Source organism: Mesorhizobium sp. P3_A10 (genome assembly GCF_056403175.1).
In genome coordinates, this window is record NZ_JBFUFZ010000002.1 from 274,896 (window position 1) to 330,360 (window position 55,465).

Annotated in this window: 59 protein-coding genes (1 of these 59 running past the window's edge); 38 read left to right on the top strand and 21 right to left on the bottom strand. The window is 62.0% G+C overall.

Going from position 1 to position 55,465, the window contains the following annotated elements:
• From AC1DXU_RS08105 to AC1DXU_RS08160, 12 genes are all read left to right on the top strand, one after another.
• On the top strand, positions 1-185 hold the 3' portion of the coding sequence (locus AC1DXU_RS08105; protein ID WP_477366764.1) for an MFS transporter. 1,018 nt of this gene lie to the left of the window's left edge; only the last 185 of its 1,203 coding nucleotides appear in the window; its start codon lies off the left edge, out of view; it ends in the stop codon at positions 183-185.
• Positions 186-315: 130 nt separating this feature from the next.
• Complete coding sequence (locus tag AC1DXU_RS08110) at positions 316-951, top strand: ankyrin repeat domain-containing protein (protein ID WP_477366767.1); 636 nt, start codon at positions 316-318, stop codon at positions 949-951.
• A gap of 157 nt (positions 952-1,108) precedes the next feature.
• Positions 1,109-3,328 carry a sensor domain-containing diguanylate cyclase gene (locus AC1DXU_RS08115; RefSeq protein WP_477366770.1) on the top strand — a complete coding sequence of 740 codons (2,220 nt, stop codon included), beginning with the start codon at positions 1,109-1,111 and terminating at the stop codon, positions 3,326-3,328.
• A 141-nt stretch (positions 3,329-3,469) separates the two neighbouring features.
• Positions 3,470-3,703, top strand: coding sequence for a GDCCVxC domain-containing (seleno)protein (locus tag AC1DXU_RS08120; RefSeq protein ID WP_477366773.1), 234 nt, complete (start codon positions 3,470-3,472; stop codon positions 3,701-3,703).
• A 60-nt stretch (positions 3,704-3,763) separates the two neighbouring features.
• The gene (locus AC1DXU_RS08125; protein WP_477366776.1) at positions 3,764-4,207 is read left to right on the top strand and encodes a hypothetical protein; all 444 of its coding nucleotides are present in this window, start codon (positions 3,764-3,766) and stop codon (positions 4,205-4,207) included.
• A 150-nt stretch (positions 4,208-4,357) separates the two neighbouring features.
• The gene (locus AC1DXU_RS08130) at positions 4,358-5,794 is read left to right on the top strand and encodes a multicopper oxidase family protein (RefSeq protein WP_477366779.1); all 1,437 of its coding nucleotides are present in this window, start codon (positions 4,358-4,360) and stop codon (positions 5,792-5,794) included.
• Between the two features lie 32 nt (positions 5,795-5,826).
• The gene (locus tag AC1DXU_RS08135) at positions 5,827-6,267 is read left to right on the top strand and encodes a DUF411 domain-containing protein (protein ID WP_477366782.1); all 441 of its coding nucleotides are present in this window, start codon (positions 5,827-5,829) and stop codon (positions 6,265-6,267) included.
• Positions 6,268-6,273: 6 nt separating this feature from the next.
• Positions 6,274-6,819, top strand: a complete 546-nt coding sequence (locus AC1DXU_RS08140) for a TlpA disulfide reductase family protein (protein ID WP_477366785.1) — start codon at positions 6,274-6,276, stop codon at positions 6,817-6,819.
• A 95-nt stretch (positions 6,820-6,914) separates the two neighbouring features.
• The gene (locus tag AC1DXU_RS08145; RefSeq protein ID WP_477368892.1) at positions 6,915-7,580 is read left to right on the top strand and encodes an SCO family protein; all 666 of its coding nucleotides are present in this window, start codon (positions 6,915-6,917) and stop codon (positions 7,578-7,580) included.
• 45 nt (positions 7,581-7,625) lie between these two features.
• The gene (locus tag AC1DXU_RS08150) at positions 7,626-8,405 is read left to right on the top strand and encodes a DsbA family protein (RefSeq protein WP_477366788.1); all 780 of its coding nucleotides are present in this window, start codon (positions 7,626-7,628) and stop codon (positions 8,403-8,405) included.
• On the top strand, positions 8,402-8,962 hold the full coding sequence (locus tag AC1DXU_RS08155) for a hypothetical protein (RefSeq protein WP_477366791.1): 561 nt from the start codon (positions 8,402-8,404) through the stop codon (positions 8,960-8,962). The genes AC1DXU_RS08150 and AC1DXU_RS08155 overlap by 4 nt, the downstream gene beginning before the upstream one ends.
• Positions 8,963-9,140: 178 nt before the next feature.
• Complete coding sequence (locus AC1DXU_RS08160) at positions 9,141-9,563, top strand: hypothetical protein (protein WP_477366794.1); 423 nt, start codon at positions 9,141-9,143, stop codon at positions 9,561-9,563.
• A 33-nt stretch (positions 9,564-9,596) separates the two neighbouring features.
• Here the strand turns inward: AC1DXU_RS08160 and AC1DXU_RS08165 are convergent, their stop codons facing one another.
• From AC1DXU_RS08165 to AC1DXU_RS08200, 8 genes are all read right to left on the bottom strand, one after another.
• The gene (locus AC1DXU_RS08165) at positions 9,597-10,205 is read right to left on the bottom strand and encodes an ATP-dependent DNA ligase (RefSeq protein WP_477316769.1); all 609 of its coding nucleotides are present in this window, start codon (positions 10,203-10,205) and stop codon (positions 9,597-9,599) included.
• A 309-nt stretch (positions 10,206-10,514) separates the two neighbouring features.
• The gene (locus AC1DXU_RS08170) at positions 10,515-10,853 is read right to left on the bottom strand and encodes a slr1659 superfamily regulator (protein WP_477242300.1); all 339 of its coding nucleotides are present in this window, start codon (positions 10,851-10,853) and stop codon (positions 10,515-10,517) included.
• A gap of 18 nt (positions 10,854-10,871) precedes the next feature.
• Complete coding sequence (locus AC1DXU_RS08175) at positions 10,872-11,432, bottom strand: slr1658 superfamily regulator (RefSeq protein ID WP_477316767.1); 561 nt, start codon at positions 11,430-11,432, stop codon at positions 10,872-10,874.
• A gap of 2 nt (positions 11,433-11,434) precedes the next feature.
• Positions 11,435-13,801: a SpoIIE family protein phosphatase gene (locus AC1DXU_RS08180; RefSeq protein ID WP_477366797.1), complete on the bottom strand. Its 2,367-nt coding sequence runs from the start codon at positions 13,799-13,801 to the stop codon at positions 11,435-11,437.
• Complete coding sequence (locus AC1DXU_RS08185; RefSeq protein ID WP_477366800.1) at positions 13,798-14,976, bottom strand: methyltransferase domain-containing protein; 1,179 nt, start codon at positions 14,974-14,976, stop codon at positions 13,798-13,800. Before AC1DXU_RS08185 ends, AC1DXU_RS08180 begins: the two co-directional genes overlap by 4 nt.
• Entirely contained in the window at positions 14,973-15,494 is a 522-nt protein-coding gene (locus AC1DXU_RS08190) for a ubiquinone biosynthesis methyltransferase UbiE (RefSeq protein ID WP_477316763.1), read from the bottom strand. The genes AC1DXU_RS08185 and AC1DXU_RS08190 overlap by 4 nt, the downstream gene beginning before the upstream one ends.
• Before the next feature lie 278 nt (positions 15,495-15,772).
• Positions 15,773-17,515, bottom strand: coding sequence for a putative bifunctional diguanylate cyclase/phosphodiesterase (locus AC1DXU_RS08195; protein WP_477366803.1), 1,743 nt, complete (start codon positions 17,513-17,515; stop codon positions 15,773-15,775).
• Between the two features lie 325 nt (positions 17,516-17,840).
• A complete protein-coding gene (locus AC1DXU_RS08200; RefSeq protein WP_477366807.1) occupies positions 17,841-18,977 on the bottom strand; it encodes a helix-turn-helix domain-containing protein in 1,137 nt (378 codons plus the stop codon).
• A gap of 303 nt (positions 18,978-19,280) precedes the next feature.
• Here AC1DXU_RS08200 and AC1DXU_RS08205 point away from each other — a divergent pair, with 303 nt between their 5' ends.
• From AC1DXU_RS08205 to AC1DXU_RS08215, 3 genes are all read left to right on the top strand, one after another.
• On the top strand, positions 19,281-19,583 hold the full coding sequence (locus tag AC1DXU_RS08205; RefSeq protein ID WP_477366810.1) for a hypothetical protein: 303 nt from the start codon (positions 19,281-19,283) through the stop codon (positions 19,581-19,583).
• A 115-nt stretch (positions 19,584-19,698) separates the two neighbouring features.
• Complete coding sequence (locus AC1DXU_RS08210; protein ID WP_477366813.1) at positions 19,699-19,929, top strand: hypothetical protein; 231 nt, start codon at positions 19,699-19,701, stop codon at positions 19,927-19,929.
• A gap of 161 nt (positions 19,930-20,090) precedes the next feature.
• Complete coding sequence (locus AC1DXU_RS08215) at positions 20,091-20,822, top strand: DUF2270 domain-containing protein (RefSeq protein WP_477366816.1); 732 nt, start codon at positions 20,091-20,093, stop codon at positions 20,820-20,822.
• 60 nt (positions 20,823-20,882) lie between these two features.
• Here the strand turns inward: AC1DXU_RS08215 and AC1DXU_RS08220 are convergent, their stop codons facing one another.
• Positions 20,883-21,812, bottom strand: coding sequence for a LysR substrate-binding domain-containing protein (locus tag AC1DXU_RS08220; RefSeq protein ID WP_477366819.1), 930 nt, complete (start codon positions 21,810-21,812; stop codon positions 20,883-20,885).
• A gap of 162 nt (positions 21,813-21,974) precedes the next feature.
• Here AC1DXU_RS08220 and AC1DXU_RS08225 point away from each other — a divergent pair, with 162 nt between their 5' ends.
• Both AC1DXU_RS08225 and AC1DXU_RS08230 read left to right on the top strand, forming a co-directional pair.
• Positions 21,975-22,298: a nuclear transport factor 2 family protein gene (locus AC1DXU_RS08225; RefSeq protein WP_477366822.1), complete on the top strand. Its 324-nt coding sequence runs from the start codon at positions 21,975-21,977 to the stop codon at positions 22,296-22,298.
• A 26-nt stretch (positions 22,299-22,324) separates the two neighbouring features.
• Positions 22,325-22,972, top strand: coding sequence for a hydrolase (locus tag AC1DXU_RS08230; RefSeq protein ID WP_477366825.1), 648 nt, complete (start codon positions 22,325-22,327; stop codon positions 22,970-22,972).
• A gap of 27 nt (positions 22,973-22,999) precedes the next feature.
• On the opposite strand, the gene AC1DXU_RS08235 is transcribed toward AC1DXU_RS08230, so the two are convergent.
• On the bottom strand, positions 23,000-23,893 hold the full coding sequence (locus AC1DXU_RS08235; RefSeq protein WP_477366828.1) for a LysR family transcriptional regulator: 894 nt from the start codon (positions 23,891-23,893) through the stop codon (positions 23,000-23,002).
• Between the two features lie 135 nt (positions 23,894-24,028).
• Between AC1DXU_RS08235 and AC1DXU_RS08240 the strand changes: the two genes are divergently transcribed.
• The 3 genes from AC1DXU_RS08240 (at position 24,029) to AC1DXU_RS08250 (ending at position 26,327) form a co-directional block, all read left to right on the top strand.
• Complete coding sequence (locus AC1DXU_RS08240; protein ID WP_477366831.1) at positions 24,029-24,430, top strand: (R)-mandelonitrile lyase; 402 nt, start codon at positions 24,029-24,031, stop codon at positions 24,428-24,430.
• An 87-nt stretch (positions 24,431-24,517) separates the two neighbouring features.
• Positions 24,518-25,507, top strand: coding sequence for an aldo/keto reductase (locus tag AC1DXU_RS08245; RefSeq protein WP_477366834.1), 990 nt, complete (start codon positions 24,518-24,520; stop codon positions 25,505-25,507).
• Between the two features lie 79 nt (positions 25,508-25,586).
• Positions 25,587-26,327 (top strand): SDR family oxidoreductase, encoded by a 741-nt coding sequence (locus AC1DXU_RS08250; protein ID WP_477366837.1) that lies wholly within the window; start codon positions 25,587-25,589, stop codon positions 26,325-26,327.
• 16 nt (positions 26,328-26,343) lie between these two features.
• On the opposite strand, the gene AC1DXU_RS08255 is transcribed toward AC1DXU_RS08250, so the two are convergent.
• Positions 26,344-26,952 (bottom strand): sulfotransferase family protein, encoded by a 609-nt coding sequence (locus AC1DXU_RS08255; RefSeq protein WP_477366840.1) that lies wholly within the window; start codon positions 26,950-26,952, stop codon positions 26,344-26,346.
• Between the two features lie 273 nt (positions 26,953-27,225).
• On the opposite strand from AC1DXU_RS08255, the gene AC1DXU_RS08260 reads away from it, so the two are divergent.
• Both AC1DXU_RS08260 and AC1DXU_RS08265 read left to right on the top strand, forming a co-directional pair.
• On the top strand, positions 27,226-27,531 hold the full coding sequence (locus AC1DXU_RS08260) for a hypothetical protein (RefSeq protein WP_477316735.1): 306 nt from the start codon (positions 27,226-27,228) through the stop codon (positions 27,529-27,531).
• Positions 27,532-28,010: 479 nt separating this feature from the next.
• Positions 28,011-30,110 (top strand): alpha/beta fold hydrolase, encoded by a 2,100-nt coding sequence (locus AC1DXU_RS08265; protein ID WP_477366843.1) that lies wholly within the window; start codon positions 28,011-28,013, stop codon positions 30,108-30,110.
• 39 nt (positions 30,111-30,149) lie between these two features.
• Here the strand turns inward: AC1DXU_RS08265 and AC1DXU_RS08270 are convergent, their stop codons facing one another.
• Together AC1DXU_RS08270 and AC1DXU_RS08275 are read right to left on the bottom strand one after the other, a co-directional pair.
• Positions 30,150-30,617: a GNAT family N-acetyltransferase gene (locus tag AC1DXU_RS08270; RefSeq protein ID WP_477366846.1), complete on the bottom strand. Its 468-nt coding sequence runs from the start codon at positions 30,615-30,617 to the stop codon at positions 30,150-30,152.
• Between the two features lie 175 nt (positions 30,618-30,792).
• Positions 30,793-31,407 (bottom strand): LysE family translocator, encoded by a 615-nt coding sequence (locus tag AC1DXU_RS08275; protein WP_477366849.1) that lies wholly within the window; start codon positions 31,405-31,407, stop codon positions 30,793-30,795.
• A 199-nt stretch (positions 31,408-31,606) separates the two neighbouring features.
• Between AC1DXU_RS08275 and AC1DXU_RS08280 the strand changes: the two genes are divergently transcribed.
• The 4 genes from AC1DXU_RS08280 to AC1DXU_RS08295 all read left to right on the top strand — a co-directional run bounded on the left by AC1DXU_RS08280 (position 31,607) and on the right by AC1DXU_RS08295 (position 33,733).
• Positions 31,607-31,993: an ArsR/SmtB family transcription factor gene (locus tag AC1DXU_RS08280; RefSeq protein WP_477366852.1), complete on the top strand. Its 387-nt coding sequence runs from the start codon at positions 31,607-31,609 to the stop codon at positions 31,991-31,993.
• Positions 31,990-32,523 carry an SRPBCC family protein gene (locus AC1DXU_RS08285; protein WP_477366855.1) on the top strand — a complete coding sequence of 178 codons (534 nt, stop codon included), beginning with the start codon at positions 31,990-31,992 and terminating at the stop codon, positions 32,521-32,523. Before AC1DXU_RS08280 ends, AC1DXU_RS08285 begins: the two co-directional genes overlap by 4 nt.
• Before the next feature lie 59 nt (positions 32,524-32,582).
• Positions 32,583-33,056, top strand: a complete 474-nt coding sequence (locus AC1DXU_RS08290; protein ID WP_477366858.1) for an SRPBCC family protein — start codon at positions 32,583-32,585, stop codon at positions 33,054-33,056.
• Between the two features lie 98 nt (positions 33,057-33,154).
• Positions 33,155-33,733, top strand: a complete 579-nt coding sequence (locus AC1DXU_RS08295; RefSeq protein WP_477366861.1) for a dihydrofolate reductase family protein — start codon at positions 33,155-33,157, stop codon at positions 33,731-33,733.
• 77 nt (positions 33,734-33,810) lie between these two features.
• Here the strand turns inward: AC1DXU_RS08295 and AC1DXU_RS08300 are convergent, their stop codons facing one another.
• Entirely contained in the window at positions 33,811-33,942 is a 132-nt protein-coding gene (locus AC1DXU_RS08300; RefSeq protein ID WP_477316719.1) for a hypothetical protein, read from the bottom strand.
• Positions 33,943-34,287: 345 nt separating this feature from the next.
• On the opposite strand from AC1DXU_RS08300, the gene AC1DXU_RS08305 reads away from it, so the two are divergent.
• A complete protein-coding gene (locus tag AC1DXU_RS08305) occupies positions 34,288-34,845 on the top strand; it encodes an OsmC family protein (RefSeq protein ID WP_477316717.1) in 558 nt (185 codons plus the stop codon).
• 59 nt (positions 34,846-34,904) lie between these two features.
• Entirely contained in the window at positions 34,905-36,134 is a 1,230-nt protein-coding gene (locus AC1DXU_RS08310) for an NAD(P)-binding domain-containing protein (protein ID WP_477366864.1), read from the top strand.
• Positions 36,135-36,170: 36 nt separating this feature from the next.
• Here the strand turns inward: AC1DXU_RS08310 and AC1DXU_RS08315 are convergent, their stop codons facing one another.
• The 5 genes from AC1DXU_RS08315 to AC1DXU_RS08335 all read right to left on the bottom strand — a co-directional run bounded on the left by AC1DXU_RS08315 (position 36,171) and on the right by AC1DXU_RS08335 (position 40,708).
• Positions 36,171-37,067: an ankyrin repeat domain-containing protein gene (locus AC1DXU_RS08315; RefSeq protein ID WP_477366867.1), complete on the bottom strand. Its 897-nt coding sequence runs from the start codon at positions 37,065-37,067 to the stop codon at positions 36,171-36,173.
• Between the two features lie 172 nt (positions 37,068-37,239).
• A complete protein-coding gene (locus tag AC1DXU_RS08320; RefSeq protein ID WP_477368894.1) occupies positions 37,240-37,689 on the bottom strand; it encodes a CoA-binding protein in 450 nt (149 codons plus the stop codon).
• 5 nt (positions 37,690-37,694) lie between these two features.
• Positions 37,695-38,066, bottom strand: coding sequence for a 2Fe-2S iron-sulfur cluster-binding protein (locus AC1DXU_RS08325; protein ID WP_477366870.1), 372 nt, complete (start codon positions 38,064-38,066; stop codon positions 37,695-37,697).
• The gene (locus tag AC1DXU_RS08330; protein WP_477366873.1) at positions 38,063-39,418 is read right to left on the bottom strand and encodes a selenium-binding family protein; all 1,356 of its coding nucleotides are present in this window, start codon (positions 39,416-39,418) and stop codon (positions 38,063-38,065) included. The genes AC1DXU_RS08325 and AC1DXU_RS08330 overlap by 4 nt, the downstream gene beginning before the upstream one ends.
• Positions 39,419-39,670: 252 nt before the next feature.
• Entirely contained in the window at positions 39,671-40,708 is a 1,038-nt protein-coding gene (locus AC1DXU_RS08335; protein ID WP_477366876.1) for a LacI family DNA-binding transcriptional regulator, read from the bottom strand.
• Positions 40,709-40,994: 286 nt separating this feature from the next.
• On the opposite strand from AC1DXU_RS08335, the gene AC1DXU_RS08340 reads away from it, so the two are divergent.
• The 10 genes from AC1DXU_RS08340 (at position 40,995) to AC1DXU_RS08385 (ending at position 52,776) form a co-directional block, all read left to right on the top strand.
• On the top strand, positions 40,995-42,014 hold the full coding sequence (locus AC1DXU_RS08340; protein WP_477366878.1) for a sterol desaturase family protein: 1,020 nt from the start codon (positions 40,995-40,997) through the stop codon (positions 42,012-42,014).
• Positions 42,015-42,111: 97 nt separating this feature from the next.
• Positions 42,112-43,092 (top strand): sugar ABC transporter substrate-binding protein, encoded by a 981-nt coding sequence (locus AC1DXU_RS08345; RefSeq protein ID WP_477366881.1) that lies wholly within the window; start codon positions 42,112-42,114, stop codon positions 43,090-43,092.
• A 229-nt stretch (positions 43,093-43,321) separates the two neighbouring features.
• The gene (locus tag AC1DXU_RS08350; protein ID WP_477368896.1) at positions 43,322-44,269 is read left to right on the top strand and encodes an ABC transporter permease; all 948 of its coding nucleotides are present in this window, start codon (positions 43,322-43,324) and stop codon (positions 44,267-44,269) included.
• A complete protein-coding gene (locus AC1DXU_RS08355; RefSeq protein WP_477366884.1) occupies positions 44,269-45,093 on the top strand; it encodes an ATP-binding cassette domain-containing protein in 825 nt (274 codons plus the stop codon). Before AC1DXU_RS08350 ends, AC1DXU_RS08355 begins: the two co-directional genes overlap by 1 nt.
• Positions 45,094-45,204: 111 nt before the next feature.
• Positions 45,205-45,516, top strand: a complete 312-nt coding sequence (locus tag AC1DXU_RS08360; protein ID WP_477366887.1) for a MocE family 2Fe-2S type ferredoxin — start codon at positions 45,205-45,207, stop codon at positions 45,514-45,516.
• Between the two features lies 1 nt (position 45,517).
• Positions 45,518-46,300, top strand: coding sequence for a TIM barrel protein (locus tag AC1DXU_RS08365; RefSeq protein WP_477366890.1), 783 nt, complete (start codon positions 45,518-45,520; stop codon positions 46,298-46,300).
• A 9-nt stretch (positions 46,301-46,309) separates the two neighbouring features.
• Positions 46,310-47,122, top strand: a complete 813-nt coding sequence (locus AC1DXU_RS08370) for a 3-methyl-2-oxobutanoate hydroxymethyltransferase (protein WP_477366893.1) — start codon at positions 46,310-46,312, stop codon at positions 47,120-47,122.
• Between the two features lie 337 nt (positions 47,123-47,459).
• Positions 47,460-48,830 carry a radical SAM/SPASM domain-containing protein gene (locus tag AC1DXU_RS08375; protein WP_477366896.1) on the top strand — a complete coding sequence of 457 codons (1,371 nt, stop codon included), beginning with the start codon at positions 47,460-47,462 and terminating at the stop codon, positions 48,828-48,830.
• Between the two features lie 21 nt (positions 48,831-48,851).
• A complete protein-coding gene (locus tag AC1DXU_RS08380) occupies positions 48,852-50,018 on the top strand; it encodes a glycosyltransferase family 4 protein (RefSeq protein WP_477366899.1) in 1,167 nt (388 codons plus the stop codon).
• Positions 50,019-50,772: 754 nt separating this feature from the next.
• The gene (locus AC1DXU_RS08385; RefSeq protein WP_477366902.1) at positions 50,773-52,776 is read left to right on the top strand and encodes a glycosyltransferase; all 2,004 of its coding nucleotides are present in this window, start codon (positions 50,773-50,775) and stop codon (positions 52,774-52,776) included.
• On the opposite strand, the gene AC1DXU_RS08390 is transcribed toward AC1DXU_RS08385, so the two are convergent.
• Positions 52,733-53,269, bottom strand: a complete 537-nt coding sequence (locus AC1DXU_RS08390) for a hypothetical protein (protein WP_477366905.1) — start codon at positions 53,267-53,269, stop codon at positions 52,733-52,735. The two genes, AC1DXU_RS08385 and AC1DXU_RS08390, sit on opposite strands and share 44 nt — an antisense overlap.
• Before the next feature lie 48 nt (positions 53,270-53,317).
• Complete coding sequence (locus AC1DXU_RS08395) at positions 53,318-55,423, bottom strand: caspase family protein (RefSeq protein ID WP_477368898.1); 2,106 nt, start codon at positions 55,421-55,423, stop codon at positions 53,318-53,320.
• Positions 55,424-55,465 lie beyond the last annotated feature (42 nt).

The window sequence follows — 55,465 nt, forward strand, 5'->3', positions numbered from 1 at the left end:
TCGGCGCGGCGGGCATGTTGTCCAGCCTCGGCATGGCCTTCGGGCCGCTGGCCGGCGGCATGGTGTTCGACGCCTACGCCAACTATTCCTGGCTGTTCATCGGCTCGGCCATTGTCGGGCTGGGCGCAGTGGCAATCGCCATCGCCTTCCCACCGCTGCCAAGCCGGCAGTTGCAGCCGGCATAGGCCGTGCAAGACAATGGCCGCTCCGGGAGCGGCCATTGTTCCAAGATTTGTGGCCGCTCCCGTTGCCGAGCGCCATCGAAACGGCGCGATCTGTGGTATTCTGGCCGGGCACAATCCGGGAGCCAGCGCATTGACCAAAAGCGTGGAAGCCGAAGACGACAGAGGCTGGTCGAGCCTGCTGGTCGCCGCCGAGAGAGGCGATGCGGAAGCCGTGCAGTCGGAACTGGCGGCCGGCGCCGATATCAACCAGGCGGATGAAGGCGGCTGGTCGGCGCTGCATCTTGCGGCTCTCAATGCCCACACGGCGACGGTCGAAGCGTTGATCGAGCACCCGGAAATCGACGTGAATTCCAGAAACAAATGGAAGAGCACACCGTTGAGCCTTGCCGCGGCCAAGGGCCATTTTGCCGCCATCTCGGCCCTCGTCAGACACCGCGCAATCGATATCAACGCACGGGCCGACTATTACGGCCGCACCGCGCTGATCGAAGCCGCAAAGAACGGGCATCTGGACGTCGTGAAGCTGCTCGTGGAGCATGGCGCCGATGTCAACCTCATGGACAAGACGGGGCGCAACAATGCGCTGATCGAGGCCATCAAGGGACGGCATTTCGCAATCGCGGAATACCTGCTGGAGACCCGGAAGGTGAACTTCCTCAACCGGGATATGCGACTGAACGCCATGATCTGGGCGGGAAGCTGCCACAACCCTCGATTCATCGAAAAGCTGGAAGCCGCCATCAGCAATTTCTTCGACGGCAAGTGACCGAAGCGGAGCGGCTTCGCATATGACACCGTAACGGGGCAGGCTTCGGGCCGGATCGCCGTTAGCACGTTGATAAGCATTTGGTAATAAAAGCCGGGAATGAACAGCAGGCTCGATCCGGCGTGTATGATGCCGTCGTTCTCAACGAGTCGGTGCCATGCGCATTAGAAGCCAGATCATTCTCAGCATGGTGAGCGCCGCGGCCCTCATCGGGCTGGTTGGCGGCGTCGCCATTGTTACGCAGAAGGCTGCGACCAACTCGCTGGGATTGACCGAAGCGACCAACGTCGCGCGGGAATTGGCCGACACCATCGTCTTCAAATCATCCGACGGCTCACCTTCGCTGTTCGAGCGGCCTGAAGCGCTGCGCGAATTCCTGGAGTTGCAGCACCATCGCTCGCTGCGGGATTTCGTCGTCGTCGACCGCAACAAGACCGTTGTCGCCCATGCCGCCGACGAAGAACACCGTATCGGCTCCCGATTCGATCACGACCCCAACAACGAAGTCGGCCAGACCCTGGCGGATGGCATCCCGCGAAAGTTTTCCGATGCCAATGAAGTAAACGACATACTGGCTGTTCCGATACAGCTTGCCGAGGGTACGATCGCCGGCGCCGTGCTGCTGGAATACGATCCCCTGCTGCGCGCCGCCGAACGGCGCACCAACGACATGCTCTGGCTGGTTGGCCTCAGCGCGGCGGCCGCAATGCTGGTTGCTGCGGCGTTCGCATGGCTGCTGCTCAGCCGTTTCGGCGCCGGCCTTTCAGACATGATGCGCGGCATGCAATCGCTGGCAAAGGGCGATGCCATGACGCGCATAGATCACACCCGCAAGGATGAGTTCGGACAGTTGGCGCTTGGCTTCAACACGATGGCCGACCAGCTTGCCTCCGCAAAGGCTCACATCGAGGATATCGTCGAGACGGCGGCCGAAGGCATTGCCGTGCTGGACGCCGACGGCCGCATCGCCAGCGTCAATCCGGCGGCGGCGGCGATGATCGGACGGCGCGCCGACAAGATCGTCGGGCAGGATTGGGCGTCGGTGATGACAATGCGCGATCCGAGAGGCGGTGAGTTCGCCAGCGGAGCGTCGCCTGTCGAGCAGGCCTTGACCACCGGCCGCCAGCACCAGAGCGAGGTGCGCCTGACAAAATCGGATGGCTCGCATGTGCCGGTGATCGCGAGCTGCAGTCCGCTCAGCCGGTCCGACGGCGGTCTCGTGCTGACGCTGAGCGACATCAGCGAGTTGCGCCGAGCCGAGGGGGTGGTCAACGAGCGTGCCGATCAGCTGGCGGTGCTCAACCGTGAGCTGCACGAGAAGTCGGAAACCACGACCCGCCTGGTCAAACTTGGCGAGCTGCTGCAGGCCTGCGTGACCTTCCCCGAAGCCTTTTCAGTGGTCGGCACTGCCATGACAGAGTTCCTCGGCGGCTTGAGCGGAACCGTGCATTTGACCAGCGCCTCGCGCAATCTGGTCGAGGAGATGGCGCATTGGGGCGACGTCCGGTCGAGCGCCACGCAATTTGCGCCGGAAGACTGCTGGGCGCTGCGGCGTGGCCAGGAGCATGTCGCCGGCCCGGGCATGCTGACGCCGCGCTGCGCCCATATCACCGAGAACGGCAAGAAGGGCTATGTCTGCATGCCGCTGGCGGCGCAAGGCGAGACGCTGGGCATCCTGCATCTGTGCGAGCCGAACGCAGTCGAGAAGCCGCAATGGCTGGCTGAAAGGCAGCAGATCCTGCGCGGCGTCGTCGACACGCTGGCATTGGCGTTGGCCAATCTGCGCCTGCGCGAGACGTTGCGGCAGCAATCGATCCGCGATCCGAACACTGGCCTGTTCAACCGGCGCTATCTCGAAGAAACGAGCAGCCGCGAACTGCGCCGGATGGAGCGCACGGCGCAGCCGCTGACGATCCTCATGCTCGACGTCGATCATTTCAAGCAGTTCAACGACACGTTCGGGCACGAAGCAGGCGACCTCGTCCTGAAGCAGGTCGCCGCGACGTTGATCGAACACGCGCGCGACAGCGATGTCGTGTCGCGCTACGGGGGCGAGGAATTCGCCATCGCCATGCCGGGATGCTCGCTCGAGGAAGGCGCCGAGCGGGCGGAAGCGCTGCGCCAGGCGATCAGGCAGCTTCACCTGACGCATCGCGGCCGCACGCTGGGCACCGTGACGGTCTCGTTCGGGGTCGCCGCCTACCCCGAGCATGGCGCGGGCTGGGCTGAGATCACCAATGCCGCCGATCATGCGCTCTACGAAGCCAAGGGCGAAGGACGCGACCGCGTCGTCGTCGCCAAAAGTAGCGCGCCCGGCGAGCGGCCCTCGATCCAGCTGGTATCGGCCGCGAAAGCGAGTGTGGACAGCAAGGGCTAACTTGCTGCCCTGGCTGTCCGAACTGCAATCAGCGCTGCCGAAATACCGTCTCTCGCCGTCACGCGTGGCCATCAGGGCCATTGGAGCCGTGCCAGGCTCGCGAATGACGCCCGGCTGATTGGGTGAACTGGTGAAATACGCATGACGCAACTCACAAGCACCCTTACCTGTCCCCATTGCGGACATCGGGCTGCCGAAACGATGCCTACCGATGCCTGCCAGTTCTTCTATGACTGCAAGGGCTGCGGCACGTTGCTTCGGCCGAAGGCGGGGGACTGCTGCGTCTTCTGCTCCTACGGCGATGTGCCGTGTCCGCCGGTCCAGGAGGCGCGTGAACGGCTGGCGTCCTGCGGTAATGGGGATTGTCATCGTTGACGAGATCGCGCCATGGCGTGCCGAGCGGGCCTGATGTCGCAGTGTTGGGCGATCACGGGCTTGGGACTTGCAAAAGAAGCACTTTGCGGCCAGCCTAAGGGCATCATGGCCGGGCTTTCGCCAAAACATCTCTTCGTCATGCTGCTCGCGGCCTTCCTGACCGCCGGGTTCAGCCTGTCCGCCGCTCAGGCCAGCGTGATGTCGGCAAAGATGGCGATAGCCGCCGATGACGGCATGGCCATGCCTTCCGACACCGGCATGAACAAGATGGCAGCCGATGCCACCATGACCGGCGATTGCAAGGCATGCCTCAAGGATGCTGGCGGTAGCGACAATCCGATGCACTGTCCGCCGACCTGCATCGCGCCAGTGCTCGCTGTGCTGCCGCAAGCTGTCGTGATGACGGCGGTTTCGCCAGTGCAGCAGCCATCGGCCCTACCCGCCCCGTTCCTGCGCGGGCGAAGTTCCCTGCCCGACCCTTACCCTCCCAGACCCAGCGCCTGAGCTGACGCCCAAGTCCCTGCCCGAGGCAGGCGACTTTCGCGTCCGATCGTCTTTGCACGCGTTCAGCGTGCCACGACCAATTCGCAGATCTCAATGACGAGAACCGATGCAGCTCTGCTCCATCGGTCTCGCGGGTCCAAAAGGTTCAAAGTGAACACCGATTTCAGTTTTGCTCTCTCGCGCCGCGGATTTCTCGTCGCGGCGGCGGGTGCTGCCGTGTCCGCTTCGCCGCGTCCCGCACGCGCGTCCGCCGTCGACGAATGCCAGATCAAGGTCGCACAGGGTCAAGCCCGGCTCAGCGGCCCCGGTGGTCCGCAGACCGCCGTCTGGGCCTATGACGGCACCATCCCCGGCCCGACGCTTCGCCTGCGGCAGGGCGAGCCTGTTCGCTTCACAGTCGAGAACGGGCTTGAGGAAGACACGACCATCCATTGGCACGGCATCCGCCTGCCGAACGCCATGGACGGCGTTCCAGGCCTGACCCAGCCACCCATCAAACCTGGCGAGGCCTTCGTCTACGAATTCACGCCGCCCGATGCCGGGACCTTCTGGTATCACCCCCACACGGACAGCCTGGTGCAGCTCGGCCGCGGGCTAGCTGGACCGCTCATTGTCGAGGAGGCGGAGCCTATCGCCGTCGACCGCGACCTTCTGTGGCTGTTGCAGGACTGGCGACTCGCCAGCGATGGCCAGATCGCCGGCGGTTTCGGCGGCACGATGGATGCGTCAATGTCCGGCCGCGTCGGCAACGTCGTCACCATCAATGGCGCGGCGCCGGCCGACCTCGGCGTCAGGGCTGGCGAGCGCGTCAGGCTACGGCTGGCCAATGCCGCGCTTGCCCGCATGATGGCGCTGCGCTTCGAAGGCCACCGTCCGGTCATCGTCGCCATCGACGGCCAGCCTTGCGATCCGCACGAGCCGGAGGACGGCCGTCTCGTGCTGGCGCCGGCTATGCGCATCGACATCGTGCTCGATATGCAGGGCGATCCGGGCAGCCGGCATGCCGTGATCGATGACTTCTATGAGGGCCTTGCCTATACGCTGACCACGTTTGCCTATGACAAGGCGCCACCGCTACGGAGCCATCCGCTCGACGCGCCGCTTGCCTTGCCGCGCAATCCGCTGCTGGCGCCGGACCTCGCGAACGCCATACGCCAGGAGATCGTGCTGCAGGGCGGCATGATGGGCGGCGGCAAGCTCGCTGGCGTGGGCGGCATGATGGGAATGGGGATGCCCGGCATGAAGGGCGGAGCCGCCTGGGCGATCAATGGCATGTCAATGACCGGCGACGGCCACGCCGGCATGGCGCCGCAGTTCACGCTCGAACGGGGCGCTACCTGCCACCTCACCATGCGCAACGAAACTGCGTGGTGGCATCCCATGCATGTCCACGGCTTCACTATGTCGGTGCTGTCGCGCAACGGCGCGCCGATGCCGAACCGGCAGTGGCAGGACACGGTGCTGATGGCCCCCAAGGATGTGATCGAATGCGCCTTCGTCGCCGACAATCCCGGCGACTGGATGCTGCACTGCCATGTTGCTGACCACCAGATGGCCGGCCTGATGACAGTTTTCCGTGTGAAATGAACTTGAACCGCTTACTCAAAGGAGAAAATGCAATGAACCTGACCTACCGCCTCGCCGCCCTTTCGCTGCTGATTGCGACGCCGATGCCTGCAGTCGCGGCGACCATCAATGCGGTGATGTATAAAAACCCGCAATGCAGTTGCTGCGAATCCTATGCCAACTATCTGGAGCACAACGGCTTCAAGGTCGAGATCAAGCCCGTCAACAACCTCTCTCAGATCAGCAGCGATGCCGGCGTGCCGGCGGACCTTGAAGGCTGCCATACACTGATGGTCGACGGCTATGTTGTTGATGGCCTGGTGCCGGTCGACATCGTCAAGAAGCTGCTCACGGAACGTCCCGCCATCACCGGCATCACGCTGGCCGGCATGCCGACAGGCGCGCCCGGCATGGGCGGCGAGAAAGACGGAACCTGGACGATCTACGCCTTCACCAAGGACGGCAAGGCGCCGACCGTCTATGCGACGGAGTGAGGCGCGGTGATCAAGTGCAAATGGGCCATCGTGCTGGCCGGCTTGCTGCTGACGTTTCCGCTGCCCTCCATGGCAGCGGAGGCGCCGCAGAATTTCGCCGTTCTCGACACGCCAGCCGCCGTGCCGGAGGTGAGCTTCGCGGACGCCGCCGGCCAGCCGAAAACGCTCGCCGATTTTGCCGGCAAGGTGGTGCTGCTCAACATCTGGGCGACATGGTGCGCGCCCTGCCGCAAGGAGATGCCGACACTCGACAGGCTGCAGGCAAAGCTCGGCGGACCGGATTTCGAGGTCGTGGCGCTGTCCATGGACCGGAAGGGTCCCGACATCGTGAAGAAGTTTTACGCCGAGATCGGTGCCACACACCTTGCCCTCAACATCGACAGCTCCGCCAGGGCCATGTTCGCACTCGGGGCCGTCGGCCTTCCGATGACGTTGCTGATCGACCGCGACGGCAGGGAAATCGGCCGGCTTATCGGCCCCGCCGAATGGGATGCGCCCGACATGGTCGACTTCATTCGCGGCCGCATTGCTGCAACCCAGGAAGGAAAATGACCATGCTTGTCCGAACTGTGGGCGAGCCTGCGGCTTGTCACCTTCCGTCGAGCAGGAGCGATTGGGCGCGTCTGCTGCAAAGCTTCGTCGCGGTCATGGTATTGGGCGTCTGCCTCGCTCAAGGCGCGCGGGCGCATTCGCTCGATGAAGTCGACGCTATGCTGAAGGGCGACGAGAAATACTTTCAGCAGATCGACAAGCCTACGCCTGACTTCACGCTGCGCGCCGCCGACGGGCGCATCGTGCGGCCGGCCGACCTTGTCGGCAAGGTCGTCGTCCTCCACTTCATCTACACCTCGTGTCCGGATGTGTGCCCCCTGCATGCCGAGAAGATCGCCGAGATCCAGAAGATGGTGAACGGCACGCCGATGAAGGACCAGGTCACCTTCGTCAGCGTCACCACCGACCCGAAGAAGGACACGGCCGACGTCCTCGAAGGCTACGGGTCGGCGCACGGGCTCGATCCGGTCAACTGGCTGTTCCTGACCACGACTCCCGACCAGCCGGAAGATACGACCCGCAAGCTGGCGGAAGCCTTCGGCCACAAGTTCACCCTCACCGATGACGGCTATCAGATGCACGGCATCGTCACGCATGTGATCGACAAGGAGGGCCGCTGGCGGGCGAATTTCCACGGCATGAAATTCGAGCCCATCAACCTCGTCACCTTCGTCAACGCGCTCACCAACAATGTCGAGCGCCCGCACCATGGGCGGGAACAGGGCGATGGCTGGCTGGCCAGATTGTGGAACCTGCTGTGAGGCGGGACCTGCGGCATGACTCACGCAACAAGGAGAGGAAAGCACATGTTCACCAACACCAGACAGGCTGGCCGTCGCGGCTTCCTCCGACTGCTCCTCACCCTCGCGCTGGCGGCATGGTTCCTGCTCAATCCGCACACCAGGGGACCGGCGCTCGCAGCCGGCGAGACGTCCCAGGACCAGCTCGACCAGCGAATACACGACTACATACTGGCGCATCCCGAGGTGCTCATGGAGGCGCTGCAAAGGCTGGAACAGCGGCAGCGCGAGGCGGAGGCAGCGCAAGCCAAAGCAGCGCTGAAGGCACGGGCGGACGACCTCTTCCGCGACGGGCAAAGCCCGGTGGGCGGCAATGCCGAGGGCAATGTCACGCTTGTTGAATTCTTCGACTATAATTGCCCCTATTGTCGGCAGATGGCGCCGGTCATGGAGCAGGCGGTGGCCGACGATCCTGAGCTCAGGATCGTCTACAAGGAATTCCCCATACTCGGCCCGGATTCGGTGTTCGCGGCCAAGGCGGCACTCGCGGCCGACCGACAGCGCAAATACCCGGCATTCCACAAGGCGCTGTACGGGGCGAGGACCAGAGTGACCGAGGCGGTCGTTCTCAAGATCGCAGCCGAGACCGGGCTCGACGTGGAGCGCATGAAGGTTGACATGCAGCTGCCCGAAATCCAGGCGGCGATAGCGCGCAACATGGAGCTGGCGCAGGCGCTAGGGATCACGGGAACGCCGGGCTTCGTCGCCGGCGCCCAGATCTATCCCGGCGCGACCGACCTGGCGACGCTGAAGAAACTCATCGAGCAAGCGAGGATCGACAAATGACCCGCACCCCAAACCGGCGGACGGTCGTTCTTGGTGGTGTTTTCGGCGCTGCCACGCTGACCGGCCTTTTCAACCATCCGGATTTCGCAATCGCCGCCGACGACGCGGAATTGGCCAAGCGTTTCAAGGATCTCAGCCAGAACGGCAACAGCACCTGCTCGGCCAAGTTCACGGAGTCCATCGCAACCATGCCAGCGGTGTCGCGGATCACAGGCTCATGCTGCAGCCCGATGGAAACGAAGCGCTATGGCGAGCAGGTGAATGGCCTGACCAAGTATCGCGCCATCCAGATGATCCCGAGCGATCCGTACGACATTCCGGCAGGCATCGCGCAGAAGATGATCCCCTACTACGACACAAAGCTCACCAGCGACGAGCAAATTGCCTATGACTACGCGATGGCCAATTCCGAAGAGAAAGGCCCTTGCTGCTGCCCTTGCTGGCGGTGGAGGGTGTATGGCGGCCTGGCGAAATACCTGATCCACGAACACGGCTTCACCGGCAAGCAGATCGTCGATGTGTGGGACCTTTCTGACGGCTGCGGTGGAGGCATGTAACTGCCGAAGCCGACCAACCCAAGCATACGGAATTGAAGGGCCGCGCTCTGAAGACCGAAGCAGGCCGTTGTCGCGGCGCCGGCTTGCGCTTCCGGAATCCTCTGCAGCCTATTTGCGGTTGTGCTAATATATGCCGGCCACGCACGTTTGTGCGTGGCCAAAATATTGGGAGGATGCGATGAAAACCATGAATCGCAGGTCTGCAATTGTTCTAGGTGTGACGGCCGCCGCGGTATCGCCTTTGTTCACCCTGGCGGCTTCCGCAAAGACCAAGAAGTACGGTCCGAAGGAAGGCAAGGAGATTGCGCCCGGCGTCAGAGTGGTTGAGGTCGGCACCGGCAACTCCGACATTCCCGCCTACAAGAGCATTTCGATTGTCGACGTGGTCTTTCAGCCTGGAGCACACGCGCCTCAGACCATGATGGACAACGACATGGTATGCACGATTACGTCCGGCGCATTCACCATCAAGAAAGCGGACAAGGAATTCAAGCTCAAGGTGGGTGACGTGTACACCTGCTCTAAGGGCAAGACAGACGAGGCGACGAACACCAGCAAGGAGGTCGGTGTGCATCGCATCGCCGTCCTGGTACCTGCCTAGGAAACTGATTGGCACAGGCCTCGTCCGGAACGGCTACGCCGAGACGGGCGCGGAATATTTGGCCTTCAGCCATGTGGTCGACGGTCCGCTCCGGTAGCGGCTGTCGGCGCGCTTCGAGATGATGCCCTCAAGCCCCATCTTGTCGATGGCGCGGAGGATCGCCAGCGCATCGCCATCGAAATGCTCGCTGTACCGGATCTTGCCGGCGCCAGGCTTAACCAGTTGCCACAGCGCTTGCTTGCGCTGCAGCAGGGGCAAGGGGGCAACATTGCGACCATCGAGATGGAGGATGTCGAACGCCACGAACACCAGCCGGCTCGGCTCATTCCAGATCGCGGCTTCCAGCGCAGGGCAATCGGGAGCGCCCTGCTCACCGGCTACAATGACCTCGCCGTCGAGAATGGCAGCCCTGCATGGCAGCTCGACTGCCAGCGCGATGGGCCAGTATTTTGTCGTCCAGTCATGGCCGTTCTTGCTGAAAAGACGCACGCCGCCTTGATCGATGATGAGCTGCGTCCGGTAGCCGTCGAACTTGACCTCGTGAACCCATCCCTCATCTTCGGGCGGTTGCTCGACCAGAGTCGGGATCTGCGGCGGAATGAACTCCAGCCGGCCGCCCCTGACCTTGCTACGCTTACTCAATGGACACCTTTGAACGCGTAGCGGGAGGCGTTTGCCGGCACAGGCAGCGACACCCCAGCTATCTGGACGCCTGCCGCCTGTGCCGAGCCCCCGCCAGACCCATAGCGAACATCTACGAACGACGCCGGAATGTCGTTAGCTTCGCATCCAGATACTTGTCCTGGCGTACATATCTCGCTCTCGGTGCGGCGCTCTTGCACCGACTGGCCGATGCTGCCCAGGTTGCCGCTGGCTCACGCAGTCCCTTGGCCAATTTCGGGCGACACGGTTAAGGTCTGTTGGGTCTTCAGGCCTGAACATCAACGGACCTTAGTCCATCAAAAGCACCAGGGCGGGATGCAGCTTCTTCAGGTTCGGCAGTGATTTCGATTGCCAGGGTATGTCGGGCGTTCCACGCACGACGAGTCGAACATCGGGATGCTTGCGCACCTCGATGGTGAATTTCGCCAGCAGGTTGATGCCGGAAGAGTTGAGAAAGTGAAGGTCCTTTAAATTGAGCGTAATGGAAGCGGGATTTGAGGCAAGAACACTGGTCGCCAAAGCCGTGACGGGCGCACCGGCCTCGGAACTGGCAAGCCGCATTGCGCCGTCGAAGAAAATATCGCTTCCTTCGTTCCACACGCGGTAGTCGTCTGTCTTGATTTCCATGGCCTGGCTTCGTTTCTTCTAGTTGTGCGTTTGCGAGATCGGAATGGAGGCATAGGTTTCCAGGCAAATCCGATCGCTTTCGTCGGCGGGGCTGAATATCCAGGCTAGGCGTGCGCCATAGTCGCTCATCAACGTCAGCAATCCGAGCCCGGAGCGTGACACGTCGGGGCTCGCGGCATTCGCTTCAATTCGCTGTATCAGCAGGTCTCTGGGGTCGCCGACCGTGATGTCCGCCAGGAGGTTTTTGAACTCGGAGGCGTTTTCACCATCGACGTCGTTCGACACCTTGAGCTTGAAGCACTCCGAATCCATCGACGCCTCGATCACGATCTCACCCGGTGCGCGAAACTTGACGGCGTTCTCGATAAGCTCGTTGACCAGATATCCGATGCTGTGCCGCACTTCGATGTAGTCATTGCGGGACGACCGGAAGCGCAACGCGAAAAGATCGGCGATGAAGTCCGAGGTCGTGGCACAATGACGCCAACTCAAGTCGAGAGGTCCGTCGAACAGCCGCACGCGACTGACGCTCTCCTTCATCCCGATTGCAATGTCAGGGGTTCCGAACAGCGTTGTCATTGCTATGTGTGCCTTATGATCACGAGGGTGATGTCGTCATGGATCTTCTGGACTCCGATATGGGCCATCAGATCCTCGATGATCCCGGTCTTGATGTCCTCGGCACTCCCGCCGTAACGTTTTTTTGCGCTCTGGCAGAGGCGCTCGAACCCGAATAGCCTTTTGTCCTGATCCTCCGCCTCGGTCACACCGTCGGTGTGCAGCACGATCACGTCGCCACTCTCGAACAGGATGTCACGCGTGTCGATGAACTTCGAGATGTCATTCTCGAGACCAACCGGCATACCCAGATCAAGCGTATCGATGCGTTCGACCTCTCCGTCCGCACGCACGACGAGAACGTCCTCATGCTGGCCGGATAGCGTTACCCGCTCGTCCTCGAAGTCAAGAAAGGCCAGCGAGAGATGCTTGCCGGTGTTCGTCCGCTCGATGTTCTTGTAGATCGCTCTGTTCAGCCGGTCCAGAAACTGGTGCGGATCCGCTTCGTCGGTCTCCTGCAGCGCGCGTGCAACGGATTGAACCATCAGCATCAGCACGCCGCTCTCGAGACCATGACCGGTCACGTCGCCGATGCCGATCTTGATCCGCGATCCGTTCTGCAGGACGTCGTAATAGTCACCGCCGACCTCGTCGGCCGGCCGCATGTAGGCTGCGATCTCCAGCCCCGGAATCGCTTCGAGTTCGAATGATTTCGGCAGGACCATCAACTGGATCTGCCTGGCAACCGCGAGCTCGGCGCCGAGGCGGACGTTCTCGTCCTGCAGCTTTTCGTTGAGAGCGGAAATCTCCTGATTGGCGTCGCCGAGCTCCCTGGTTCGTTCGTCGACGAGTTGCTCGAGGTTTTCCGTGTGGAAGCTGATCTGCTCGGCCATGCGGTTGAAAGCGATGCCAGCGGCTCCAACCTCGTCGCGCGTCGGAATGCTGACGCGGACTGAATAGTCCTTGGTCTGGAGCCGCTGGGCGGCACTGGCAAGCGCCCTGAGGCCCGCGGTGATCCGCTTCGAAATTCCGAGCACGGCCGCGAAAACAATCAGAAGCGAAACGATGATCGCACCGATCTGAAAGAGCAGGATACGATTGGTTGCGCGCGAAATACTCTTCTGCGCGGCAAAGAGGGACGCGTAGATCTCCCGTTCGGGAACGACGATCCCGACCGACATCGTTTCGGACTTGATCGGTCCCGAACTCCACAGATTGGTCGACTTCAGTCGCTTGAGGACAACAATGTAGGGTACGCGTTCGCCCTTGTTGTCGAGCATGATATGCTGAATGACACCGTCATTGTTCTGGCCGAGAGGCAGCGACGCGATAGCCGGCTGCGTACTTCCCCGCAGGGACCGCTCCAGCCCGGTGACGCCCTGCGTGCCCGCGTCGCTTGATGATGTCAGGCCGATGATCGCCTGGCCGGACGGATTGATCGCCACCACATTGCCAGTCGACATGGTGAGGAAGCCGAACCCTGTTTCGGCGATCTTCACCCTTTCGACGACTTCCGCGAGCTGATCGAGAGTGATGTCTGCCCCGGCCGTACCGGCGATACCGGTGCGATCGCGCGTCCACAGCGGGTGGAAAAAGCTGACGATCAGCTTTCCCGTGATTGCATCGGTGTAAGGCGCTGTCTGGGTGATATCGTCAGGGACCGGACGCGAGGCTGGATCCCTGGCCCATTGCTGCCATGAACCATAGATTCCCGGAAAGAAGAACTCCCAGAACTCCGCCTTGTTGTGGCCCGGATAAAGCTTGTCGAAGGTCTGCGCCTGGTTCGTATACGGCACCGTCCTGAAGATCGGCCGTTCCTTTGGACCAATATAGTACATTTGCAGTTTGGACGATCCGCTGGCCATGAGGGTCGGCGCGACGAGATCGATCACGGTACTGTCTTCTATTTCCTTCTGAACGCCCGGCAGCGGAGCGTGGTCGGCGCCCAGCAGGTAGCCCCAGACACTGACCACGGAAGGCGCCCCCGGCAGGTTCTGCGCCCAATCGCCCTGCGCGTCGTAGACGACCTTCACGGAGCCGGGCGCTTCATGCGAAAGCGTCGCTCCGACCTCTTGCTGCCTCGTCGGTTCGTCGATCTGGGCCTGCAGTACGCCAGCCAGCGCCTTGACGTCGCCGTGAACCCGATCGAGCAGCAGATCGACGCTCAACGCTGTCGATTCGGCATAGGAACGAATGTATTCCTGGTTTGCGGTCGTCAGGCCCTCACCGACTTCCGATGTTGCGTCGCGCGACAGCTTCTGAACGTTCCAAAGCGCCAGGCCACCGCTCAGCAGGAGGTCGAACAGGACGGCGCCGCCAACGACCAACACGAATTTCGCTCGAAAGGAGCGCAGGCCGAAGCGCGGCGTAGGCTCATTGTCGGCTTTCATTGCGGCCGTCGCCCCGATGCGACCCAGATCGGCCAACCCGCATAACCTTTGGGGTGGAGCGCAGCGAAAATGTGGTCCTCGAAACCCTGCCGGAACTGTGCGACGAACTCCGGTCCATCGCCGCGCCTGGTCGCCATCTCGCCCGCATAGACATCCGCCCATGCCGCAATGACATCGGCGAAATCCTGCGGATCGCCGTCCAGGTTAGTGACCATGAAGGTCTCCACGCGGATGTCTTCGAATCCTGCTTCCATCAGATATCGCCGGCTCTTGGGCCCAAGCTCGACGTCCATCTCGAAATGCCCGAACAGCTTCGCCACCTCGTTGTAGGTCCAACGGATGCTTTCGGCGCGCGGCTCGCCGAGGCAATGCGAATTCTTCTCGTTGGTGATGTAGACCCGCCCGCCCGGCTTGCATATGCGGTAGAGCTCCTTGAGGATGAGTTCAGGCCGATTGAATATCTGAAGGGAATGCCGGCAGGTCACCAGGTCGAACTGCGCTTCGTCGAGCAGCATCTCCGACGCGTCGCCATAGGTATATTCGATGCCCCGGATATCGAACTCCCGCATCACCTGTCGAGCATAGTCCAGGCTCGATATGGAGTGGTCGAGGGCGACGATCCGCGATGGCTGGAACTCCTTCTGCACGAGCACGGCGAAATCGCCGATCCCGCAACAGATGTCGGCCATGACGATCCCCTGCCTCATGCCGTGTCGCGGCAAGATTGCGCGCTCGTGGCGCCAGGTCATCTTCGTCTGTGAACGCAGGATCGGAACGAACCCGCCTTCCTCGAGGAAGCCCTGTCCCGGATAGAATTCACTGTCATACTCCTCGACCGTGATGTTCGGCTCGATTCCGCTCAAGCGACCGAATTTTCGCGAGGTCCATCCCACGACGCTTGACGTGATGACGACGAATTTGAGATCGGGCCGGGCGCGGCAGGCGTCGATGATGATCCTCGAAAAGGCGTGAAACGCGGCGTTGTTCATCTGCGTCAGCCGTCTGACATTGACGTAGAGAACGCCGCGCACACGGCCGATCGCATCGCGGAGCAATGCTATGCTGGGCCCAAGCTCGTCGATCGCCTGAGGCCGGACCACCCCGGATATGGAAAACTCCTGGTTGTTGGCGTCATATTGCGCCTTGAAGCGCGGGAGGAGGTCGTAAGGGCTCAATGTTGCAGGCCCTCAAGCGGAAGATCCACGACAAGCTTGATTGCATCGCCTTCGGCTTCCTCGACCCTGAGTGTCGCGTTGTAGTCGACAGCCAGTTCCAGGAGCACGACCTCCCGGCTGGGCGCGAGATCCCCAGACACCGAACTGAGGTATCGCTCCCTGGCCTCTGTTCCTGCGACGCGTGACACGGCTTCTTCATAGAATTCGCGCTCCTCTGGCACGCATGGGAACGTCAGCTCGATCCTGTCCGTCGCGCCGTGGCGGGACACCCTGCATGCCAGTTCACCACCGGCATGGCGCGTACGAAAGGCGACTTCCAGCAATTCATTGAGGGCAGAGGAAAAGAGATTTGAATGCCGGACCGAGTCTGATCTGTTTTGACTGATCATCCGGGCCATGTATGACGAGACATAATCGCAGTGTCTCCAGGCGGAGACGAAAGCTTTGATTTCCATGTCGATCTGGATCATGGGCGCAAAAGTCGGCTCGCCAGCCAGCTCATGATGAACAGGTCCCATAGGCATCCTCCCTTGTTCCATCAGCATTGAGCCCTGGTAGGGCGATGGTCTCCGCGACGAAAAATTTCACCGCGCGCCGTGATGAGTTACTCTTGCACCGACTCGAAGAATTGCGCGGTATCTGCCTCGATCGTTTCTACAAATCTCCACTTCACCGTTAACAAAGGGTGCAAGGTGCAAAGCAATTCCAGGAAACATGCGCAGCGGTTTTCCGTCCGGAATTGCGTAAAAACAAATACTTAGAGCGGGTCGGCGGCACTATCAAAAGCTGAACCGCTCTAAACCGCCCGATTTGATTCCTCCATCGCTCGCACCACCCTCAGCGGGGACCGTGTGATGAAATTTCTGGTTGCCTCGGCTCCGAGCGGACGTCCCAGGAAATTGCCTTGCAGGCAATCACAATTCTCCTTGATCAGCCACCGCGCCTGTGCCGACGTCTCGACCCCCTCGGCGGTGACGCTTATTCCCAGGCCGTGGGCCAGATTTATGATCGATCGCACGATGGTCTGGCTTTTGAGGTCGGTCTCCAGGTCCGCAATGAAGTACTGATCTATCTTCAACGTATCGAAGGGAAAGTTCTTAAGGTAGCTCAACGATGAGTAGTATGTTCCAAAATCGTCGAGCGATATTCGTATTCCCAAGACGTTCAGCGTGTTTAATGTGTCGATATTGTCGATCGTCTTCTCGAGAAGAACTGTCTCGGTGATCTCGAGTTCAAGTCGGTCGGCACGGATTCCAACTGTATCGATGACCTGAGCGACGGTATCCGTCAGCAAACCGCTAAGGAACTGAGCCGGCGACAGGTTCACTGCGACCGTCAGCGAGGAGGGCCACGTCAATGCCTGGCGACAGGCTTCCTCGAGCACCCATCGTCCAATCTCGTCCATCAGACCGTCCGCCTCGGCGATCGGTATGAACACGCCGGGTGGAATGATTCCGATCTCGGGGTGCCGCCACCGCAGTAGCGCTTCGAAACCGATCACCGACGCGGGAGACCGAATGAGGGGCTGATACTCCAGATAAAGCTCGCCCCGCTCCAGCGCGGTTCGAAGGTTGCGCCTCAGATTCTCGCGTTGCTCGAGCAAGAGCAGCATCGAACGGTTGAACGTTCGAGCGCAACCGCGTCCATCCGTCTTGGCTGCGTAAAGAGCAATGTCCGCGGCTTTCATCAACTGCTCGCCATCGGTCCCGTGCTCCGGCCCGAAAGCAATTCCGATACTCGAGCCGACGAAGACGGGAATGCCGTTGATGACGAACGGCTCCTTGAACGCGTCGACCAGCGATCCCGCGAGGCGCTCGGCTTCCGCAGGCTGATCCTTTCCCAATTGGATGACGGCGAACTCATCGCCGGCATACCGGTATGCGGATTCGCCGTCCTGTAGCGCGTCGCGGATTCGACCCGCTGCGAGCTGAAGAAGCGTGTCGCCTGCTCCATGACCGAGCGTGTCGTTGACCGCTTTGAAATCGTCGAGGTCGATTTGCAGCAGGGCGGCTTTCGGCTTTGCTCCGCCGACGGCCGCCAGCGCCTGCTGTAGCCGCTCGCCGAATCGCCGCCGATTCTGCAGTCCGGTCAGCACGTCGTGCGTCGCCTGATGGAGCAGAACTACATGGTCCTGCTCCTCCGCCGCGCTCCGCTCGCCGTGCCCCCTCGACTCGATGATTCCCACACCATTCGCAGTAGCGAAGACGAAAACGGAACGGGGCGCTTCGCCCGATGATCGCGGCAAGTCGATGCTTGCCGGAGTGCCGCCGTGGAACACACGAAGAAATTCGTCGCGATACCGCGCATCGAGGAAGCTCGGGTAGATCTCCCAAACGGCGGCACCCGGCGCTACCGCGCCTCCGTACACGCCTTTGAGCTTGGTTGCGTAGTGCGTCAGACAGAAGTCGCGGTCATAGAACGACAGAAGTTCGGTCGTGTTCGCCAAAAGGTCAGCGAGAAGCGCTTCGCCGGCACGTGGAACATCGCTTGAGGAAGGCCCCTCACTCTCCGTGCCGACGCCTGATGCCTCTGGGTGCAAGAGCCACCTCCATAGGCGGTGAAAATTCGCGTCCCCCAGTTCAGAAATAGCATAACTGCCAAGCTTGGCAAACTTTCAACTTGCTTCTTAACAAGTTCCGCATGCTGCGTAGTTGCAATGTATGCTCCGCCGTGATTGGCGGCAAATTGTCGATAATGATGAGCAGTCACAGTTCGTTAATAAATCGGCAATTGGTGGGAATTAGCCATATGATTGATGTCGCGTAGACGCGACCCGAAATATTGTGGTCCGTGAGGCAGCGTGCCCCCCGCCCCGGCAAACCTTTTTTGAGCCCGCTTCCGTCGAAAGATCGCCGATCCCGTACTCAACTTCCGAGCGCTTTGAGCCAATCTTCAAAGGAAGAGGCCTTCTCGTGTCCAGCATTCGAAACAGAGCTGGCGGGCCGCGGCAACACCACCGTGCTGCGGCCTTCGCGGGGGCTGTAACCGAATTCCTTGCTGAATGCCCGGCTGAAATTAGCCGCTGAACTGAACCCGAAGGCTTCGGCAATTTCAACAATGCGCCGGCTGTCCGCCGGGTCGCTCAGCGCAACATGGGCTGCCAGAAGACGGCGACTCTGTATGTAGTGGAGAACACCACCGCTTGGTTCGAACAACTGATAGAGACGAGAGCGCGATACGCCGAGCGCCCGGCACATTGAATCCGGTGTCAGATGAGCCGTATCCAGATTGTGGTGGACGTATCGACGCGCCCGCTCCATGAGAGCGACATTCGCCAGTTGCTCGGCGGCGGCAGCATGTTCCGCCGCAGGCCCGAGGCAGGCGATGATCATGCTGCGCGTTGCGTGTACGATGCGAGGAAGATCGTCAGCCGTGAGGCTGCGCAGTCCTGCCTCGATGCTGTTGATGTAGCCGACCAGGAGGTTGGCAAAGTTGCCGGACAGAATTGAATTGTTCTTCGCGTCGAGGGTTGCCGCCGCGTCGGCAAACAAATCACGCGGCATATAGAGAAGGAGACTTTCAGAGTCCGTTGCCCTCCCGCGAAACGGGTACCCGAGCGATCTGATCTCCAATTTGCCCGGCTGGCTTTCAGCAACGCGGCGATCGACCTCCGTCCATGACCGGCCAGTATGGGGCAAGACGATGCACCAGTGATCGATCGAACTGGACCGGAGTTTTGCGGCAGAGCGCATGTAACTGTGTGCCGCTGCGCGCTGCTGAACGACCAGCATGCCACCGAGGTTCCAGGCCGTGTGGTCGGCGGGAAAGCCACCGTCCGGCGATTTGTCATCCGGCAACTTGACCTCGACAAGCGGAGTCATATGCGCTTGCCAGGCGGCGAATTGATCCTCTGGTGCCAGTTCGAGCGTTGAAAAGGACAACGGCTTGAGCGCCGGCGCGAGTGACGAAGCTGACTCGTTGTGAGGTTGAGCTTCGCGCGGCCAACGACGTCGATCACGCTCCGGCGGCTGCTTCGCAGGTGCCTCGTCTGGCTTTTTCATCGCGTGGTGCCATATCCGATTCGGGTATGCCCCATGCCCCTCTCAATCATGTGGTGTATCTCGGGCATCTGGCAAGACTTTAAGGTCGATATCGACAGACCAGCCGGATCAAACCGTTCGATAACCACAACGGCAACCCTGCCGACTGCAGCAGAACTCGAGTCGACAGAGCCGGCGATCAAGCTGAGTTGCAGCAAGAAATGCATTCCGAGATAAGTTTCTGGATGCGACGCTAACGACACTCTTCAGCCCGGTGCATATAGAATCAAGCATTGTGGAAGCGTAGTTGGGGAGACCCTAGAGATGAACGCAAAGCTCAACAGTGAAGCTCGTCGCAAAATAATTCTCGACGGATACGTTAACAACGAACCGTTGAAGGATATTGCAGCCAAGATCGGGTGCTCACTGGCAAGCTTGAAAGTCACCGCCAGTAAAATCGGCTGCACCCGAACCCCGAAGGAGGCGGCCGATTTCAGGCGCGGCTTTCATATCCCGGAAAACAAGCGGCAGGATTACTACCAGTTGATGACCATTGGGCAGTATAAAGCTCGCGAGTGCGCGGAAATTTTGGGATTGCTGACCGTTCAATCGTCAGGAAACGAGTAAGCTCACCGCAATACACTGTCGACGATATGTCGCTGGAGCATTCCATCGCGTCAGCGGCTCGTCGGTAAAAGCCCGCCGCAAAGCACGGGCAGCGGGCCCTGAAAGGTTCGCACAAATGCCACGTGGGCACTTCAATCGCACCTGCCTCAGCCCCCACGATCTGGCTATTTGCGAACGCGTGTTCGATCAGGTCTGCGCGGATGAACATCTCAACCCTTTGGACCCGGACACCGAAATTCTGGCGGTGATGGTTGTGGCCATTTTTCGAAATGCTCACACCGGCGAGCGCGAACTGCTGGAAGCGGTTAGGTCTCGTCGGCAAAAGGTTGCGGGAGGCGGGCATTAGCGCACCGCATTCGTTCGCGCAGCCTGGAGGGCCTGGCTGAGCGCATAAACCCCTCCAAGGAAAGAGGCTGGAACGTTTCGGCCGATCGCGCGTTGTGTCCATCGGGGTGAAGGCCGGCTTGTTTCGGCCGGCCATAGCGTTAGGGAGGCGCGTGGCGGGGAATGTCCCAGGTCCAGACCGTGAAGCCGGCTGAAGCGGCAGCAGCGCCGCGGGCGTCGGATGTGTTCGCGATGAAGCTAACGTCATCGGAACTGGCGACGACGATGTCGCATTTCCATCGCGCCGAAATCGCCCGCATGGCCGGCTGGCGCGACAGGCTGGACCGGACCAGCAACTGGGCGATCACCGTGGTTGCCGCCATGCTGTCGGTGTCGCTGTCGACGCCCAGCGCCCATCACGGCGTGCTGCTGTTCGCCATGCTGCTCATCACGCTGCTGTTGTGGATCGAGGCGCGGCGCTACCGCTTCTTCGACGTCTACCGCGCCCGGGTGCGCCAGTTCGAGCGCTATTACTTCGCACAGATCTTCTCGCCGCAGCCGGACTACGCCTCCAACTGGTTGGCCATTGTCGGCGAAGGCTTACGCTCGCCGCGCTTCCTGATCTCGCAGCGCGCCGCGTTGGTGCGGCGGCTGCGCCGCAACTACATCTTCATGTACACGATCCTGATGCTGGCCTGGGTGCTGAAGATCACGACGCCCAGCCTGCAACGCGACGGGTCGCCAATCGGTTTCGGCGCCTCGTTCCTCGACGCGATGCGGGTAGCTTCACTCGGCCCGGTGCCCGGTATCGTTGTCACATGCATTGTCGGGTTGGCCTATGCCGGCATGCTCGCTGCGGCCTTCCTAGTCAGCAGCGAGGAAGGCGAGCTTTCGCATGGTACGGTGCATGTTTGAGATGCCGCGCCTTCCCGCCTCTGCCGCGACCGTTTGCGATCAACAGGTTACGACGCGTTTCTAACCAAGGCTTGCCGCGAACCGCGCGGCCAAATGGTTCCGTTGAAAGGCTTCCAGGACGAAATCGACAAACACGCGCGTCTTGGCGGGCAGCAGCGTGCGGGTGCCGTAGTAGAGCGAGATCGAACCGAGGTCGGCATACCAGTTTGGGACCAGGCGCACGAGCGCCTTGCTCTCCAGGTAGGGCAGCGCTTCCGGCATGACGATCAGCGCCACGCCGAGATTGAGCAAGGCTGCCTGGGACATTGCCACGGGATCGTTGACGATAATCGTTTCGTTCAATGCGGCTGGAAGCTCCCTGCCCGCGGCATCTCGCATGACGCGGTGCCGGAGGCGGCCGGTTCGCGAAGAGCGCAGCACGATGCCGTCAAATTCGGAAAGACCCGCCGGATCGACCGGCGAAATGCGCCCCTTCATATAGTCCGGCGATGCGACCGCGATGATGTGCAGGGGCGCAAGGTCGCGCGCTATCACGCCGGGCGCCAGTTCGAAGCCGCCGCCGATCGCCGCGTCCAGCCCCTCGGCGATCAGGTCGACCTGCCGATTGTCGAACTGCCAATCGGGCCGAATGCGCGGATAGCGCTCAAGAAACTCCGGCAGCAGCGGCAGGATGTAGTTCAGGCCGAGGGTCAGGCTCATGCTGACCTTGAGCACGCCGGCCGGGCCGCCCTTGTCCGTCGCCATTGCGGCGATCGCATCCTGAAGCCCTTCCAGATTGTTGCCGATCTGCTGGAGAAACAGCTCGCCGGCCTCGGTCAGCGTCAGCTTGCGGGTGCTGCGGTGAAACAGCCGGGCGCCAAGGTTGCGCTCCAGCGTGGCGACGTTGCGGCTGACGGCGGCCGGCGTCAACGCCAGCGCGCGGGCCGCCACCGAAAAGCTGCCGGTCCTGGCGCTGCGAACGAAGGACTCAAGGTTGGCGAGCGTTTCCATGATCCAATTTTAAAGCAATACTTGTAAATAATTCAAGTCATTCCTCCCTAATATCCAGACAATAGGCGGGCCATATCCAGGGCGAGCAACGAAACCGCAACCGGGATGCCACCCTGTGAACCAGCCCATGGACTATGACGGCGTCATGCAGGCCTCGCCCGCGTGTTCGGCGAGCGCGACGCCTCCCGCCGGATCAATGCCATCGCGGAAATCTATGCCGACGACGCCGTGCTGTATGAACCGCATGCCGTGGCCACCGGCCATGCCGCCATCAACCAGGCGGTGGATGCGCTGCTGGCGAGCCTGCCGCCAGGCTTCGTCTTCACGGCGACTGGCCCGGCCATCGGCCACCACGATATCGGGCGGCTGCGCTGGCAGTCCGGGCCGGCGACAGGTCCGGTGGCCGTGAACGGCACCGATGTCGCCCACTTCAGGGGCGGCCTTATCCGCTCCCTGTATGTCCTTATCGATCCCCCTGGCGCCTGAGGCGTCCATTTCCTGAAGGAGTTCTCATGCCCAAGACCGGTCTCGACGCCTTGCTGCGCCCCGAAGACAGCATCCTCGTGCTGATCGACCATCAGCCCTACCAGTTCACCAACCTGAACAGCCATGAGCCGACGATGATCGTCAACAACGTCGTCGGCCTCGCCAAGACGGCCAAGGTCTTCAACGTGCCGACGATCCTGACCACAGTGATCGAGGAGCGCGGCGGCTACATCATCAAGGGGCTGCAGGACGTATTTCCAGAGCAGAAGCCGATCGACCGCACCTTCATCAACACATGGCAGGACGAGCGCGTCGTGGAAGCGGTCAGGAGGACCGGCCGCAAGCAACTCGTCCTGGCCGCGCTGTGGACAGAGATTTGCCTCGCTATGCCGACGATCCAGGCGCTGGCCGATGGCTACGACGTGTTCATCGTCACCGACGCCTCGGGTGGCGTCTCGGCGGAAGCCCATGACATGGCCGTGCGCCGCATGGCCGCCGCCGGGGCGGTGCCGATCACCTGGCTCGCCGTCGTCGCCGAATGGCAGCGCGACTGGGCCCGCGAGGAGACAGCCGCAAACCTGGCTGGCGTCCTTGCCGAGCATGGCGGGGCGAGCGGTGTCGCCTTCGCCTGGGAAATGCAGTTGCTCGCCACTCGCGCCAAAGCCGGCGGCTGATCGAGGCAGCCGCAACCCGCCCGCCCCTCACCCGCGATAGCGCAGCGCCTCGACCAGCACGGCGAAGGCCGGCGAGTGCTGCCGGCGGCTGGGGTAGTAGAGGTGGCAGCCTGAAAAGGGCGGGCACCAGTCGGCGAGCACACGCACCAGCCGGCCATCGGCAAGGTGCGACACCACCTGATCCTCCGGCAGATAGGCCAGGCCGAAACCGGCCAGCACCGCGTTCAGCCTGAGCGCCGAGGTGTTGAACACGAACTGCCCTTCGACCCGCACCTTGAGCTCGCGGCCGTTCTTCTCGAACTCCCAGGCATAGAGCCCGCCATAGGTCGGCAGCCTGAGATTGATGCAATCATACGCCGTCAGGTCCTGCGGCGTCTTTGGCGGCTTGCGTTTTGCGAAATAGGCGGGCGCGCCGACCACCGCCATGCGCATGTCAGGCCCGATGCGCACGGCGATCATGTCCTTTGCCACCTGCTCGCCCAGACGAACTCCGGCGTCGTAGCGCTCGGCGACGATATCGGTGAGGCCATAGTCGACGATGATCTCGACCTTGATGTCGGGATAGTCCGGCAACACCTTCGCCAAAGCCGGCCACAGCACCGTGTCGGCCGCATGCTCGCCCGCCGTGATGCGGACCGTGCCGGCGGGCTTGTCGCGCAGCTCGCTCAGCGCGGCGAGCTCGGTCTCGATCTCCTCGAAGCGCGGACCAATGGTTTTCAGCAGCCGCTCGCCGGCTTCCGTCGGCGAGACGCTGCGCGTGGTGCGGGTTAGCAGCCTGAGCCCCAGCCGCTCTTCCAGCCCTCGAACCGTATGGCTGAGCGCCGACTGCGAAACGCCGAGCTGCGCCGCCGCCCGGGTGAAACTCCGCTCCTTGGCGACCGCCAGGAAAGCGATGAGATCGTTGACGTTCTCGCGCGGCATTCATGAATCCCTCTCATAGGTTCATGCCGATTATACCATCTAATCCGCTGCCACCGTAGCCGCTAAATTCCATCCAACATCAATCATCGGGACAGGCCGGGGCGGACGCCGCGGCCGATCGAAGGACTCCAAAACATGGACATCAAGCGAAGCGGCTCGCAGCCCGCCGGCAAGGAACCGGCAGACTGGTTCACCGGCACCGTCCGCATCGACCCGTTGTTTCCGGTGATCGCACCGGCGCGCGCGGCCGGCAATGCAGTGACGTTCGAGCCGGGCGCGCGCACCGCCTGGCATACCCACCCGCTGGGTCAGACGCTGATCGTCACGGCGGGCTGCGGCCGCGTCCAGCGCTGGGGCGGCCCGATCGAGGACATCCGTCCGGGCGACGTCGTCCGGTTCGAGCCAGGCGAGAAGCACTGGCATGGCGCGGCGCCGACCACCGCAATGACCCACATCGCCATCCAGGAATCGCTTGAGGGCAAGGCCGTCGACTGGATGGAAAAGGTCAGCGACCAGCAATACCAGGCCGCACCCTAGGCGACATGAGTATCGATCATCAGACCTGAAATGGAGAGAGCGACACGGATGTGGCGCGGCCTCCGACAAAACTCGAGGAGCAAGACAATGCAAAAGCGCACACTTGGAAACAGCGGGCTCGAAGTATCGGCCCTTGGCCTTGGCTGCATGGGGATGAGCCAGTCCTACGGGGCGCCGATGGAAACGCCGGATGCAGTCCGTCTGATCCGCTCGGCGTTCGAGCGCGGCATCACCTTCTTCGATACAGCCGAGGTCTATGGGCCGTTCACGAATGAGGCGGTCGTCGGCGAGGCGCTGCAGCCGATCCGCGACCAGGTGGTGATCGCCACCAAGTTCGGCATCGACATTGCAGGTACAGCCGGACATGACGGCATGGACAGCCGGCCGGAGCATATCCGCGACGTCGTCGAGGCCTCGCTCAAGCGGCTGAGGACCGATCACATCGACCTGCTCTACCAGCACCGCGTCGATCCGGTCGTACCCATCGAAGAGGTGGCAGGCGCGGTGAAGAACTTGATTCAACAGGGCAAGGTCAAGCATTTCGGCCTTTCGGAAGCTGGCGTGCGCACCATCCGGCGCGCGCATGCGGTGCAGCCGGTCGCCGCCCTGCAAAGCGAATATTCGCTGTGGTGGCGCGAACCCGAGGAGGCGATCCTGCCGGTCCTCGAAGAACTGGGCATCGGCTTCGTGCCCTTCAGCCCGCTGGGCAAAGGCTTCCTCACCGGCGCCATCGACGCCAACACGACGTTCGACAGCAGCGACTTCCGCAACACCGTCCCCCGCTTTGCGGAGGAGGCTCGCAAGGCGAACCAGGCGCTGGTCGATGCGATCGTCGCGATCGCAACCGAGAAGAAGGTGACCCCGGCACAGGTCGCGCTCGCCTGGCTGCTGGCGCAAAAACCCTGGATCGTTCCGATCCCCGGCACCACGAAGCTCCATCGCCTCGAGGAAAATATCGGATCGTCCACTGTCGCGCTGACGGCAGACGATCTTGCCAACATCGAAAACGCGGTCTCGGCGATTGCCGTACAGGGAGAGCGCTATTCCCCGCAACAGGCGGCACGGATCGATCGCTGAGCGGCCATCCGATCAGGCCAGACTGCCAGCCTCAACCGACGGCGTCAGGCCCGACAAGCAAAACTGGAAGGAAGTCATCATGACCGAGAACATCGAGAACAAGGTGGTCGTCATCACCGGCGCCAGCAGCGGGCTCGGCGAAGCCGCCGCGCGGCTGCTGGCCAAAGAAGCCGCGAAATTGGTGCTGGGCGCGCGACGGCTCAACCGCTTGCAGGCGCTGGCAAGTGAGCTTTCGCTCGGCACCGACGCCATCCTGCAGACCGACGTCACCGATGTCGGTCAGGTTCGTCGTCTCGTCGACCATGCGGTGAAGACGCATGGCCGCATCGACGTCATCATAAACAATGCCGGGCTGATGCCGCACTCGCCACTGGAGCGCGGCAAGGTCGAGGACTGGGACCGGATGATCGACGTCAACATCAAGGGCGTGCTCTATGGCATCGCCGCTGCCCTGCCGCACATGAAGACGCAGAAGAGCGGCCACATCATCAACGTCTCGTCGGTCGCCGGCCATAAGGTCGGGCCAGGCGGCGCGGTCTATGCCGCCACTAAGCATGCGGTGCGCGTCATCTCGGAAGGGCTGCGCCAGGAGGTCAAGCCCTACAACATCCGCACCACCATCATATCGCCAGGTGCGGTAGCGACCGAATTGCCGGACAGCGTCACCGAGGCCGATGTCGCCCAAGGCGTGCGCGCGCTCTACGACCGGGTGGCCATCCCGGCGGATTCTTTCGCCAGGACGGTGGTGTTCGCCATGGGCCAACCCGACGAGGTCGACATCAACGAGATCCTGTTTCGGCCGACGGCGCAGGAATATTAGAGCCGCCAACCTTGCCTCAGCGTTGGCTCAGCGCAAATTCGGTCTGAAATTCCCTGGTGTTGTTGCGATTGGGATAGGGCTGGTCCGGCACCGGAACGCCCAGATGGGCGCACAGGGTTTCCCAGCCGTCGCCGAGATTATGGACCAGCAGCCGCTGCGGCGGCACCGTCGCCACGACAGCGGAGACATTGGCTTCATAGACGGCAATCGCGGTCGCACGATCATGCGCCATGCCGCCAAAAACCTGTTTTGAGATCAAGCAAATGCCCAGCGACTCCTGGTCCTGGGTCTGGCTGATGCCTGACGCGATGGTTTTCTCGAAACTGTGCCACCAGCTTTCCGCCGAGCGCCAGGTCAGGATCACCCGGGCATCGGGATAGACCTCGATCAGTTCGCGCCAGTAGTGCGCCGATGGCCAGTCCATGCAGGACGCATAGCCCGCAAACAGCGCGCTCCAATTAGGCGCGGCACCGTTCGCCAGCGCGCGCCACAGCCGCTTCTGCTCCTCATTGGCGATGACTTCGGACATGTGATGACAGGGACCGAAGCCGAGGATGGTCAGCGCTTCGCGCATCGAATCCGTCCCGGTGCGGCCAAAGCCCGTTCCGATCACCTTGATCGACATCTTTTTCCCCTTGGCTCAAACCCGCCGAGGTCGGTCCTCGGCCAAGACCCTCAGGCGATTTCCCCCGCTGCATGACAGCGACCATGTCCGCCCCCCAGGGAAGCTCTGGGTGGCGTTGAGCAGCAAATCTTCGCTCTTCATCGGCCATACCTGGATGCATCCGGGCCAGATTAGCCGCGAACGACAGAGCTGTCCCGTGCAAAGATCGGTTGACCGGCCTCGACCACGAAGCGACTATTCGGCTCGACAGCCAGACTGCAGGAGGACATGCGAATGGACGAGCCCGAACGGTGGCGGCACATGGCGAGTGCGCCGAGGGATGGTAGCAGGATCCTGGTCACGATCCGGCCATCCGAACAGGGGCCGGCCGAAGTCGACCTCGCCTATTGGTCGCGAGCCGATCAGTTCGGCAGTGAAGGCTGGCGCGCTTCCGACTCGTCTCCGGGACACGTGATTGGATACGCCGAACCGGAACTGAAGTGCTGGATGCCGCTGCCGACAGCCAATCTAAGCCGGGCTTCCATGCCGGCGCCGTGGGAAGGCGAGGACAGCCAGCAACTGGATGGCTCGGGGATTTAGGCTCGCCGGAGCGGACGCCGCCTACAGCGCGCCACCTCGAACCCGTCCAGCTACCGAACTGCTCCCACCAGTTGGACGCAGGTGCCGGAAAAAAGCGCGTCCGACACGCGCTATCCGTTTGCATGTGCCGACCGTGGTGGCCGAGAGATCGAAGCTGGGGATCGTCGATGCCCGCCAGCCCCGCTGCGTCTCAAGATAGCGCGCAAGCGCAATACCATGCCGCAACGGCGCAAACTCGTCGCGCGGTTGCGGGTTCTGCCAGGGATCATCATGCCAGATGGGCCATTCGGTCGGGCGTTGCATAGCGTTTCTCCTGGAACAAGGGCTGCGTTATCAGGGCAATCTCCTCCAGCACCGTGAGAAACGCGGTGGAACCAGCGTGATGGAATCGTGAAAAGCGCCATGCAGGCAGAATCACGGTTGAAATAGAGACCGTGACACGAAAGGATCGCCGCCACATTGTGGCTGTGGCGGATCCGATGACGGCGCCTCATCTTTATCTACTGGGTGGTTTCGACTTTGCCGGCGTCGGGGCCGCAGTTCCCGCCTTCAGCCGCAAGGCGCGGGCGATGGTGGCTTACCTCGCGCTGCAATCCGGACATTCGCAGTCGCGCGAGAAGCTCGCCGCCCTTTTGTGGGGAGGCAACAGCGAGACCCAGGCGCGGATGAACCTGCGGCAGGCGGTTTCGGTCGTCAGCAAGGCCATGCAAGCTTCTGGCTGCGGTCGCTTCCTTAGGGACGGCGACAACGTCGCCCTCCATCTCGATGGCCTCGATTTCGACGTCGTGCGGTTCGAGGCGCTGGCCGCCAGCGCGGAGCCTGAAGACCTCGAACAGGCGCTTGTCGTCTATCGCGGCGACCTGCTCGACGGTTTCGGCCTGAAGCAGGAGCCTTTCGAGGACTGGCTGCGGATCGAGCGCGAGCGCCTGAGGTCGATGGCCGTCGCGGCGCTGGACAAGCTGGTCGCGCACTACAGCGCGACGAACGATCCTGCCTTGTGCGTGCGCGCGGCAGCGCGCCTGTTGGCCATGGAGCCGCTGAGGGAGGACATCCACCGTGCCCTGATGCGCGCCTATGCGGCGCAGGGCCGGATCAATCTGGCGCTCAAGCAATATGAGAGCTGCCGCGACGCGCTGCAGCGGGAGCTCAGGCTGCAGCCCGAGCCGGAAACCCGGCATCTCCATGAAGAACTGCGCAAGCGCCGCATGACGCCGCAAGCCGCCTCGCCATCGCTGCCTACCCAAGACGGCGAGCGCCGCGCATTCGGGGGTGATCCGATGCGCCCCCCGACCCACTACGTCAAATCGGCCGGGATCAATATCGCCTATCAAGTGACCGGCGATGGGCCGATCGACCTGATCCACGTGCCTGGCTGGGTTTCCAATCTCGACCTTGCCTGGGCATCGCCGCGGCTGGCGCATGTTCACCACTGCCTCGGCACCTTCTCGCGCCTGATCCGCATGGACAAGCGCGGCACGGGGCTGTCCGACCGCAATGTCGGTCTACCGACGCTGGAAGAGCGGATGGAGGACGTGCGGGCAGTGCTGGATGCGGTCGGCTCGAAGCGCACGGTCCTGTTCGGCAGCTCCGAGGGCGGCCTCATGTGCATGCTGTTCGCAGCGACCTATCCCGAGCGCACGGCGGCACTCGTGCTCAACGGGGCCTATGCCAGCGGCAGATGGTCGAAAGACTATCCCTGGGCGAAGACGAGCGAGCAGGTGGAAGAAGACCTCGGCTCTGTCGAAAGAGAGTGGGGAGAGGCGGCGGATATGAGCAACGCAGCGCCCAGCCTGATGGGCGACACTGTCGAGAGGGAATGGTTCGCCGCCTACCTCAGGAATTCAGCCTCGCCGGCAGACGCGATTGCGCTCTGGCGCTGGGCGACCGAAATCGATGTTCGCGACATTCTGCCCGCCATTCATGTTCCGACTTTGATAATGCAGACGACGGGCGACGGCTGGATAAAGCGGGAAGAAGGACGCTACCTGGCGACGTATATCGAAGGCGCCAGATACATCGAGTTTGCCGGCCGGGATCACGTGATCTGGGGCGAGAATTCCGATCGGATCGTCGACGCGATCCAGGCTTTCGTCACCGGCGCGTTGCCGGCGGCGACGGTCGAGCGGCTCCTGGTGTCGGTGCTGTCGCTGGAGATGGACGGTCCGCCCGTCGATCTGATGGAGCGGCACGCCGAAGAAATCCGTGGCGAACTGCTCGCTGCCGAAGGCCGCCAGATTAGGCGCTCGGCAAGCGGATTCCTCGCCGTGTTCCAACGGCCGACGCGCGCGATCCAGTGCGCAATCGCGATCCGTCATCGCCTGGGGCAATCCGGTCTCGACGTCCGCGCGGCAGTCCATACCGGCGAATGCGAGCAGCGCGGCGATGACTTTTCCGGCCTCGCGATCGAGCTGTCATCACGGCTGCTCGATCATGCGCGGCCGGGCGAAATCATCGCGTCGCGAACGGTGCGCGACCTCGTGGTCGGCTCCGGCCTGGCATTCGAGGAGCATGGCGAGATGGAAGCAAGCGGGCTGCCCGGCAGCCTGCAGCTCTTTTCCTTGAGGGAGCCGCCGGTCTGACGCTGTGGCGGACGGCGACCTGCGCGGCGCATGTGCAGACTAGCCGGTCGCCATCACCACCTTGCTGACCAGCCAGCAATGCTTGCCGAGGCGGCGTGCGGGCTCGAAACCCTGGCGCTCGAACATGGCAAGTGTTGCATTGTACAGAAAGGCGCCGGGGACCGACCGCCCCTGCGCGTCCTCGGGGTAGCTTTCCACCGTCCCGCCGCCGAGACGGCCGATTTCGCGCAGGGCACCTTCAAGAGCAGCAGCAGCCACCCCCTTGCCGCGGTAGGACTTGTCGACGAAGAAACAGGTGATCCGCCAATCCGGAAGGCTCACCAGCCCGTCGCGATAGGCGCGCTGGTGCTTGATGCGCGGCAGCTCGTCCGTCGGCCCGAACTGGCACCAGCCGACGCAGGCCGCGCCGTCGAAGACCAACGCAGCATGGGTGCGGCCTTCCCGCACCCTGGCCTCCTTGTCCTGGCGGTTTTGCGCGGCACTGATGCCTTTGGCGTGGAAGGCCATGCACCAGCATCCACCCCAGACGCCATTGTGTCTTTCGACCAGCGCGGCGAAGTCGGACCATGTGGTTTCATCGAGAGGTTTTACGCGGAAGCCGGTCATCCTCGTCCCATCGGCTCGGCACGATAGCCGATCTTGCCGGTCTTTTGCGGTCTGGCGCGAGGCAACGGTCGGGCCGCTAATTTCTGAAGGCGATCGTCGCAGCGGCGCCGCCCATACACACGGCAGCGCCGCGATTGAACAGCCGGGTGGCGCGCGGCGACTGCAGGGTCCGGCGGGTTCTCGCCCCGGCGATGGCAAACGGGAACTGAACGGCGGCCAGGATGATTGCGGTGATTGCCAGGAGAATGGGGACATCCATCGACGACAGCGCGTGGATGTCGACGACTGTCGGCAGGATGGAAATATAGAACAGGACGGATTTGGGGTTGCCGAGCGTGATCAGAACGCCCGAAACAAACGCGTTCTTGCCGCTCCGTGTCGCGCCCGCGTTGGCGCCGTCGAATGTTTCGCCGGAGCGCCAGAATTGCACCGCCAGCCAACAGAGATAGGCCACGCCCGCCCATTTGATCGCGATCAGCAGAAAGCTGAAGGTCTCCGCGATGAACGCCAGGCCGGCAAGCACCGTGGCGAGATACAGCACGTCGCCCAGGACCATGCCGACGGTCATCCAGGCCGCTTGCCGATATCCGCTTTTCAAGGCCTGCGCGACAATGGCGACGATCTGCGGACCGGGAATGATCGCGGCGATTGCCAGCGCGCCCGAATAAGCAACAAAGCCCGACAACGTCATGGTCCGCACCTGTCAGTCACGGAGGCTCAAACGCCTCCTGGCGAGTGGAAGCGCCGACAATCCGATCGCTGGCCAGCCCCTGTCAATCCCATGAGCAGAGCGATGCCGCCGCTTTGATCCAGCTGAAACGCTCCGGTCGGTCAAAAATCATTCAACCAAACGGTTGACTATCTAAAAGCGCGTGTCTATATTCAACTATATGGTTGAATTAGAGACGCCCCAGATGGATCAGGTCTTTCACGCTCTCGGCGACGCCACGCGCCGGCACATGCTTCGCGACCTCGCCGGCGGCGAGCGCACGGTGAGCCAGCTGGCGGAACCCTTCGCCATGTCGCTGGCCGCCGCCTCCAAGCACATCAAGGCGCTGGAGACTGCCGGGCTGATCCGGCGCGAGGTGCGCGGCCGCACCCATGTCTGTCGGCTCGAAGCCGGGCCGCTGGCCAGCGCCTACGAATGGCTGAGCTTCTACGAGCGCTTCTGGAGCAGCCGTCTCGATGTTCTCGAACAGCTTTTGCGCGACGAGATCGCGCGCAAATCCCCTTCCCCGCCCACAACGCCAACGCCACCCAAGGGAGACGACAAATGAACCAGATGAAAACATTCGACGGTTACGGCGAACTGATCGAGCCCGCCACCTTGAAGATCGAACGGCTCTTGCCCGGCACCATCGAGCGCGTCTGGGAATATCTGACGCAGAGCGATTTGCGCCGCCAATGGCTGGCGGCGGGCGAGATGGAGATGAAGGCCGGCGCGCCCTTCGAGCTCACCTGGCGCAACGACGAGCTGACCGACCCACCCGGCGAGCGCCCGGCCGGTTTTGGCGACGAGCACCGCATGCAGAGCCGCATTGTCGAACTCGATCCACCGCGCAAGCTGACCATCGCCTGGAGCGGCAGCGGCAACGTCTCGTTCGAACTGGCGCCCAGGGGCGGCGAGGTGCTGCTCACCATCATCCACCGCCGCCTGCCTGACCGCTCGAGCCTGCTGATGCACGTTGCCGGCTGGCACATGCATCTCGACATTCTGGCCGCCCGCGTGACGGCGAGCACACCGGAACCGTTCTGGGACGGCTGGCGCCGCCTGATGACGGACTACGACCGGCGCCTGCCGGCCTGACACGACGCATGAATTTGAAACCCAACCTGCCCACGGGCACAACGAAACAGGAGACAGTCATGACCAGCTTCACCACCACCTTCACCGTCAACCAGAGCCCGGATGCAGCCTTCGCCGCCATCACCAATGTTCGCGGCTGGTGGTCGGAAGAAATCATTGGCCCGACCGACAAGGCCGGCGAGGCGTTCGACTATCGCTACCGGGATCTGCATCGCTGCAAGATCAAGGTGACGGAGCTCATCCCCGGCAAGAAAGTCGCCTGGCGCGTGCTGGAGAATTACTTCAGCTTTACCGAAGACAAGACCGAGTGGACGGGCACCGACATCATCTTCGATATCGCCGAAAAAGACGGCAAGACCGAAGTCCGCTTCACGCACCAGGGTCTGGTTCCCGAGTATGAGTGCTACGACGCCTGCTCGGACGGCTGGAGCACCTACGTCAACGGCAGCCTGAAGAGCTTGATTGCATCGGGCAAGGGCCACCCCAATCTCGGGGAGCCGATGACCGACAGCGAACGGGCTCTCGTCGCCTAAATTATCCCGCCGCCCGGTTCAACCGGGCGAGCCATCCCCTTCTCACATCCTGAACCGATCGAACGTGCTTGCTTCGCGCAAGCCCGATGGAGAACGTCATGCGCAAATTGATCACTGGAATGAAGATTTCCGTCGATGGCAAGATGGAAGGACCCGAGGGTTACGCCGACTGGGTCGACGCCTGGTCGGAGGAGTATGGGCTGATGCCTGAGATCGACGCCTGCCTGCTCGGCGGTGTTATGTACGCCGGCTACGAGCGCTATTGGAGCGCGATCCAGCAGAACGAGCCCGACCAGCCGCTGCCGATGACCGGCAAGCTGGTCAACCCGGCCGAGCTGATTTGGGCCGGCTTCGCCGCCAAAACCCCGCACTATGTGCTGTCGAACACCATGGCTTCAGCAACCTGGCCAACGACGCGCTTCGTGCGCAATCTCGACGACATCGCGGCGCTGAAGGAACGGCCAGGCAAGGACATCTACCTGATGGGCGGCGCCAGAATTACCGCGAGCCTGATCGATGCCGGGCTGGTCGATGAAATGCGGCTGATCGTCTATCCGCTGCTCGCCGGCGACGGCAAGGCGCTGTTTGGCGCCGCGCACAATCGTCGCGGGCTCGAGCTGCGCAAGGTCGAGAAGCTGTCGGATGGGCGCGTGGGCCTAGTGTACGGGATTGGCTGAGGATCCAAAACCCGAAGGTCGGCGTCAGCGAATGGTGGCGGCGCTGACCTTCGGCCCGAAAGGGCCACCGCCTCGCCTTAGAACGGCAGCCGGATCCAGCCGATGTCCTTCTGGATTTCCGGCGGCAGCTCGTCCAGTGCACGCATGGTTTCCTTGCGCTTGCTGGCGCGTTTGAGCGCGGCGCGAATGCGGCCAAGGCTTCTAAACATCGATATCCTCCATATCGCAGCGGCGACAGGGCTGTGCTGCCCTGTCGCGTTGCGCCGGTTTTGTGATGCATCTGTATCCGATCGATTGCGCGAGAACAGTGAAAGACTTCACGAAGCGGCGCCGGCTTGAAACATTTGCATGCAAACTAATCTGGTGCGCGGAATTGGCGTATGGCGGCGCATGCGGCGTCGCAACTCGGTACACGAGGGCGACCATGCCGCTGCGGAAACAACTTGTCGAAACGTATCGCTACCCATACCATGCCCGGCCCACGGTGAAATCTGATCAGGAGGTCAGTGGAATCGGTCGGGTTTTTGAGCCAGTGCAAGGTAGGGAGGATAATCATGGCTTCCGCAGTACAGGCCGACAATGGCGTCAACGTCGAGGCGCTGCTCGCCGCAAAAGAAGCGCTTACCAACGCCCCGGAGGCCGCGCAGTTCAAGTGGCGCGCGGCTTGCGAATGGAAGGATGGCACCCATAGCCACTCGACGGTCGAGAGCTTCTACGGTCTCGGCCAGGACCAGCATCGCAAGACCACCTTTGCATTCGACGCCGATCATCCGGAGGTCTTCGCTTCCCTGGATCAGGGCGCCACGCCTGTCGAGTACGTGCTGGTCGGTCTGGCGAGTTGCCTGACCGCAGGCATCGCCGCGGTTGCCCAGAACCGGAACATCCAGTTGAAGTCGGTGAAGGCGACCATCGAAGGCGACATGGATATCGCGGGCATTCTCGGCATCGACAGCGACGTCCGCAACGGCTTCAGCGGCATCACGGTGAGGTACAACATCGACGCCGACGCCAAGCAAGAAGACATCGAGGCCCTCGTCGCTCAGTCGCAGAAGCGGTCGGCGGTCTATGACATTGTCACCAATCCGACGAACGTCACGGTCGTGGTGAATTGAAAGGCACTTCGAGCCGTAGACTTTCCCGATGAGAGGGTGCGATTAGTTCCGTCACCACAGTGATTGTCGGCGCGGGGCACGCGGGGCTCGCGATGAGCCGCTGCCTCGCGGAGCGCTCTATCGACCATGTGCTGCTGGAGCGCGGCGAGATCGCCCATAGCTGGCGTACCGAGCGATGGGATTCGCTGCGGCTGCTCACCCCGAACTGGCAGAGCCGGCTGCCGGGCTTCCGCTATGACGGCGACGACCCCGACGGCTATCGGACGATGCCTGAGGTGATCGACTTCCTCGGGAACTATGCCAAGGCGATCTCGGCTCCGGTCAGAACACACACGACCGTTACCTCGGTTTGCAGCGACGGGGCGGGATATCACGTGCGCACGGACCGCGGCGAGTGGCGGTGCAGGACCGTCGTGCTGGCGTCGGGCGCCTGCAACATCGCGCGCCTGCCCGATTTCGCCGTCCGCGTACCGCCTTCGGTCACCATGCTGACGGCGCAGTCCTACCGCAATCCGGGTCAGGTCGCCGACGGTGGCGTGATGGTGGTGGGCGCGTCGGCGAGCGGCACCCAGATCGCCCAGGAGCTGCAGCGTTCGGGGCATCAAGTGACCCTGACGGTGGGCGAGCACATCCGGGCGCCCCGCGTCTATCGCGGCAAGGACCTGGAATGGTGGATGGACGCCGCCGGCGTGCTCGACGAGCGCTACGACGAGGTCGACGACATCAGGCGGGCGCGCCGGGTTCCTTCGCTGCAGCTTGCCGGCACGCCCGACCGCACCACCCTCGACCTCAATGCGCTGGTCGACCTCGGCGTCAGGCTCGTCGGCCGTCTCGCCGGCATCACCGAAGACGGCAAGGCCCAGTTTGCCGGGTCGTTGCGCAACATGTGCGCGCTTTCCGATCTCAAGATGGCCCGGCTGCTCGACCTCATCGACGAATGGGCGCGCGACAGCGGCCTGGACGCGGCGGTCGGGCCGCCGGATCGCCTGCCGCCGACCCGTGTCGAGGACAACCCACCGCTCGGCCTCGACCTCGCCGGAGGCGCGATCAGGACGATCATCTGGGCCACCGGCTACCGGCCGGACTACTCCTGGCTGGAGCTGCCGGTCCTCGACCGCAAGGGTCACGTCCGTCACGACGGCGGCGTTGCCGAACATCCGGGCCTGTACCTGATGGGGATGCAGTTTCTGCGCCGCCGCAAATCAGCGCTGATCGACGGCGCCGGCGACGACGCGCGTGATCTCAGCTGCCATCTGGCGTCGTACCTCAGGCAAGGTTCAATCGGCTAGCCGACGCGAGCCCGTAGCAGTAGTTGCACAAGACATTCAGGGCAGCGGGATCGGCTTGTCACTGAGTGTGCGCAAGTAGGCAATTACGTCTGTTCGCTCGGTCTCGTCCGGAACACCAGGCGTCTCCATGTAAACCCCCGGCGTGGTGAGCATGGGCCCAAAGAGATATCTGTTTAGGTCCTCGTACGTCCACACGCCTTCCCAGCCGAGCAAAGCGTCGGAGTAACGCATTTTTGGCATAGAGGCCTTATCGCGGCCGACAACGTTCCACAGGTTCGGCCCCGTCTTGGTCTCCCCCTGCTGCACGGCATTGTGGCAACCGGCACACAGGCGGGTGAAGTGGGTTCGGCCTTTCTCGGCATCGGCAGTAGCCAACTTCATCGAGATTGGAGCTGGCGTGGGCAACACGACGCCGTGCGACATGAGATAGTCGGCAACTTCGCGTTGCCCCTTGAATTTTGCCAGATGGATCGGTGTCTTGCCGTCCTTTGTCTTCGCATTCACGTCGGCGCCGGCCTCGACCAGTGCCTTCACGCAATCGAGGCAACCGAGATTGACCGCGATGTGGATAGCGTTTTCGCGGCTGCGCTTCGAATTTGGATTTGCGCCCGCGTCCAGCAACAGTTTGATCAGGTCGATCCTGCGTTTTGCCAAAGCCGGCATGAGGGCAGGACCCAAAAGCGGTGTCGGGGTGGCGTTGACGTCGGCACCGCGTTCAATGAGCATTTTTGCGGCTGCAAAATGCCCACCCTTGACCGCAAGATAGAGTGGCGTCGCTTTCCCATCGCTCTCATCGACGCCGGCGCCAGCGTCGAGCGCTGCCGTGATCCCCGCGACATCGCCCTTCGTGGCGGCGTCGTGGATCGCGGCGGCATGCGATACAATCGGAATGTGTACAAGCGCTAACAGAACGAAAAGCAAGAACCCGCGCATTAGCATCTCCCAAGGCAAGCCTGAGGATCCGGCACGATTTCAAAACGGCAAAGTCTACCTTAAAATCGCCGATCGAGACAGTGGCTTCGGGTTTGTGAGTCCACGGCCTAGCAGAACCAACGCCAACGCCAAAGGGACAAGCTGGTCACCTGCGAATTCCGCGACCCTGCAATCATATTCCGAGGTGCAGCTTCGGCTTCCAGAACGGGCGGAACAGCTCGATCTTGGGACAGCGGTTCATCACGACTTTCAAGCCCGCCTCCTCCGCCAGCCGGGCGGCAGCGTCATCGCGCACCCCGATCTGGCCCCACAGAACCTTGGCATTGATGGCGATGGCTTCCTGTGCGACTTCCAGCAGATCTTCGGAGCGGCGAAACACCTCGACCATATCGACAGGCCGGTCGATGGCCGCCAGCGACGGGTACACTTTAAGTCCTCGAATTTCCTCCAGACCGGAACTGGGGTTGACCGGGATCATGTCATAGCCGGTTTCGTGCAGCACCCTCAGAACACCATAGGAAAACTTCGTCTTGTCGGGGCTGGCCCCCACCATCGCGATGGTTTTGACCGATTTCAGAATCTCTTGCAGAAAAGCCTCCGGATAGGGCTCATCATGATTCATATGGGTCATTTCTTGTCGTCCAGCGGGGTCGCGATATCGGCTTTCAATTCATGCGCGGCCAGTGGGTCGAGGAAGGGGTTGCGATAAAGCTTGTCGTGGCTTTCAACGCCGACCTCCAGCGTGCAGTCGCTCATGGGCCGGGCAACGCAGAGGATTATGTAGCCATTGTTGATCTGGCGGTTGTTCAGCGCCACCTGCGCCTTTTGATCGACCTTGCCGCTGATTATCTTGGCCGCGCAGCTTATGCAGCCGCCATACTTGCAGCCGTAGGGCAGGTCCACGCCCTGCTCGCGCAAGCTTTGCAAGAGGGGCTTGCGGTGATCGACGTCATAGGCCGCACCGCCTTGATTGGCCAGCGTGATGGTGAAGATGGTCATACCCAGATGTCGCTCGTGCAATCCCCGCCGGGATAACGGGTTTCGTGGCAGCGGCTTGGTCCATTCGGTTCCTTGCCAAAATCAACGACAAATCGCGGATCGATTTCCATGCCGCCATTTTCCGTATCGCAATTGACCATCAGCATGCACCCGCCATTGGTACGGATTTCCGGATAGAACTGATTGTCCCAGGTCGAGAACAGCGAGGTCGTCACATAGAGGCGCCTGCCGTCGAGGCTGAGCTGTATCATCTGCGGCCCGCCGGTCACTTTCACGCCATTGACCTCAGGCGCGCGGCCGAGAAGTCCGCCCATCCACACCTGTCCGGTAAGCTTGGCGTTGTGAGGGTCCGAGATGTCATACTGACGGATGTCGCCATGCAGCCAGTTGCACAGGTAGAGGTATCTATCGTCCATGCTGAGCAGAATGACCGAGATGACGCCGGGGATCGGGATCGGCCATTCGGGATGCGGCTGATTGTCGACATCGACAATTTTTTCCCATTGCCAATCACCCGCCGCGTCCTTCCACCAATGGATGATATTTGCGGAAAGGGCCGCGCCGACAAAACCGTGGCTGCTGTCGGGATCATGATGGAACCGCACTTCCAGCGGGATCAGGCCATCTTCACCGAGGTAGAATGTCTGCTTTGGCTCCTTCTTTTCAAAATCCCAGAAATGGATCTCGCGGCCATACTTCAGATGGCCTACCTCTTCCAGGTCAAAGCCAGGCATGAAAGTGTTGGGCGCGGCCCATTCCGAGCTGACCATCACGTTGTGTCGCGGCTGGTACCAGAAATCATAACCGAACTTGATGCCGCCCATGGAGTTTTCCCAGCGGCCGACAATCTCGAACTCCTTGCTGAGCTGCAAATAGCCGCCGGGAGCATTGCCTTGAGCGTCGCCAAGCATGGAAACGATGATGTCCGAGCCGAGGCAATGCACAGTGTGTGGTGCCGACAGATTGGTCCTGGCTTTGATGTCAGCGCCGTCTATGACCTTGAACAGTGTTGGATTGCGGGGATCGGTACCGCAATCGACAATATGCAGATTGGACGAGCGCACACCCGGCACAATCAGATATTTCCGTTCCATGCTCGCATCGCCATGGCAGGACGAACAGGCATTCCAGCCCGAGTGATGAAGCTCATCGCCAATGCCCGGCATTTGCAGGCGTGAAATCACCTGGCTGTAGGTCGAACTCTCAGGGTCAACGTCGATGGTGCACAAATAGTCCGGCTTCTGAATGCCGGTGCCGGTGTAGATGGCGATCGTATAGAGCAGCTTTTCGCGAGGCGCCTGCATCGCCTCGGCAGGAGAAGCATAGCCCGGTCCACAGCAATGATTGGTCATGGGTACGTCCCCATTTGAACAGATCGCTGGCCAGCCCCAAGGGGGTCAAGCTGGATGTTAATGCATGCTTGCCGTTGGCGCTACGGCCGGGGTGGTCGGTCAAGCGCGCACCGTGACGGACAACCCGGCGACAGGGCGCCTACGGGACCGTCCAACGCGAGCTTTTTATCCGGCGAAACATTGGTGGGGCGATTGGAGATCGGTGCCCGGACAAGACCCGAGGGAAAGCGCCTGGCTTTGCAAGACGCCGCCCTAAATATTCTCCCGCGTATAAACCTCGAACGGCAAAATCGTCGTGACATTCCCTCCCTCGTTCGGCGCCGACACGGCGCGGACCATACCCGCCAGCGCTTCCTGGGCGATGCGGGCGAGCGGGTGGGAGATGATGAAGGTCAGCGTGCCGTCGAGCAGTGCCGGGCGGGTCGAGTCCATCAGTTCGTAGCCGACGACGACGAGGCTGCCGGCGCGCCCGGTGGAGCGGAGCGCGGCAATGGCGCCGGTGATGCCGCCACCGGCGACATAGAGGCCGCAGAGGTCGGGATTTTCGTTCAGCAGTTTTTCGGTCATCTCCTGCGCTATGGCGCTGGATTCGAAGGTCAGCAGTGGCTCGAGCAGGGTGAATTCAGGCGCATGCTCGCGGAAATAGGAACGAAAGCCGCTCTCGTTCATCTCCTGGCAGCGGTAGCGATGATTGCCGACGAGGATCCCGAGCTTGCCGGGCGCCTTGCAGACATGCTCGAACACCCAGGCCGCGGTGCGCCCGACCTTCCAGTTGTCGAGCCCGATATAGCGCACGTGCCCTGTGGCCGAGATCTGCGAGATCAGCGCAAACACCGGCACGTTGCGGGCATTGAGCGTATCGACGGCTTGCGTCACCAGCGGATGGACCGCGGCGACGACGCCGACGGCGTCGCATTCGGCGCCGAGCGCCAGCAGACGCGCGGCGACGTTCTGCGGCGACAAATCGTCGAGAAACTCGGTGCGCAGCTCTATCTCGCAGTCGGGCATGGTCGGCGCCACCGCACGGATCGCCTCGGCAATGTTGCGGTAGAAGGCGCGGCCGGGCTGGTGCAGCAGGAAGCCGAAGCGGTAGCGCGGCCGGGCGGCGGCTATGCGGCTGCGCAGCGCGCCCATGCCGTAGAAGCCGATTTGCTCCGCCGCCAGCCTGACGCGCTCGCGCGTGCCCTGGCGAACGGCGCCGGCGCCGCTCAGCACCCGGTTGACGGTGGCCACCGAAACGTTTGCCTCGGCGGCGACATCCCTAATCGTCGGCCGCTTGTTCTGATCCATTTCGTCTCATCCGCTTGTAGCAATTGATACGAAGATATCATTCATCGTGCTGGATTGATATGAATGACACAATCCAGTTGGAACAAACATTCTATTCTTGATTCATTTTAGATCAAGATGTTTATCTCTGGAAAAGCAAGCAAGGCGGACGCACCGCCAGCCCAGGGATAGCAACAGCACAGCGCAGACGGGTTTTCGCCCACCGCCTTCAGGCGGTGTGAGGCAAGCGTGCGCGTGCGGCCATCCAGGGCATGGACGGGTGCGGCATTGCGGGTGGAGGATTTGCATGGACGATCTGAAATACGGTGTGCGCGACAAGCGCGGCGACTGGAAACCGAACGGGCGCATCGAGGCGGTGCCGCTTTGGAACTGGCCGCCAAAACTGCCAAAGATCCTGGCATGGCTGCCCGGCTATATCTGGCCGTGGAATGCCTTCCACATGGCCACGGCGCTGATCTACTGGTTCTACGTCGTGCCCGGCGTCGAGACGATGAAGACCATCAGCTGGGGCTGGGCGTTGTGGCTCTACGCCGTCAACGCCGGGGCGATCCTGGTCTTCTACGGCATTTTCGAGCTGCGCTATTACATCAAGCGCGCCCAGGCGACGCGGTTCAAGTACAACCACAAATTCCCCGGCGATGCGCCGTCGGACGTGTTCTGGTTCCAGAGCCAGAACCTCGACAATTTCCTGCGCTCGTTCTTCATCACCATCCCGCTGTGGACCGTGGTCGAAGTCATTTTCCTGTGGTGCTTTGCCAATGGCTACGTGCCGTGGCTCGGCTGGGCAGATCACCCTGTCTATCTAGCGGCGCTGGTGCTGATCGCGCCGGCCATCCACGAGGTGCACTTCTTCTTCATCCACCGCCTGATCCATTGGGGCCCGCTCTATCGCTGGATCCATTCGGTCCATCACAATTCGATCAACCCCTCGCCGTGGTCGTCGCTGTCGATGCATCCGGTGGAAGGGTTCCTCTATCACGCGGTCGCCTTCTGGCACCTCGTCATCCCGTCCAATCCTGTTGTGGCGCTGTTCCAGCTGCATGTCGCCGGCTTCGGCGCCGTCAATGGCCATCTCGGTTTCGACAAGCTGGAAGTGAGCGAGGACACGGCCGTCAACAGCCACGCCTACACGCACTACCTGCACCATAAATATTTCGAGGTGAACTATGGCGGCGACGGGCTGATCCCGCTCGATCGCTGGTTCGGCACCTGGCACGACGGCACCCGAGACGGCGACGCCGCGATGGACGCCCGCTTCCAGAAAAAGAAGGAACGCCTGAACGCCAAGGCCGCGGCGAACCATTGATCAATTGATGCGATGCGCAACGGGAGAGGTGCGCACCGGCAGATGAATTCAGAGTTTTTCTAAACCCGTCGAACGACGGCAACCGGGAGGAGACGACATGAAGCGTACAACGAAACTTTTGACGGCGATGATGACCGCGGCCGTGCTGGCGACAGGCGCCACGTCAGCTATGGCCGATGGGGCGAAGATCTTCGTCATCGGCGGCAAGGCGGACGACCCGTTCTGGTCGAAGGTCAAGAAGGGCGCGGACGACGCCGGCAAGGTCGCCGAACTGACGGGCGGCTCGGTGACATGGCTCGGTCCGCAGAACTACGACAATCTCGGCCCCGACGCCGCCAAGCTGATCCGCACCGCGCTCAGCCAGAAGCCGAGCGCCATTGTCGGCCCGGACTGGGTGCCCGAGGCGATGGACGACGCCTTCAAGGAGGTCGTTGCCGCCGGCGTGCCGCTCATCATCTACAATTCCGGCGGCATGGATGCAGCCAAGCGGCTCGGCGCCATGAACTATGTCGGCAACGAGGAATACGCGGCCGGTCTCGGCGGCGGCACCTATTTCGGCAGCCATGGCGCCAAGAACGTGCTGTGCGTCAACACCTTGCCGGGCTCCACCAACACCGAAGACCGCTGCAAGGGCATCGCCGATGCCATCGCCAAGAGCGGCGGCAAATCCACCCAGCTTCCGCTGCCTTCATCCAGCTTCGGCAACCCGACCGCGGTCGCCGAGGCGATCAAGGCCGCCGTGCTGAAGGACAACACCCTCGACGGCCTCATCACCATCAGCGCCGGCGACGCCAACAGTGCGGCCAACGCCATCAGCCAGGCCAGTGTCGGCGACAAGGTCAAGCTCGCTTCGTTCGACATGGACGAAACCGGCCTGCAGCGCATCAAGGACGGCACGCAGATGTTCTCGATCGACCAGCAGCCCTATCTGCAAGGCTACCTTGCGGTGTCGCTGCTCAACGGCTTCGTCAATTACGGGCTGGACCTGCCGACCAAGCCGGTGCTGACCGGACCGGGGATCGTCGACGCCGCCAATGTCGACGCGACGTTGGCTGGTGCGGCGGCCGGCGCCCGCTAACTTGCGCAAATGAGTGTCCGGCCCGTCCGCGGGCCGGACATCGCCGCCCCGGCGCCCCCGACGAAGGCTGCGCCAGGCCCCCCCATTGTTCAAGCCAGGGACCACTTCGATGACATCCCAAGCCCATGACCAACCCGCCGTGGTAGCGACTGCGCCACCTGCCTCGCATTCCTCGATACCCTCGATAGGCAGCCTCGTGCGCCGCCCCGAGGTCGGCTCGCTGATCGGCATGATCGCTGTGCTGGTGTTCTTCTCGATCTTCGGCGGCGCCAACTTCATGTCGGCCGGCGGTGCCGCCAGCTGGCTCAACGTCGCCTCGGAACTCGGCATCATCGCCCTCCCGGTGGGGCTGCTGATGATCGCCGGACACCTCGATCTCTCCGTTGGCTCGATGATCCCGGCCAGTTCGATGACCATTGCCATCATCTCGGGCCACTACGGGGCACCGATCATCGTCGGCATCCTCGCCGCGCTCAGCCTTGGGCTTGCCGTCGGTTTCATCAACGGCGTCCTGGTGATCCGCACCAAGGTGCCGTCCTTCGTCGTCACTCTGGCAACGCTGTTTGCGCTGGCCGGCCTGACGCTCGGCCTCTCGATCATCCTGTCCGGCAGCACCAGTGTCGCGCTGAAGAGCGGACCGATCGCCAAGCTGGTGTTCGGCGACTATCTCGGCGGCAAGTTCCAGGTGACACTGTTCTGGTGGATCGCCGTCGTCCTGATCGTCGGCTTCATCCTGAATTTCTCGCGCTTCGGCAACTGGATCCTGGCCATGGGCGGCGACGCCGTCAGCGCCCGCAATGCCGGCATCCCGACCGACCGGGTGACCATCGCACTGTTCATGAGCAGCGGCCTGTGCGCTGCCTTCGTCGGCATGTCGCAGGCGATCCTCTACAACAGCGCCCAGGTGGCGGCGGGGCAGTCGTTCATCTTCAACTCGATCATCGCGGTGGTCATCGGCGGCGTGCTGCTCACCGGCGGCTACGGCTCGGTGGTCGGCATCGTCCTGGGCACGCTGACCTTCTCGATCGTCAACCAGGGCATTTTCTACACCGGCTTCGACGCCAACTGGGCGAGCCTGATCATCGGCGTCCTGCTGCTCGCCGCCGTGCTGATGAACAACACTTTCCGCACCATGGCGTTGACCTACGCGCCGCGCACCAAACCGAGGGCACGCTGATGACCACGCCCCTGCTCCGGCTGACCGGGATCAACAAATCCTTCGGTCCGATCGATGTGCTTCACGACATCTCGCTCGAGGTCAACAGAGGCGAGGTGCTGTGCCTGCTCGGCGACAATGGCGCCGGCAAATCGACGCTGATCAAGATCCTCTCCGGTGTCCACAGGCCGACATCGGGGACGATGGAAATGGACGGCAAGGCGGTCGAATTCGGCAGCCCGCGCGATGCCAGCGAGCATGGCATCGCCACCGTCCACCAGTTCGGCGGCACGTTCCCGCTGATGAGCATCGGCCGCTCGTTCTTCGTCGGCGCCGAGCCGACACGGCGCTGGGGGCCGCTCACCATCTACGACCGCAAGCGGGCCAACGAAACGGCGGTCACCGAGATGCGCCAGCTCGGCATCACCCGCATCGACGATGGCGATCGCCTGGTCGGCGGACTGTCCGGCGGCGAGCGCCAGGCGCTGGCCATCGCACGCGCTGTCCATTTCGGCGCCAGCGTGCTGATCCTCGACGAGCCGACCGCAGCCCTTGGCGTCAAGGAAGCGGCGCATGTGCTGCGCATCGTGCTGCAGGCGCGCCGCAAGGGCATCGCGGTCATCTTCATCACCCACAATGTCGTCCATGCGCTGACCGTCGGCGACCACTTCGCCGTCCTCATCCGAGGCTCCAAGGCCGCCGATTTCCGCAAGGGCGAGAAAAGCCGCGAGGCGATCACCGACCTGATGGCCGGCGGCGAGCAGATGGCCGAACTCGAAGCCGAGATCGAGAGTTTCTCGGCGACCAACGATGGGCATGCGCCAAGCGGCGGCGCGCACGCGTAAACCCAGTGAAGATGCTCACCACACGGGGCATCTTCCCTCCCGGGCGGCCGGCGGACACWTGGTCCGCCGSCCGACTTTTCGACCAACCGAGGACCAGGCTGCAGGACGACAATGGCTAAGTGGATTGATGCGTGCGCAACGGATGATATCGAGGAAGAGGACGTCATCCGCTTCGATCATGATGGCCGGACATTCGCCATCTACCGCAGCCCCGACGATACGTTCTTCTGTACCGACGGCCTGTGCACGCATGAGAAGGTGCATCTGAGCGACGGGCTGGTTATGGAATACAGGATCGAATGCCCGAAACACAACGGCGTGTTCGATTACCGGACCGGCGAAGCGGTGCGTGCACCGGTCTGCGTGAATCTTAAAACCTACACCACGAAGGTCGAGGACGGCCGCGTGCACATCGAGGTCTGACATGTCCGACACTTTCTCGCTCGCGGCTTGCGCCGAAATGCTCTGGCGCGACCGGCCGATGGAGTTCCGCGTCAAGCGCCTCACCGAAATGGGTTTTCAGGTCGGCCTGTGGAACTGGCCCGAGCACGACCTCGCAATGCTGGAGAAATCCGGCGCGACCTTCTCGATCATGAACGGTTATCTGCGCGGCCGGCTTGCCGATGACGAGGGTGCCGCCGAGCTGTTGAAGACGGCGAAGGAGACGGCAGCGGTCGGCAAGCGGCTCGGCGTGGCGCGGCTCAATCTGCATGGCACCGGGCTCGGCGAAGGCGGCCTGCCGGTGACGCCTTGCGAGACGATCACCGGCGCCATGTGGCTCAAGGCGCGCGAGACGCTGAATCGCATTGCGGACCTTGCCGAAGCTGAGGGCGTGACCTTCACGCTGGAGAATTTGAACCTTCCGGTCGACCATCCCGGCGTGCCGTTTGGGCGCGCCGAGGACACGCTGGCGCTGGTCTCGAGCGTCAACCGGCCGGGCCTGCGCCTCAATCTCGATCTCTACCATGCGCAGATCGGCGAAGGGAATCTGATCGAACTCTGCCGCGCCTGCCTGCCGTGGATCGGCGAGGTCCAGGTGGCCGACGTGCCGGGACGCATGGAGCCCGGCACCGGCGAGATCAACTATCGCGGCATCGCCCGTGCGCTGAAGGAGATGGGCTATAGCGGGCCGGTGGGCATGGAGGCGTTTGCCTCCGGCGATCCCGAGGCGGCGCTACTGGCCTTCCGCGAAGCTTTCACCGTCTGAGGAACGAAAATGGTCACCAAAAGCAGCCGCCCCACCGTCGCCGACATCCGCGCCATGAAGAGCCGCGGACAGAAGATCTCCATGCTCTACGTCACCTCGCTTGAAGAGGCGGCGGCGGCGGACGCTGCCGGCGTCGACATGCTGTCGATCGAAGGTCGCTTCTTCTCGCCCGAGATGCGCGACGCCGCCGGCCGTTGCTTCGTACAGGTCGGTCTCCCTTACGGCCCCTTCGGCAATCTGATCACAGCCGAGGACTATCTGAAAACCGCCTATCACTACATGCGCATCGGCGGCGACTGCTTCTACTGCGCCGCCTCGCTCGATATCCAGAAGACGCTTTGCGACAACGCGGTGCCGGTCGTCGCCCATGTCGGTCTGATCCCCTCGCAATGCACCTGGACCGGTGGCTTCAAGGCCGTCGGCAGGACGGCAGAGAGCGCGCGAGCGGTATGGGATCACGTCAAGCGCCTGGAGGCCATCGGCTGCTTTGGCGCCGAGCTCGAGGTGGTGCCCGACCGGATTGGCGAACTCATCACCGCGAATACGCCGATGATCATGCTCGGCATGGGCGCCGGGCCGCATGCCGACGCGCAGTATCTGTTCAGCGAGGACGTGCTCGGCCACACCACCGGTCACAAGCCGCGCCACGCGAAAACCTACCGCAACTTCGCCGCCGAATATGAGCGGCTGCAGCGCGAGCGCATCGCCGCCTATCGCGAGTTCATCTCCGACGTGCAGACGGGCGCCTATCCCGAGCCGCAACACGCGGTCCCGATCGCCGACGCGGAGCTTTCGAGCTTCAGGACCGCACTCGGCCTCTAGCGCGGCCCTCGCTCAAACCAGCGAGCGGGAGCGATCGCGCAGTCCTGGTGCGGGGCGCCGAAGAGATGCCGCGTGGCGCATGCCGCAGTCTGAGCTGTCGACGTCGCTGCGATCCGCCCGGGCAGGTCATCGAAGCAGCGGCCCACGCGCCTTTTCATATGCCGGGATTTCAAATGCTGGTTACCGGCAGTCGCTCTGAAAACAACGATCTGCTAGGATGGAGTTGGTTTCCAGGACCTGGCCAATGCCTCATGCGCGAAACCCCATCCGATCCGACCTTGCGTCCGACCAAAGAATGGATCGGCCAACGATCCGATCGGCAATGCGGTCGCCAGGATTGGCGGAAAGCGAGAGGCGATATCGGGAAGAAAAATCGACATCTGGTGCAACATCGCACTTTTCCGGAGCCGAGGCAGTCGTCCGCGACGCGATCGAAGACCTTCTGGCAGACAGCAAGTCGGATGTCGAACTGCTGACATTCGTTGCCGAAGTCGAGGCCGATCCCAGGATTTCGGGACTTCTGGCGGCAATGGCCGCGCTGATCGCCATTGAAGCTGAACTTTGGAATGTTGCAGCAGACCTTGCGGAACGAATTATCTCGGGCGACCAGCACGATCTTTTCGCTCAACGCCTGCTGATCGCATCGGAGGAGAAAGCTCGAAACCTTAACCTCGAAGTCGACGCATGGCTTGCTGACCGCTTTTGCGGAAATCCCTTCGAGGAGATCGAGATCCGGGCCGATGGCAAGGTAAACACCTGCTGCTCCGCGTGGATGCCTGCCTCCATTGGCTCAATTCATGAGCACCATGCCGCACAATACTGGAATTCCATCAAAGCAGCCGAGATACGAAGCTCCGTACTGGATGGCGATTTCTCCTATTGCAGCCGCCTCTATTGTCCGAAGATCGTGCAACGTTCGCTTCCGCGAAAATCCGACGTCACGGCGCCTCTACAGCGCGAATGCATCGACAACGATCTGATTGTCGTCGATCACAAGCCACGCCGGATCGTGCTGTCTGAAGACAGGTCCTGCAATCTGTCTTGTCCTTCGTGTCGAACCGAACTGATACAACTCAGGCATGGTGCGGCGGCAAAGCTCGACGGCATTTTCGACAGCAAGATCGCGCCGCTTCTGGATGACGCAAACCAGATCAAGATTACCGGCAGCGGCGATCCTTTCGGCAGCAGGCATTTCCGCCACGTGCTGCAAAGTCTGACGGATGTGCCAGTCCCCTCTCGCCGCATCCAGATCCAGACAAATGGCGTCCTCATGGACGAGAAGGCGTGGACGGATCTGCGGCTCGACGGCCACGTCAGTACGGTTTGGGTTTCCGTCGATGCTGCCCGCCAGGACACCTACGAGGTCGTCCGTCGAGGCGGTTCGTTCGATCGCCTCTGCCGGAACCTGGATTTTCTCGGCGGACTGCGTGCGGAGCGTCGCATCGACCTGTTGCGTCTGGATTTTGTCGTCCAGGCATTGAATTTTCGCGAAATGCCTGAGTTTGTGGAATGGGCGCGGTCGATCGGTGCTGATGGTGTCCACTTCCTTATGCTGCGGAACTGGGGAACCTTTACGCCGGAAGACTATCGCCGCCACAACATAGGTTCGCCCAACCATCCGGAGCATCCGGCTTTCCAGGCGATTCTCAAAGACCCGCGACTGTCCTCGCCCTTTGTCGATCTTGGCAATGTCTATGAGGCCTCCTGACGCAGCAATCCGGCGGTGTCCATGAAGGCCCGCTTTCGCCTTTGGACGAGAAAGCCCAGGCCGCGCTTGCTGTGGATCACGTCAGAGTACAATCCACGTGTGGGCGGGCTCGAGAGATCCGTGGAACAGACGATGGCGGCGCTGTCGGTCTTTGCGGATGTCGGCCTGATTACCGATACCGAGCAGCACCCAAAACCCGGCGAAGCGGTCCGCCAAGTCGGAGCGCTCAACCTGAAAGGCTGCCAAACCGAACCGGAGTTCCAGGCCGTCTCAGCCGAGCTTCACAGAATTTGCAGGGATTTTCGACCGGATATGATTCATCTGGCCAGCGGCGGGCTAGCCTGTTTCGCGGAATTGCTTTGCGACGTCGCACCGGTTTTCTGCACAGTTCATTGCAAGGACATCACGGCACCCTGGCAACGCATTCCCGGCGCGGATGTCCGGGCGGCTATCGTCGAAGGCCTCGAACGTTGCGCGCGTGTCTTCTGCGTCAGCAACTATACGCTCAGCCACCTTGCCAGAATGGCACCAGGGGCGGCTGGAGAAACGCTTACTCCCGGCCTGCCCAGGGCTTTCTTCAGCGCGACTATGGGGCGGGCCTCCTATTTCACGCCGGAAGGTGGCATTCCAAGGATCTTGACTGTCGCCAGATTGGCGCCGCGCAAAGGCCACGGCCTGTTGCTGGAAGCGCTACAAAGGATCAAGCGGCCATTCATCTGGGATATCGTTGGAGCCGGACCATTTCACGACGAGTTTGATGCCCGCCTCAAATCATCCGCGATCGATGACAGTGTGGTGATGCACGGCGCATTGAACGATGAGCAGTTGGCGGTGCTTTTCCGGCAATGTGACGTATTCGCCCTGACACCGATCGAGGTCGCGGAGGGCAACGGCATCGACGCCGAAGGCTTCGGTCTCGTGTATCTGGAGGCGGCGGCTTACGGCAAGCCATCTGTCGGCAGTGCATCCGGCGGATGCGGGGAAGCCATCGACAATAACCGGACAGGATTCACCGTCGACCCGCACGATGCAAACGGGCTTGCTCTGTCGATCGAGCGGCTGCTTTCTTCCTTTTCGTTGCGGCAATCGATGGGGTCGGCCGCGTTCCAACGAGCGAAATCGGATTTCTGCGTGGAAGACCGAGCGACGACTCTCATGCGGCGCTACATGGAACATAGAGGGCGCTGAGCCGGCCATGCGTCGGTCGTAGAGACGGCATTCCGCAGATCGACCACCTTCCTCGTTGACTTGCCGCCGGGTTCGCGCTTACCTTTGGTCAGCATAGGGGGTATGGCATGCTCCTGAAACGCCTATCGGTCCTGGGGTCAGTGTTCCTGGCCGCCTGCGTTCCCTGGCAGCGAACAGCCGGTCCGACCGCGGTTGCGCCAAATTGCTACGACTACTCCCCCTCAAAGACGGAATTGGCAGCTTGGCGCGCCACGATCCGCGAGAATACGGCGAGCGCTTATCGGTCCTTTGTCAATAAGTATCCAAGAAGCTGCTATGTGCCGATGGCTACTGCAAAGATTTCGACAGCGATAAAGAAGACGTCGCCAAAGGTACGAAAGCTTCCGGCGGCAGCTCAGGGCGGCGCAGGCGAAGCAAAGTCCCGCTCATACTGAGAGGATTGTTCCGGTTGAGGCGGTCGCGCTCCGCACCGTCAATTTGAGAGCGAGCCGTGAATTTTGACATCGTTCATGCGACGGACCTCAGTTGCCCGGGAGGGACGTCGTCCGCCGTCAGGGCGGAACTGAAGGCAGCCGCATTATCGGGTCTCAGCACAGCCGTCATTCCCTTCACAGGTCTGAGCCGCAGCTTCGGCCGCTCCTTCGAAAAGCGAACGGCCGATCTCATCGATGCTCTAGGCATCCCCCGGCTCGCGGGCGAACACGTGGCGACATGCGATGTTCTCTACGCCCACCATCCGCAGGTATTCGAACACATGCCAGCGACGGCTGTCAGAATACGACCGCAGCGCGTGGTTTGCGTCGTCCACCACCCACCTTTCGATGGTTACTGGAAACCGCAGTACGATATCGAAATCGTCGAGCGCAACATCGATCGTCTGTTCGGAACGCCGGTGACTTTCGCGCCGGTCGGCCCCAAGGTCCGCGCACAGTTCGACTGTCTTCCGCAGCGCAAACCCGCCTTGCTTGGCCGTGACCTTTTGAACATGCTCGACCTGTCGGAATGGCCTGGAAGACAGCGGCCCGCGCCGACAACGTCCGCCGTGATCGGCCGTCACTCGCGCCCGGACATGCTGAAATGGCCAGACAGCATGGAAGACCTTCTTGCCGCCTATCCCGATCGCCGCCATCTTGCCGTCAGGACGCTGGGCGGCATACCCGCCGAGTTGGAGACCTGGATCGGATCGAACTGGCAGACCTTTCCCTTTCAGGACGGCGGCGTCCCGGAATTCCTGAACTCGCTGGATTTCTACGTCTATTTCCACAGCCGCCGATGGGTGGAGGCGTTTGGCATGGGCATCGCCGAGGCGATGGCGACCAGCCTGGTGACAATTGTCGATCCTTCTTTCGAAGCGCTGTTCGAGGATGGCGCGGTCTATGCCGAGCCCGGCGGTGTCGCAGCCGCCATCGAGCGGCTGATGGCGTCACCCGATCTGTTCTCGAAGCAATCGGCCAGAGCGAGGAAGCTGGTCGAGGCGAAGTTCTCGCTTGCCACCTATCCCAGCCGGATGAACGAACTCTGCGACGAGCTCGGCCTTCGCCGCTTTCCTGCCTTGAGGCCATCGCTCTCGGCTAAGCCGCGCAAAACAAAAAAGGTGCCGATGCCACCCTTCGGCGAAGCCTCGGCGACGGCAATTTTACACGTCACCAAGCGCCGGCGCATCCTGTTTGTCGCGACCAACGGCATCGGCCTCGGACATATTACGCGCTTGATGGCGATTGCCGAAAGGATGTCGCCCGATGTCGAACCGATCTTCTTCACGCGCTCGGCCGGATTCTCCCTGCTTCACCAGCGAGGGCATGCAACCGACTATATTCCCTGGTCCGTCAAAATGGGCGTCACCGAGGAGAGCTGGAACAAGGCCTATGCGCAGGAACTGCTGGCGACGATCGAAAACCTCGACGTGTCCGCAGTGGTGTTCGACGGCACATATCCTTTTCGCGGCTTGCTCGACGTGCAGTCAATTCGCCCCGACCTCGCCTGGGTGTGGATCAGGCGGGGGCTGTGGGTCAATGGCCAGAACCTGGACGAAGCGCTGCAGGCATGTTTCGACATGATCATCGAGCCCGGCGACCTTGCGCAGGACGAGGACCATGGGCCGACCAGCCGTATGCCCGGCCTGGTGCACAAGGTTCCGACCATTCTGCTGACCGACCCGCATGAAAGCCTGGGCCGAGAGGAGTCCGCAGCATTTCTGAACACGGATCCCAGCAAGTTTACGGTTGCCATGCAACTCGGGTCGCAACGCAATTTCGATTTCGAGGAGTTGCCCGATCTTCTGGTCAAGGAGATCCTCAAGCGCGATCTTCAACTGGTGAGGATAGAGAACCCCCTTGCTCCTCGGGAGACGAAGTGGCCCGGCACCCTATCCACCACCCGATATCCGATCGCTGACTGCTTTGCCGCCATCGACTGCATGATCGCCAACGCTGGCTACAATAGCTTTCACGAATGCATCCATGGCGGCGTCCCCACGATATTCGTTCCGAACGAAGCGCCCGAGATGGACGATCAGCAATTGCGGGCCGCCTATGCCCATGCAACGGGCTTGGGATTGCGGCTTCGGGCCTCCGAACTCGGCCGCGTCGCCGAAACCATCGACATTGCACTGTCGGAGGAATTTCGCGCCGAGTTGAAACGCCGCTCAGCACGTCTGGGGTTTGTGAACGGCGCTTTCGAGGCTGCGCGCGTTATCGAAGACCTGGTGTTTTCGGTCAGAACTCACGCGCCGCTTCACGCCTCGGTGGCGAGAGCGTAATCCGCGACCTGCTCGCGCAGAGCCAGTGCCGCCGGTTCGGCCCCTGCAATTGCTGGGCAAGAAATGTTTCCAGGTCGATCGACAGTTCGATTTGCTTGGCGAACTGCCATTTCGCAATCATCAAAGACCAACGGCGCCGGACGTGACGTTCATACTCGTCCGGCTTGACCGGCAGGTAGTCTCGGGTCGGGAGAAATTCGATCGGTATCGTCGATGCGGCAATCAGACCCGGAGGCAATTCGGTCATGACGGCCACCGGAAATTCGCGGTTTCGCCGGCAGACGAAGGCGACCGATTCCAGCACTTCGCCTATATCGCGCGGAGGCGTCCCCAGCACCGATATCAAGCAGCGTGGTTTGGCGTCTTCCACGGCGGAGCCAAGCACATATCGGATACTATCGGGATCGTCTTCGGCTTGCTCCGCGGACGCGACCGCGAAGCCGGACCGTAGCAAGGTGATCCTGGTGTAGGCTTGCTTCAGCAGACGGATCAAAATCAGCCCCTCGTCACGTCTCGATCATCGCAGGCGGCGCCAAAATCTTCATTTGCCGTTCTGCTGGATAAACAGATCCGCCTCGGCCTCTATCTTGCGACGGGTGCCGGCCGGCAATTTCGCACCGATCTGCTTCTCCAGATCGCCTGCCTTTTCGACCTTGAAACGCTCTGCAAGAACCGCGTTGAAATAGGCCTGCTGCGGGTCGGCCTTGCCGAAGGAACCATCCTGATAGCCATTTGCTAGATCGAGATAGGCGTCTTCGAAACCACGGCGGGCGGAGAGTTCAAACAGGGCCAATGCGCGCTTGGCATCCTTGCCGACCCCGCCTCCCTTGAGAAACAGCTGGCCGGCATATCGCGGCGCATACTGGTTTCCTGTGTCGCTCGCCTTCAACAGCAAAGCGAGCCCGCGCGCGACGTCCTTTTCCACACCGGATCCGCCTATGTAGGCGCGCCCGAGACTGGTCATCGCATCGATCTGGCCGGCATCGGACGCGGCCGTGTAAAGGCTTGCTGCCTCGACGAGATTGGCTTCGACACCGTTGCCGCGGCGGTAGGCGTCCGCGAGGGCATTGATCGCGTTCGACCAGCCGCTGGAAGCGGCAAGCCTGTACCACAGGACTGCTTCCTCGGGCACCTGCGGCACGCCCTCGCCACGCATATAGGCCGTGCCGACATTGGTGCGCGCCCTTAGATTTCCGAGCGCGGCAGCCTGGAGGTAAAGATCGAAAGCGCGCGCGTAGTCCACCTTGCGGCCCATCCCGACCCGCGCCATGTAGCCGAGGTTGACGATTGCCGCGCTGTATTGCTGCTTGCGCGCGAGTTCATAGTAATGCTCCGCCCAAGTATAACTTCCGGCAATCTCCAGAACTCGCCCGAACTGGAACTGCAGGCGTGGATTGTTGATGTCGGCCGCCAGGGCGAAACCGCAGGCGCGCAGTGCATCACGAACATTGACCAGGCCGTTTGTGACGCCCGGCACCGCGCGCTGCGGATCATTGGGGTCGGCGGCGTACAGATCGCAGTCGGTGACTGTCGCCTTCATGCCCCGCTGGGTGTCGGGCAATGTCTTTGGCCAGACGCGGAAGGTTTCGGAGACCGCGCGTTCCCCCGCCTGCTGGAAGACGAACTCCTGGCTCGCTGCATCGCTCTCGCCAACCACCATGACATCGGTGGCGATTGACGTCGAAACCAGACTGCCCTTTGAATAGAGCCCGCGTTCCGTAAGCGCGGCTACCTTGACGTTCTTTTGTTCGGCCTCGGCCGCAAAACGGCTTTTGGGAAAGACCCTGGCAAAACGCCTAAAATCCTCAGGATTCTGGCTGTCCTTGATGAAGGACCACAGCACTTCGTCAATGGTCAGTCCGGCGCCCGGCTCGGCAACCTGCTCGGGAGCCGCAACGTTGTCTCCGGCGTCACCTTTCCGGAATACGAATTTTGTTTCGATCGAGCCGGTGATCCAGGGTATTTGCGTTCCGCCGGTCGCCTGGCGAACGTCGCCCCGCACGGTTCGAAACGTATCGTAGATGTCGAGATTCGGCGTCTGCAGCGCGTTGGCAAGCGCGGATGAATAAGGGCTATTGATGCCGGTGCCGTCATAAGCGACTTCGCCTGCACCTGTGGCGAACGCGATGAGCACCTGGCCGCTGCCCGACTCCGTGTAAGCTAAACCCTGTTCCAGCCCTTTTTCCTTGGCCGCGGGATTGTTCCTGCAGGCGTCTAGGATGAAAAGCTTCACGCCGATCGGGTCGTCCTTGACGATATCGATCAGATCGTTGAGACGAACGGCATCGTCCACGACCTCCTTGGCGGAAGAGGTGCGGGTGTCGACCGGGAGCAGCAGGTTCTGGCGCTCGAACTGCAAGGCATGGCCCGCGTAGTAGAAGACGGCCATGTCGGCGCCGACAAGATGGGCGCGGATCGCATCCTTCAGCTCCGGTATTGCCGCCTTCCTGACATCGTAAAAAAGCAGAACGTCGAAGTTGAGCTCAGTCAGCGCGTTGGCAATGAGCTTGGCGTCGCTCCGGGGATTGGGAAGAGGAGCAAACGGATACTCGCTGTTGCCGATGACGATTGCCGCACGTCTCTCGGCATGGGCCGGGTTCATGAAAAGGAGGCCGAGCACGGCCAGAATCGCGGAGAGAGTGGCCATTCTAGCGTGGGTGGAAAGGGCTCTTCTCGCCATATCCGCCTT

What these genes read in the sequence shown, in the direction of transcription:
- AC1DXU_RS08155 (WP_477366791.1), top strand. Translation starts at nt 8,402, where the DNA reads ATGACCCGCACCCCAAACCGGCGGACGGTCGTTCTTGGTGGTGTTTTC.
- AC1DXU_RS08175 (WP_477316767.1), bottom strand. Translation starts at nt 11,432, where the DNA reads ATGACAACGCTGTTCGGAACCCCTGACATTGCAATCGGGATGAAGGAG.
- AC1DXU_RS08160 (WP_477366794.1), top strand. Translation starts at nt 9,141, where the DNA reads ATGAAAACCATGAATCGCAGGTCTGCAATTGTTCTAGGTGTGACGGCC.
- AC1DXU_RS08115 (WP_477366770.1), top strand. Translation starts at nt 1,109, where the DNA reads ATGCGCATTAGAAGCCAGATCATTCTCAGCATGGTGAGCGCCGCGGCC.
- AC1DXU_RS08335 (WP_477366876.1), bottom strand. Translation starts at nt 40,708, where the DNA reads ATGGATCAGAACAAGCGGCCGACGATTAGGGATGTCGCCGCCGAGGCA.
- AC1DXU_RS08380 (WP_477366899.1), top strand. Translation starts at nt 48,852, where the DNA reads ATGAAGGCCCGCTTTCGCCTTTGGACGAGAAAGCCCAGGCCGCGCTTG.
- AC1DXU_RS08235 (WP_477366828.1), bottom strand. Translation starts at nt 23,893, where the DNA reads ATGCCGCGCGAGAACGTCAACGATCTCATCGCTTTCCTGGCGGTCGCC.
- AC1DXU_RS08150 (WP_477366788.1), top strand. Translation starts at nt 7,626, where the DNA reads ATGTTCACCAACACCAGACAGGCTGGCCGTCGCGGCTTCCTCCGACTG.
- AC1DXU_RS08270 (WP_477366846.1), bottom strand. Translation starts at nt 30,617, where the DNA reads ATGGCCTTCCACGCCAAAGGCATCAGTGCCGCGCAAAACCGCCAGGAC.
- AC1DXU_RS08340 (WP_477366878.1), top strand. Translation starts at nt 40,995, where the DNA reads ATGGACGATCTGAAATACGGTGTGCGCGACAAGCGCGGCGACTGGAAA.
- AC1DXU_RS08170 (WP_477242300.1), bottom strand. Translation starts at nt 10,853, where the DNA reads ATGGAAATCAAGACAGACGACTACCGCGTGTGGAACGAAGGAAGCGAT.
- AC1DXU_RS08135 (WP_477366782.1), top strand. Translation starts at nt 5,827, where the DNA reads ATGAACCTGACCTACCGCCTCGCCGCCCTTTCGCTGCTGATTGCGACG.
- AC1DXU_RS08315 (WP_477366867.1), bottom strand. Translation starts at nt 37,067, where the DNA reads ATGCGCGGGTTCTTGCTTTTCGTTCTGTTAGCGCTTGTACACATTCCG.
- AC1DXU_RS08230 (WP_477366825.1), top strand. Translation starts at nt 22,325, where the DNA reads ATGCCCAAGACCGGTCTCGACGCCTTGCTGCGCCCCGAAGACAGCATC.
- AC1DXU_RS08245 (WP_477366834.1), top strand. Translation starts at nt 24,518, where the DNA reads ATGCAAAAGCGCACACTTGGAAACAGCGGGCTCGAAGTATCGGCCCTT.
- AC1DXU_RS08260 (WP_477316735.1), top strand. Translation starts at nt 27,226, where the DNA reads ATGGACGAGCCCGAACGGTGGCGGCACATGGCGAGTGCGCCGAGGGAT.
- AC1DXU_RS08265 (WP_477366843.1), top strand. Translation starts at nt 28,011, where the DNA reads ATGACGGCGCCTCATCTTTATCTACTGGGTGGTTTCGACTTTGCCGGC.
- AC1DXU_RS08145 (WP_477368892.1), top strand. Translation starts at nt 6,915, where the DNA reads ATGGTATTGGGCGTCTGCCTCGCTCAAGGCGCGCGGGCGCATTCGCTC.
- AC1DXU_RS08365 (WP_477366890.1), top strand. Translation starts at nt 45,518, where the DNA reads ATGTCCGACACTTTCTCGCTCGCGGCTTGCGCCGAAATGCTCTGGCGC.
- AC1DXU_RS08385 (WP_477366902.1), top strand. Translation starts at nt 50,773, where the DNA reads ATGCCAGCGACGGCTGTCAGAATACGACCGCAGCGCGTGGTTTGCGTC.
- AC1DXU_RS08250 (WP_477366837.1), top strand. Translation starts at nt 25,587, where the DNA reads ATGACCGAGAACATCGAGAACAAGGTGGTCGTCATCACCGGCGCCAGC.
- AC1DXU_RS08280 (WP_477366852.1), top strand. Translation starts at nt 31,607, where the DNA reads ATGGTTGAATTAGAGACGCCCCAGATGGATCAGGTCTTTCACGCTCTC.
- AC1DXU_RS08355 (WP_477366884.1), top strand. Translation starts at nt 44,269, where the DNA reads ATGACCACGCCCCTGCTCCGGCTGACCGGGATCAACAAATCCTTCGGT.
- AC1DXU_RS08300 (WP_477316719.1), bottom strand. Translation starts at nt 33,942, where the DNA reads ATGTTTAGAAGCCTTGGCCGCATTCGCGCCGCGCTCAAACGCGCCAGC.
- AC1DXU_RS08350 (WP_477368896.1), top strand. Translation starts at nt 43,322, where the DNA reads ATGATCGCTGTGCTGGTGTTCTTCTCGATCTTCGGCGGCGCCAACTTC.
- AC1DXU_RS08320 (WP_477368894.1), bottom strand. Translation starts at nt 37,689, where the DNA reads ATGAATCATGATGAGCCCTATCCGGAGGCTTTTCTGCAAGAGATTCTG.
- AC1DXU_RS08180 (WP_477366797.1), bottom strand. Translation starts at nt 13,801, where the DNA reads ATGAAAGCCGACAATGAGCCTACGCCGCGCTTCGGCCTGCGCTCCTTT.
- AC1DXU_RS08330 (WP_477366873.1), bottom strand. Translation starts at nt 39,418, where the DNA reads ATGACCAATCATTGCTGTGGACCGGGCTATGCTTCTCCTGCCGAGGCG.
- AC1DXU_RS08360 (WP_477366887.1), top strand. Translation starts at nt 45,205, where the DNA reads ATGGCTAAGTGGATTGATGCGTGCGCAACGGATGATATCGAGGAAGAG.
- AC1DXU_RS08395 (WP_477368898.1), bottom strand. Translation starts at nt 55,423, where the DNA reads ATGGCCACTCTCTCCGCGATTCTGGCCGTGCTCGGCCTCCTTTTCATG.
- AC1DXU_RS08285 (WP_477366855.1), top strand. Translation starts at nt 31,990, where the DNA reads ATGAACCAGATGAAAACATTCGACGGTTACGGCGAACTGATCGAGCCC.
- AC1DXU_RS08190 (WP_477316763.1), bottom strand. Translation starts at nt 15,494, where the DNA reads ATGGGACCTGTTCATCATGAGCTGGCTGGCGAGCCGACTTTTGCGCCC.
- AC1DXU_RS08255 (WP_477366840.1), bottom strand. Translation starts at nt 26,952, where the DNA reads ATGTCGATCAAGGTGATCGGAACGGGCTTTGGCCGCACCGGGACGGAT.
- AC1DXU_RS08120 (WP_477366773.1), top strand. Translation starts at nt 3,470, where the DNA reads ATGACGCAACTCACAAGCACCCTTACCTGTCCCCATTGCGGACATCGG.
- AC1DXU_RS08290 (WP_477366858.1), top strand. Translation starts at nt 32,583, where the DNA reads ATGACCAGCTTCACCACCACCTTCACCGTCAACCAGAGCCCGGATGCA.
- AC1DXU_RS08345 (WP_477366881.1), top strand. Translation starts at nt 42,112, where the DNA reads ATGAAGCGTACAACGAAACTTTTGACGGCGATGATGACCGCGGCCGTG.
- AC1DXU_RS08370 (WP_477366893.1), top strand. Translation starts at nt 46,310, where the DNA reads ATGGTCACCAAAAGCAGCCGCCCCACCGTCGCCGACATCCGCGCCATG.
- AC1DXU_RS08240 (WP_477366831.1), top strand. Translation starts at nt 24,029, where the DNA reads ATGGACATCAAGCGAAGCGGCTCGCAGCCCGCCGGCAAGGAACCGGCA.
- AC1DXU_RS08205 (WP_477366810.1), top strand. Translation starts at nt 19,281, where the DNA reads ATGAACGCAAAGCTCAACAGTGAAGCTCGTCGCAAAATAATTCTCGAC.
- AC1DXU_RS08305 (WP_477316717.1), top strand. Translation starts at nt 34,288, where the DNA reads ATGGCTTCCGCAGTACAGGCCGACAATGGCGTCAACGTCGAGGCGCTG.
- AC1DXU_RS08215 (WP_477366816.1), top strand. Translation starts at nt 20,091, where the DNA reads ATGTCCCAGGTCCAGACCGTGAAGCCGGCTGAAGCGGCAGCAGCGCCG.
- AC1DXU_RS08295 (WP_477366861.1), top strand. Translation starts at nt 33,155, where the DNA reads ATGCGCAAATTGATCACTGGAATGAAGATTTCCGTCGATGGCAAGATG.
- AC1DXU_RS08200 (WP_477366807.1), bottom strand. Translation starts at nt 18,977, where the DNA reads ATGAAAAAGCCAGACGAGGCACCTGCGAAGCAGCCGCCGGAGCGTGAT.
- AC1DXU_RS08210 (WP_477366813.1), top strand. Translation starts at nt 19,699, where the DNA reads ATGCCACGTGGGCACTTCAATCGCACCTGCCTCAGCCCCCACGATCTG.
- AC1DXU_RS08275 (WP_477366849.1), bottom strand. Translation starts at nt 31,407, where the DNA reads ATGACGTTGTCGGGCTTTGTTGCTTATTCGGGCGCGCTGGCAATCGCC.
- AC1DXU_RS08325 (WP_477366870.1), bottom strand. Translation starts at nt 38,066, where the DNA reads ATGACCATCTTCACCATCACGCTGGCCAATCAAGGCGGTGCGGCCTAT.
- AC1DXU_RS08220 (WP_477366819.1), bottom strand. Translation starts at nt 21,812, where the DNA reads ATGGAAACGCTCGCCAACCTTGAGTCCTTCGTTCGCAGCGCCAGGACC.